Genomic DNA, 50,472 nt, shown 5'->3' with positions numbered 1-50,472 from the left:
ATGCCGATTTGGAAATCGGCGCTACCAAGCGGCCATTTTCAATTTCAACACAAGATCCCGTTGCTTGATCCGACATGAAATGGCCCGGAAATGCCAATCTTCGTGGAAATTCTCAGCCTTTTGTCTCAAGAACTCGCTACTCTCAAGAAATCAGGCTTCATAAAAAACAACAAGAAAGTCTTGGGCGATTTGTGCAACCAATTGAAGTTCCATGATTTAACGAGTGCGAAAATAGCGAGTTTTCAGTGCGAGCACGATGACGGGCACGAAGAGAAACTGGGTTGTGGGCAACGCCCACGTCAGTTCGGTACAGTCGGTTTTCCATGACGTCATGGCGCCCGCCGGCATTACGGCGCGGGGATCTTGAGCGTGAGGATATTGTCGGGGCCGTCCTTGTAACGATCCGACACGGGCGAGTAGTCCTTCACATGCACCGTTCGTCCATCGGGCAGGAATTCCATGAGGCGCAGGAAACCGCCGCCCAGTTTCGCTTTCATCTGGAAATTCACCAGCATCTGGTGGACCGTGTTGCCCGCTTTGCCGACGCTTTCCAGCCTGCCGAGTCCGTCGTTCAACACATGCCCGTTGATGACGAAAAGCATCTTTGGGTGGTTGGACACCAGTTTGGTCCACAATTCCTCGCCGTCGTTGCCTTGGCCGGGTTCCTTCGCGGCGCGATAGGCGTGTGGATTCCACATCTGTTTGGGCCCTTTGGCGGCCCAGTCGTAGCGGGTGTCGTCGGAGTAGAGGTAGGCATGCGTGATGAGTATCGCCCAACGGTCCGCATGCTCCTTCAACATGCGGTTGGCCCATTCCACCACGACGTCGCGCGGGGCGAATTCCAGCGCCAGGACAACGAAATCGCGTCCGCCGGCGCTGAACAGGTGGCAGCTGTTGTCCAGCCGGTCCGGTTCGCCGTCGAACACCCCGCCGAACGTGGGCAATCCCTTGTATTTTGCAAGGGGAAAATGGGCATTGAACAGCGTTTCCCGCGTGGCGGTCGAACCGTCCGGGCCGAGGTCGTGGTTGCCCAGGCACATCGCGTAGGGCACGACGCCGTCGAGCGTGCTCATCGCATTCTTTGCCACGGTCCATTGCGCCTCGTTGTTGTCGTCCGTGATGTCCCCCAGATGTAGGACGAACACAATGTTGCGCTTTTTGGCATTCTCCGCGATCCAGCGCGTCTGCGCCTCGAAAATCTCGGGGAAATACTCCGCATACCCCTGCGTGTCGGGCATGACGGCAATGGTGAAGGACCCCTCGACAAACGGCAGCGGTTCCGTTTCCGTGACGGGATCCTCCGGCCGTGCGGCCAACGCGGCGGCGCAACAGGCAATCAGAGAGGCCGAAACGAGCCATGCTTTTTTTCCTGGAATCATGTCGTTCTCCTTACTGGTCAAGACTTCGCCGAAATGTCATGTATTGAATGTTGACGGGCGATCTATTCCAGCCCGTAGCGCTTGATCTTGTATTGGAGCGTGGTGCGTTTGAGTCCGAGGTGATCGGCGGCCTTGGTTTTGTTCCAGTGGAACCGTTCGAGTGCGCCGCGGATGAGTTCGCATTCGAGTTCCTCGGTGCGTTCGATGATCGAGGCGCGTTCCGGCGCGGGAGGCGCGGGTATGGCGGGCGCTGAATCGGCCACGCCGAGGAGTTCCTGGGGAAGTTCATCGATCGTGATGATGGATTCCTCGGCAAGGACGGCCGCGCGTTCGAGGAGGTTTTCGAGTTCCCGGATGTTGCCGGGCCAGGGATACCGCAGGAAAAACGCCATCACGTCGTCGTCCACGCCCGTCAGATTTTTGCCGAGTTCCACGCTGAACTTGCGCAGGAAATGGTCCACGAGGGCGGGGATGTCGTCGCGCCGGTTGCGCAACGGTTCGATGTGCAGCGAAAACACGTTAAGCCGGTAATAGAAATCCTCGCGGAAACGGCCTTCTTGAATGGCCTGCGACAGGTCGCGGTTGGTCGCGGCGATGATGCGGACGTCCACGGAAATGGGCTGCATGCCGCCGACGCGCTCGAATTCGTTTTCTTGGAGCACGCGGAGCAGTTTCGTTTGGATTTGCGGGTCAATCTCCCCCACTTCGTCGAGGAACAACGTGCCGGTGTGCGCGCGCTCGAAGCGTCCGATGCGTCGTTCGTGCGCGCCGGTGAATGCGCCCTTTTCGTGTCCGAACAGTTCGCTTTCGAGGATGCCGGGGGCGAGCGCGGCGCAGTTCAGCGCAACGAAGGGCTTGTCGTGCCGGGGACTCGAATCGTGGATGGCGCGGGCGACCAGTTCCTTGCCGGTGCCGGTGGGTCCGACGATGAGCACGGCGCTTCGGCTCGGCCCGATGCGCTGGATCATCTTGAGCAACTGTTTCGTGTGCGCGCTCGTGCCCACCATGTGCTGGACGCTGGGGTGCATCCACGTCTTGGCGGACTGCGCGGGCTCCTCCCGGCGCGTCGCGAGGTACTGATCCACTTTTCGTTCGATTTCGGAGATCTTGAACGGCTTCGTGATGAAATCGGCGGCGCCGAGCCGCATCGCCTCCACGGCAATGTCAATCGTGCCGAATGCCGTGATCATGACGACAACGGTATCCGGCGAGGCTTCCCGCGCCGCGCGCAGCACGGCAATGCCGTTCTCGCCGGGCATGCTGAGATCGGTAATCACCACCTCGAATGGATTCTGCCGGATCGCCTCAATAGCATCGAGTCCGTTCGAGGCCTCCTCGACGATAAAACCGCGCGCCTGAAAAGCCGACGACAGCATGCTCCGCACGCTTTCCTTGTCGTCAACCACCAACATCCGCCGGGTCATAGGGGCCGATCCCCGGAAACACCGCCGCGAAGAGTCCGCGATGGGGGTTGTTTATATGGCGGAAGGGAAGACGATGGCCTTGGCGGCAGAGGGGCTTTCGGCTTTTCTTTGGGCAATGGGTTCATGTTGAATCCCCGAAGAGTTTGTCGAAGGCATCGCGGCCTTCGGCCTGTTTTGTTATGTCCCCCCCGAACAATTCATCCAACGCACTGCGCGCCTTGGCCAAATTTCCCGCGTCGCGCCCGGCTTCCACATCCGAATCCTTGAACTCAAACTCGTCGCAGAAATTGCAACCCGCGCGGTCGCCCACCCATTCAGTGTTCGGGATCCGGCATTCGTTGTGTTTGGCCGGGTCTCGATGGCGGCAGTTTTTGCAGCAATGCAGATAGGCGTTGCAGCGCGCGCAAACCTCTTTCACGCCCGGCTGCCGCTTGTCGCTCACCCATTCCGCGCCGCATTTGTGGCAACGTTTCATTCAAGTATTCCTGGACACCAACATCTACCGCGGATAGCCTAGCCCTTCCCCGGACCGATTCTCAAATGGAAGGCGGGCGCGGCGAAGGGACTTTCGCCCGTGGCCGATAATTTGCCGGAACCTTCGGGCGAGTGCTATGGTAGGATTGCTTTCCGGCGCAAGAAAGCATCCACGGAACCGGCGGTGAACCATGGACGATCAAGCCCCGAGTCTCGAAGAGCAGACAGCCCACCGGCTTCTGGCCCGCGGCGCGACGCTGGCCACGGCGGAATCGTGTTCGGGCGGCCTGATTGCGCATGTGTTGACCAATGTACCGGGGTCGTCGGCCTTTTTTTTGGGTGGCGTGGTCGCCTATGCAAATACGGCGAAGACCGCGCTTCTAGGCGTCGCGCGGGCCACGATCGAGGCACACGGCGCGGTGAGCGAGCCGGTGGCGCGGGAGATGGCGGAAGGCGCCCGGAATCGTTTCGGCGCGGACTACGCCGTGGCCTGCACGGGCATCGCCGGTCCATCGGGCGGAACGCCCGACAAACCGGTCGGCCTCGTCTATGTGGCGGTGGCAGGACCGGACGGCACGGAAATCCGGCGGCATGTGTTCACGGGGGCGCGCAAGGAAATCAAGCGCGCCACCGCGGAAACCGCCTTGCGGATGATACTGGAACGGGTACAATGATTTGTCGGTCAGCGGATTTGGGATTCTCTTGGACGGGAAACGAACCCCGGGGTTATTCCGGCATTTGGATCGGGCTTTCACCGGTGGTTCGGTTTCTCGCGGTGGGGTTTATTACCTTAAAATCCGGCTTCTATAAAAAACAACAAGAAAATCGTGGACCATTTGTGAAACCAATTGAAGGTCCATGATTTGGCGAGTACGGAAATCGCGGGGTTTTGAACGCGAAGACGGGCACGATGACGAGCACAATGACGAGCACGAAGAGAAATTGGGTTGTGGGCGATAACCACGTCAGACCTTTTGTCCGCGAGGCGCCGTGATGAGCGCGGGGTTTGTCCATCTTCACGTGCACACGGATTACAGCGTCCTTGACGGCGCGACCAAAATCGGCGAAATGCTTCAACGCTGCGCCGATTTCGGCATGCACGCATGCGCGATAACGGATCACGGATCGCTGTTCGGCGCGGTGGATTTTTACACGGCCGCCCAGAAGGCGGGCATCAAGCCGATTATCGGGTCCGAACTGTATCTGGCGCGGGGAAGCCGTTTCGACAAGCGCGCCCGATCCCAAAGCGAGTCCTATTTTCATCTTCTCCTGCTTTGCGAAAACGAGGAGGGATACCACAACCTCTGCCAGTTGAGCACGCTCGGATATCTCGAGGGCCATCATTACCGCCCGCGCGTGGATGAGGAACTGCTGACGCGGTACAACCGCGGCCTGATAGCGATGAGCGCGTGTCTCGGCGGCGAAATACCCCACTACATCCAACGCGATGAAATGGACAAGGCCAAAGCGGCCATCGAAAAATACATTCGTATCTACGGTCGCGAGAATTTCTACATCGAACTGATGGATCACGGCATGCCGGAAGAACGGCGCGTGAATCCGATCCTGGTCGAACTGGCGCGCAAGTATGGATTGCAAATCGTGGCGACAAACGACAGCCACTACCTCGACAAACAGGACGCCGAGGCCCACCAGGTTCTCCTGTGCATCCAAACCCAAACCGTGCTTTCGGATGAAAACCATTTCAAGTTTCCCACGAATGAGTTTCATTTCTGCAGTCCGGACGAGATGCGCGAAAAATTTGCGGAATGGCCGGAGGCGGTCGCCAACACCGAGGCGGTTGCGGCGCGCTGCAATCTCACAATCCCGCTTGGACAGCAACTGGTTCCGAAGTACCGGCCGCCGGAAGGCCTATCGAAGGAGGTCTATCTTCGCCAATTGGTCGCCCTTGGGCTTTCGGACCGTTACCATGGCAATCCGGGGCCCGAACATGTCGAGCGGGCCGAATACGAGTTGGGTGTCATCGAAAAGATGCAATTCGTTGACTACTTCCTCGTCGTCTGGGATTTGATAAATTTTGCGCGCGGCAAAGGCATTCCCGTCGGTCCGGGACGCGGCTCAGGCGCGGGCAGCCTGGTCGCCTATGCGCTGCGCATCACGAATCTCGATCCGATTCGATACAACCTGCTCTTCGAGCGCTTTTTGAATCCCGACCGTGTCTCGATGCCGGATTTCGATCTCGATTTTTGCTACCGCCGCCGTGAGGAAGTCATCGAATACGTCCACCAAAAATATGGGGCGGACAACGTCAGCCAGATCATTACCTTCGGCCGGATGCTCGCGCGGCAGGCCATCCGCAACGTGGGCCGCGTAATGGGCATGTCCTACACGGAAGTGGATTCCATCGCGAAACTGATTCCGGACGAACTCAACATCAAACTCAAGGACGCGATGCAAAAGGAGCCCGAACTCAAGCGGCGCGTCGCCGAGGAACCGCAAATCGCGCGCCTGTGGCATCTGGCGACGCGTCTCGAGGGCATCATCGGCAATTGCGGCACGCATGCCGCGGGCGTGGTCATTTGCGACGAGCCGCTCACCAATCACGTGGCCCTGTTCAAGGCCCCCACCGGGGATGTGGTCGCCACACAGGCCGAAATGAAATGCGTCGAAAAAATCGGCCTGCTCAAGATGGATTTGCTCGGCCTGCGCACGCTGACGGTCATCGCCGACGCCGTCAAGTTGATCCGTGAAAACCACGGCGTCAACCTGGACATGGACGACATTCCACTCGACGACGCAAAGACCTATGAGTTGCTCCGGAGCGGTCGCACGACGGGCGTGTTTCAACTCGAAAGTTCGGGCATGCGCGACTTGTCAAAACGCATCGGTCTCGAAAGCATCGAGGAAATCTGCGCGTTGGTCGCCCTATACCGCCCCGGTCCGATGCAGTTCATAGACCAGTACGTCGAGTCGAAACACAATGCATCCAAAATCGTCTACGACCATCCGATGTTGGAGCCGATTCTGAAAGAAACGTACGGGGTCATGCTGTACCAGGAACAGGTCATGCACATCGTTCGCGCCTTGGCCGGCTTCTCGCTGGGCCAAGCCGACATAATGCGGCGCGCAATGGGCAAGAAAGACGCGGAACTCATGGCCCGGCAGCGAAAGCAGTTTGTCGAGGGCGCCGTGGCCAACGGTGTTGACGAGAAACTTGCCGATGCCGTATTCACGAAGATCGAACTATTTGCCGGATATGCCTTCAACAAGTCGCACAGCATGGCGTATGCATTCGTGGCATACCAGACCGCGTACCTGAAAGCGAACTATCCGGTCGAATTCATGGCGGCGCTGCTGTCCAGCGAAGCCGGCGACATGGACAAGGTCGCCCTGTATGTGGAGGAATGCCGTCAGATGGGCTTCGACGTGCTGCCTCCGGACATCAACAACAGCGGTGGCGATTTCACCGTGGAAGGCAGCCGTATCCGGTTCGGTTTGGGCGCGATCAAGAATGTCGGTTCGGCGTTTGCCGAAACCGTGTTCAAGGAGCGCAACACCAAGGGTGTCTTTTCCGACATCTTCGATTTCTGCTGCCGGATGGGCACAAAAGGCGTCAACCGCCGTCTTATCGAAAGCATGAACAAGGCGGGGGCCTTCGTGAGCACGGGCTGGAATCGCCGACAGGTCGAAGCCGTAATAGACGCGGCGCTCGAAGAAGGACAAATCGCCCAGCGTGAACGCGACGCCGGCCAGACGTCTTTGTTCGACCTTATGGAAGAGGCCGGATCCGCCCCGGTGATTCATCACAAACCGGCGCTCGACGAATGGCCCGAGGCGGAAATTCTCGCGTTCGAAAAGGAAACGCTCGGCCTGTATGTGAGCAGTCACCCCCTGGCTCGACATAAGGACGTCCTGCGGCGCTTCACGACCGTGCATATCGCCGATCTGCCGCAACTCCGCGAGGGCCAGGAGGTTGTTGTGGGTGGAATCATTACCCTTGCCAAGCAACATATCACGTCACGCGGACAAAAAATGGCGTTCATTACCCTTGACACGCTCGAAGGACCGTGCGAGATTACCGTCTTTTCCGACACCTACGAACAATGCGCCGGACTGCTGGCGCCCGACATGGTCGTCATGATTCCGGCGCGCGTCAACTTTCGCAACAACACCGCCGGCCTGATTGCATCGGATGTGATTCGCATCGAGGATGCCGAGAAACGCCTTGCGCGCGTGGCGCACATCCGCCTGCGCACCGCAGGACTCGAAGAGTCGCTGATAGAACGCCTTGCGAAACTGCTGGGCGACATCCCCGGCCCCTGCGAGGTGCAACTGCATTGCATTAGGCCCGACCATAGCGAAGTCATCGTGGCGGCGAACGGGGTATGTCGCGTGGCCGCCACCCCGGCCCTGCGGAAAAAAGTCGAGGATCTGCTGGGCGAGAACACCCTCTGGTTCAGCGCATAGCGGAAACGCTGCACCGACCGGATCACGGCGGCTGCGTCGCGTTATTTCTCTTCCGGCGGGTTTCCGTTGGCGCCGGTAATCGAATTGACGGCGTCAATCGCCGCCTTTTTCATGCGTTTGAGCAGCCGCCGGGCCCAGATAAATTCCGTCGCGAGGATGGCCAGCCCCGCCGGGATGACAACCGTTCCCGGTCCGGGAACGACGAGCATGACGACGCCGACCACGATGACGCTGGCGCCCACGACGAGTATGATGAGTTTCCGGGCCCCGCGAAAAAAAGGGATGTTCACACCGCCTCCTTCCGGGGAATCATCGAGGCGCCGATGCCGATACCCACTATCGCGACGATAATGCCGAACGACACCGGCGTCGAGACGTGAAAGAAGGGTTCCGCGATCATTTTCGCGCCGACGAATCCCAGCAGCACAATCAGACACGGTTTCAGATATCGGAAACGATCCGTCATGCCCGCCAGCGCGAAGTAGAGCGCGCGCAAGCCCAGGATGGCGAACACATTCGACGTGAACACAAGGAACGGCTCCCGCGTAACCGCTATCACCGCCGGAATCGAATCTATGGCGAACATCACATCGGAACTTTCGATGACAAGCAGCACCAGGAAAAGCGGCGTCGCCGCGCCGCGGCCGTTCATGCGCGTGAAAAAGCGATTGCCGTGGAATTCCGACGTGACCGGATAGAACCGCCGCGCCATGCGAAGCAGGATGTTATTTTCGGGGTGCACTTCCCCCTCGGAGAACGACATTTTCACCGCGGTCAGCAGCAGCAATGCGCCGAATACATAAGAAACCCATTCAAAATGTTTGATCAGTGTCACGCCGGCCGCAATCATGGCGCCGCGCATAATCAACGCGCCCAGAATGCCCCATACCAGGACGCGGTGCTGGTAGTGTTTAGGCACGCGGAAAAAAGCAAAGACGATCGCGAACACGATCATGTTGTCTATGCTCAGCGAGTACTCGATGAGATACGCGGTAACGAATTGGATCGCGGCCTGGCGTCCCGTCATGTGTTCCGCGGTCCCCATGCCGAGCCATTTCGTCTCGTACATCCAGTAGACACCGATGGCGAACAGCAGCGACAACGACACCCATACACCGCACCACGCGAATGCCTCGCGGGTGCGCACGTCGCGATCCTTGCGGTTGAACACGCCGAGATCGATCGCCAGCGCGCTCAGAACAAACGCGATAAATCCCGCATAAAGCCAAAAAATCATGTAATCGCCTGCCTCAACATGTCGTCCCGATGGACCAAGCCGTTTTCCGTATATGTTCCGCCGCCTGGATGTATTCTTCGGCCGTCTGGAGGTGTTCGAGCATCAGGGGAATGTCCGCATCCCGTTTGTCCAGTTCCCGCAGAAAGACCGCGTAGTCAAGCCCGCCCAGTCCCGGCCGAACCTCGTCGAGATGTGTGGTCAACCGCGGCGCCAGCGCAATGTCCTTGGCATGGCAACTGCGGATATGCGGACCCAACTTGTCAAAACACTCGCGAATCAAGTCCGCATTCCCGAAATATCGTTGCGGGCTGCAAAGCAAATTCGCCGGGTCGAGATGGACCGCGAAACGCGGACGATCGATGGCCTTCAGCAACGCCACATACGACTCCGCCGAATCCGGATACATCCACGGCATCGTTTCGAGCGTGTAATATGTCCGGGAAGGGTTCACCGCGTCAATGATGGCCCGCGTTACCTCGACAATACGGTCGAAAGTCTCCCGCGTCAGGTTCCTCGGATCGGGTCCGTCCCATTGTGCACCGCACGATCCCGAAATGTTCACGCAACACCGCGCGCCGATGCGATCCGCCAGCGCCAATTGCGCCTGGCAATGCGCCAACGCTTCCCGGGCCGTTTTTTCGTCAGGGGACATCGGATTGCTCCACGCGCCCACCTCGGCAATAACAATGTCCGCCGCGTGAGCCGCGTCCGCAAATGCCCGTACCGCCGCATCGTCCGCCTTGTTGTCCACCGGACAATATGCGGCGCGGTATCCGCACGATTTCAATGCCGCAACCCACCGGCGCGGATCCGAACAATCGCCGAACACCGGCCCGCCAAGACGCATAACCATGCCTCCGTACTTTTGGGAAAAAAACGAAAAGAATGTCGCTTACAGTACAGAAGTCGGACAAAATCTTCAACCGGACTAACCGGAACGCATGCGATCCACGTCTCCAAAATCCGATAGCGACTTCCCGGGATGTTGGCGATCGTAATCATTTTCGTAATCGCTTTATTGATGGAGGCCTTGTGGCTACGCCGCTTTGATTTCTTTGTCCGCAACTTCTGTGTGTGTTGCACAGAAGTTGCGGACAAAGAAATCATGCCCTTGATTGATGCATTGCGGCTGATCCGCGTTAGGGAAAAAAGAGGTATGATTTTGTCAATGGGAAGGCAAAGGGTGTAAGTTGGATGCGCACGCAACCAAGGAGGAGCAAGCCATGGGCGCATATCGGGATGGGCCGCATTCACGGCGTTTTACGCCGGTTCGATTCTCCGGCAACAAGACATTTGGTGATTTGGCGCGGGGCGCGTGCAGCCCGGTCTTGAAAGAAAACATCGCCCACGTGCCGTCGGGCGATTGCGTCGGCTGGGGCGTGCCGTTTGCGATCGGCGACGTGCTGGCGGCGCGCGATTCGGCGGTGTCGGCGGAATGGCCCCGCGTCAAGACGCGCTGGCTGGTGTTCATGCACACGACGGATATCGAGCCGATCGAATGGAACCGGGACGGACTGCTGACGGCTTCGCGCGGATACGGGCGGCTGGCCGAACACGTCGCGGACTATGTGTTCCGGTACGCGGACGGTTCGGAGACCGTGTGCGCCATCCGGCGGCGGCATCACATCGGGATGCTCTCGCGGCCATGCTGGGGCGAGAACTGTTTCCAGTCGGTCGTGCATCACAAGGCGATGCCGGTGCGGCCGCCGCATGAGCAGCAACCGCCGATGCCGCCGTGGGTGGGCTGGGGACAGGCGCAGACGCGTGTCGCGGGATGTTACAACTTCCGGTGGATCAACTGGCTGTGGGCGTGGGAAAACCCGCATCCGGAAAAGGCGATCGCGGGACTTCGCATCGAGCCGCGCTCCGGACTGACGATTGTTTCGGCCATCAGCGCGGGGAATGTCGCGTCGAATCCGTTACGATGGGAGACGCGGCGCAAGGCCATCCTGGCGCTGCCCAAAGGAAAGGCCTTCGACCCTCGCTTGAATGAAGATGGGGTGCTGCCGCAGATACAACTGGACCTTGGCCAGGTCATTTCGGCGCAACCGCGGCGCATTTATCCGAACGACGCATGGGCGGACGGCCACAACAACCTGGTGCCGAAAATCTCGGATCGAGAGATTCTTGTGGAGTACACGGCGCATCCCGAAGCGGAATTCCATCTGCCGGGCGGCAAGCGGATTCCGGTGTCGCGGCTGGCGGGCGCGAAGGCCGCCGGGGCGTTGACGCCGGTCGTGTCCGCGACGCAGCGCGTGCAAATTCGCATCGTGGACGCATCGTCGAAGAAGCCCGTCGCCGGGTGGAAACCGATGGCATACCCTTGAGAAGCGCGATACCGATGACGAAGGTAAAATGGCCATGCGGGGCAGGTTTGAATTATCCTCACACGGTGCGTGTATGCTTCAGAGAATGACGGTAGGCCCTGTTCTTGCATCGAAGATTGGTTTTCAACAAAATGTTCATCTCCATTTCCCAGAAATATCCCCCTATCCCCTTTTTCACGCACCAAAGCGCGGATGAAACGCCAACAACGGAATCAACCCCAAAATAACGGAGCGAACGACATGGTTTCATTGCCGGAACTGAGACGAGGCGTTGTGGTCGTTTTTATCATGGGCTTGTTGTTGTGTCCGGCGTTCGCGCACGCCGGCATGATCTGGAAGATCGGCAAGGCGGACAATTCCTATGCCGAATTCGCGCTTGCGCCGGGCAATTATGCGAACTATTCGGCGGACCCGGTTTATGTGGCCGGGGAATCAACGCCGGAAGCGCATTGGCCGTACGTGCATCCGGGACCGGAGGACAGCTGGGCTGGAGGCCAGTCGCACACGTTCCGCGTCGTTTTCGGACTGCGGGACGCGCCCGCGGCGCCGGCTGTTCTGCATATTGACCTGGTGGACACGCACGGCGCCAATCCGCCGAAAATCCGCGTTTCCGTCAATGGTTCAGAGTCGGAATTCACGCTGTCGGCCGGTGGTTCGGCGGACACCATCGCGAATGCGCCGCATCTCGGCAAGGAATGCAAACTCGACATCCCCGTTCCGGCGGCCGTATTGAAAAAGGGAAACAATGAGGTGTGTATAACCACCGTGGCGGGCAGTTGGCTGCTCTATGACTGGCTAGGATTGAAAACAAGGGGATCCGTGAAGATGACGGCTATCGAGCAAACGATGTTTCTGGGCGAAGCGGAAGGAACGCCGCTGTGCGTCGAATCGAAGGGCAGACTGTTTCAAATCATCCGGCAAAACGTAAGCGTGTTCGGCGGCGAAGTGACGGTGCAACTGGCCGCCAAAGGCGGCGAACCTGTCGAACAGACCCTGGCGCCAGGCGCCCACAAGGTGGAACTGCTCGTGCCGCACGTGTCGGCCGCGGCCGATATCGAAATCGAGGCGCGGACCGCCGCGGGCGTCGTGGGCACGCGCCTCGCCCATGTGCAACCAGCCCGACTGTGGCAGGTCTACCTGCTGCCGCACTCGCACGTGGACATCGGCTACACGCATGTGCAATCGGAGGTCGAACAGAAACAGTGCGATTATTTCGATATGGCGATGGATCTCGCCGAAAAGACGGACCACCATCCGAAAGGCTCGCGGTTCCGGTGGAATTCGGAAGTCATGTGGGCGGTGGACAGTTACCTACGCAAGGCGCCGCCGGAAAAGCGCGCAGCTTTCGTGGAAGCCGTCAAGAAGGGCTGGATCGGCCTCGACGCGCTTTACGGCAATGAATTGACCGCGTTGTGCCGTCCGGAGGAACTCGTCGAATTGACGGGGTATGCGCGGCGAATGCGCGAGACCCACGGCGTGCCGATCGAAGCCGCGATGATCAGCGATGTGCCGGGTTACACGTGGGGTATCGTTCCCGTGCTCGCGCAGAGCGGGATCAAATACTTCTCGATCGGGCCGAACATGGGCCATCGCATTGGATTCACGCTGTCGGCATGGAGCGACCGGCCGTTCTACTGGGTGTCGCCGTCCGGACAGGAAAAGGTATTGTGCTGGGTGACGGGCATGGCGTATTCGGGATTCCACGGCGGCGGCCTCGGCGACGGATCGCGCGTATTGGCCCAACTCGCGCGCCTGGAAAACGCAGGCTACCCCTACGACATGGCATGGTTCCGGTACAACATCGGCGGCGACAACGGTCCGCCCGATCCGCGCGTGGCCGATATTGTCAACGACTGGAACAAACGGTATGCCTATCCAAAATTGATCCTCGCGACGACGCGCGAGTTTTTCGAGGCGTTCGAGCGCGCGTATGGCGACCGGCTGCCATCCGTTTCAGGCGATTTCACGCCGTACTGGGAAGACGGCGCGGCGTCGTCGGCGGTCGAGACGGTCTTGAACCGCGCGGCGGCCGATCGGATCGTACAGGCGTCGGCGCTGTTCGCGATGCGCGCGCCGCAGGAATATGTCCCGAAGGATTTTCAGGAGGCATGGCGCAATGTCATCCTGTACGACGAGCATACATGGGGCGCGCACAACTCGATCAGCGAACCGTTGTGCGATTTCGTAAAACAACAATGGGCGGTCAAACAGGCCTTTGCGCTCGATGCGGACAAGCAGTCGCGCGCATTGCTCGATGCCGCGATCAGGCCGCGGGGCGCGGGCGCGTGGCTCGTCTACAACACGTGTTCGTGGCCGCGCACCGGCTTGGTAACGCTGTCCGGCGAACAGTGCGCGGCGGGCGACCGGGTCATCGGTCCCGGCGACGCGCCCACGCCCTCGCAGCGGCTTTCGACCGGGGAACTTGCGTTTCTGGCAAAGGATGTGCCGCCGTTCGGCGCGAACAAATACCGGATTGTGGCGGGCGAGGCCTATCATGAACAGGCTGCGGAAGCCGTCGAAAACGGCCTGCGCACCGCCTCGTTCACGTTGACGGTTGACGACAAGACCGGCGCGCTTCGCAGTCTCGTCCACGCGGGCATTGAAGGCGATCTCGTGGACACCGAAAAAATGGCCGGCCTGAACGAGTACGTGTACGTCGCGGGCCGCGATCCGAATGCCGAAGGCGCGCGCCGGCGCGTCGAGGCCGCGACGGTCGCCGTGAAGGAAAAGGGACCGCTCGTCGCGTCGTTGCTGATCGAATCCGCCGCGCCGGGCTGCGACGCCCTTTCGCGCAAAGTGCGCGTTATCGCCGGACTCGATTGCGTCGAAATAGTGAACTCGCTCAAGAAGCAGGACGTCTACACGCAGGAGGCGGTCCATTTCGCGTTTCCGTTCCGCGTACCGAATCCGGTTGTCCGCATGGATACGCCGTGGGCGGTCGTGCGGCCCGAAGCCGATCAGACCGCGGGCGCATGCAAGAACTATTTCACCGTGCAGCGGTGGGTGGACGTGTCGAACCAACAATGCGGCGTCACGTGGACCATGCCCGATACACCGCTTATCGAAATCGGCGACATCACGTGCGATCCGACGCGGGTCGGCTGGATGGAGCACGTGGAACCGTCGGCCACGCTCTATGCGTACGTGATGAACAATTACTGGGAGACGAACTACAAGGCCAGCCAGGGCGGAACCGCCGCATTCCGCTATGCCCTGCGCCCGCACGCGTTCTTCGATGCCGCCCAGGCCGCGCGATGGGGCGTCGAAGATGCGCAACCCTTGCTAGCCGCGCCCGCGGATGCGTCCTCGCCGGACGTTATATCGAGTCTGCTTACCGTCGAACCTTCGGGTGTCCAGGCCAGTCTGCTGAAACCGGCGGACGACGGCAAGGATCTGATTGTGCGTCTCTACGGCGCATCGGGCCGGCCCGAAGAAGCCCGGCTGCTTTGGCATGGGACAAAAAAATCCAAGATGTGGTTGAGCAATCTTGATGAAAAGAAACTTGAACCCTTGGAGGGCGCCGTGTCCGTGCCGCCGTACGGCATGGTTACCGTGCGCATCAAAGCGGATTGAAGCGGATTCAGGGAGGAAACGGTCATGACCTCGCGCGAACGTGTCTTAACGTCATTGAACCATCGCGAACCGGATTGCGTGCCGATAGACTTCTCGGGTCATCGGTCGAGCGGGATCGCGGCCATCGCCTATGCGCGACTGCGCAAACACCTTGGGTTGCCCGTGAAGACGATTCGCGTGTACGACCCGATCCAGCAACTGGCCATCGTGGACGACGACGTGCTCGACCGGTTCGGCGCCGACACCATCGAATTGGGCCGCGGTTTTGCCTTGTCGGACGACGACTGGCGCGACTGGACGCTGCCCGACGGCACGCCGTGCCAGATGCCCGCGTGGGCGCTGCCGGAACGCGATGGGGACCGCTGGGTCATCCGCGCGGCAACGGGCCGTGAAATCGCGGCGATGCCGCCGGGCGCGCTGTACTTCGAGCAGACGTACTACCCCTATCTGGACCGTGCCAACCTCGACGACATTCCGGGCGCGATGGCCGAATCCATGTGGTGTGCGATCGCCTCGCCGCCGGGACCGCTCGTAGCCGGGCCGGACGGTGGCAAGAAACTCGCCGAAGGCGCGCGGCAGTTGCGCGCAAAGACAGACAAGGCCATCATCGGCCTGTTCGGCGGCAACCTGCTCGAAATGGGCCAGTTCCTCTGGCGCAACGACCGCTTCCTGATGTTGCTCGCGGAAGACCCCGAACAAGTGCATACCTTCCTCGACCGGATCGTCGAAATGCACCTCGCGAACCTTGAACGATTCCTTGGCGCGGTCGGCCCCTATATTGACGTAATCCTGTTTGGCGACGATCTCGGCATGCAGTCCGGCCCCCAGATTTCACCGGACATGTACCGTGAATACTTCAAGCCGCGCCACAAGCGCATGTGGGCGCGCGCAAAGGAACTCGCGAACGTCAAGGTCATGCTGCACTGTTGCGGCGGCGTGCGGGAACTCCTGCCCGATCTGATCGACGCCGGACTCGATGCGATAAATCCGGTGCAGATTTCGTGCGCGGGCATGAGCGCCGACGGACTCAAGCGCGATTTCGGCGGCCAAATGACCTTCTGGGGCGGGGGCTGCGACACGCAGCACATATTGCTCTACGGCACGCCGGACGATGTGCGCCGCCATACCGCGCAACAAGTCCGAACATTGAAACCGGGCGGCGGGTTCGTCTTCCAGCAAGTCCACAACATCTTGGCGGGCGTGCTGCCGGAGAACATCGTCGCCATGTTCGATGCTGTTCGAGGCTAATGCGAAAGGCGTAACGGCGTGACGCTGACTCCCCTCGATATCGTCATCCTCGCGGCCTACCTGGCGTTCGTGATCGGCGTCGGATTCGTCGTGAAACGCCGCGCGGCCAAAGGCATGGAATCGTATTTCCTCGGCGGGCGCACGATGCCGTGGTGGATGCTCGCCATGTCGGGATCGTCCTCGTATTTCGACGTGACGGGCACGATGTGGATCGTCTCGATCCTTGTCGTGTGCGGGTTTCGCGGCATGTGGGTGCAATGGCTGTGGGGGTTCGTGATCGCGGCGTTCTACATGGCCTACATGGGCAAATGGATTCGCCGCAGCGGCGTGTTGACCGGCGCCGAATGGATGGTTCTCCGCTTCGGCAACGGGCGCGGCGGCGAACTCTCGCGCCTGTCGTATACACTCTACGCGATCCTGACATTGTCTGCCTTTCTCGGTTACACGGCGGTCGGCATGGGCAAGTTCGGCTCGCAATTCCTGCCGTTTTCCGACCGAATGTGCGCGGTGCTGATTATCGGCATCACCGGACTGTACGTCGTCCTCGGCGGATTCCGCGGCCTGACCATCGTCGAGTTTTTTCAGACAATCATCCTCAGCGCGGGGGCGCTCCTCATCGCGTATCTCGGGTATCAGTCCTACGGACGCGGCCTTGCGATCCAGCCGCCAGCCGACTGGTATTCGCCGTGGCCGGTGTGGAAACTCGACCGGGCCGTCGCGCCGGATTCGCCGTTCCACATCGCGCCCGATTCGATGTACTACCTCTTCGGCGCGGTCATCCTGACGTACGTCGCGAAGGGCATGCTCCTGTGTTTCAGCGGGCCGGAACAGCTCTTCGATTTTCAGAAGTTTCTCGCGGTGCGCAATCCGCGCGAGGCATCGCTGATGGGCATGCTCTGGGGCGTGTTCCATACCGTCCGGTTTCCGATGGCGATGGGCGTGGCGATTCTCGGTCTCGCGGGAATCGCCGGCGACGCGGATCTCCTCGCGCTCGTCCAGAAAGATCCCGAAAAAGTTATGCCGGTCGTGATCGCGCACCGTTTGCCCGCTGGACTGGTGGGATTCGCACTCGCGGCGCTTGTATCCGCGTTCATGGGCGCTTTCAGCGCGATGGTCAACGGCGGCGCCTCGTACCTTGTGCGCGATGTGTACCAGAACTACCTGCGACCCAAGGCGTCGGACAAGGAACTGATTTACGCGAGCTACGCCGCATCGGTCGCACTGATTTTGACCGGCATCGTCATCTCGCAATTCGCGGACAGCATCAACGCGTTGTTCACGTGGATCATGGCGACGCTCGGCGCGGGCGTTCTCTTGCCTAACGTGTTGCGCTGGTACTGGTGGCGGCTGAACGGTTGGGGCTATTTCGCCGGAACCGCCGCGGGAATGGTCCTGTCGCTGGTCCAAGCCGTCCTCGAACACCAGAAGATTCTCGTGTTGCCCGTTTTTGTAACATTTCCCGCGCTGGCGCTGGCCGTGCTTGTCATCTGTGTGGCAGCCACGCTTCTGACGCCGCCAACGGAATCCGATGTGCTCTCGCGCTTCTACCGGCTCGTCCAGCCTGCCGGCGCGTGGAATCCGGTCGCCGCATACGTCAAGCGCGAAGATCCCTCGTTCCAGCGCGAAAGCGAATTCTCGCGCGATCTCGTATCGCTGGCGCTGGCTGTGCCATGGCTCGGCACGCTCTACGTCGCCCCGATGTACCTTATCACGCATCAATTCGGCGTCGCCGCCGCCGGTGGCGCAATCATCCTGCTGCTGACCGTCGCGCTGGCCTTCACTTGGCTCCGCTGGCTGCCAAGGGAAAATCCACCTTCAACCTGAAACAGACTGTCGAACGCAGTTCCTGCAATCAAACCATGGACGAGTTGGACATCGCAGACCCGGTGGACTTCATCCGGGCGCTGAAACGCCTTGCGGAGCCATACCGACCGCAAAGTCCACCGCGTCCACGAAATAAGCCGGAAGCCTTCGGATTCTACTACCAAATCCAGGATGAATCGTTTGGCGATCCCGCGATGATTTGCTATAGTCGGAACAAGCCAATGACTTGAGACGATGCAGAGGTGTGGATCGTGACGGATGTGGGTGGTTTCGAATTGGACGTGCGGCGCGGGATACGCGTCTTGCTCGCGCTGGGCATGGCGCTCGTCGTGTTGTTGTTGTTTCCGTTGGCGCGCGACCCGACAGAGGCAAAATATCTTATCGCGGCATGGACGGCCCTCCTCGCGGGCATCCTCTTCTGCATTGGCGCATGGAATGGCCAGACGCCGGTCCGGCGTCCATCGCTGCTGACGCTGGCCGTCTTGGCATTCTGGGGCTTCAATCTGTTCTGCGCGGTGATATCGGATCATCCGTGGAACAGTCTGAACGAAATGCGCTGGTGGACCCTCGCGATCATGTTGTATCTGCTGGCGGCACACGCCTTCCGGAAACCGGAGGAATTCTGGGCCTTTGCGGCGGCAGTCTGCGTGGCGGTGGCGTTGTCGAGCATCTACGGCTTCAGCCAGAAATACGGATACGATCCCTTTCCATGGGCGACGCAGAACGTGGAGGAATACAAGCGCCTGCCGGCCACGTTCGGAAATCCGAATTTCGCGGGACATATGCTGGCGCTGTGTATTCCGCTGGCGCTGGCGCTGGGATTGCAACGGAAGTATCGCTGGTGTTGGCTGCCGGCCGGCATCATGCTGGCGCACCTGTATTTCACGCACATGCGCGGCGGGGTTCTTGCCTTGGCGGGCGGCCTCGCGTTCGCCGGCCTTGCGTATGGCATGGCCCGCTTTCGGATGAAACCTGCGCGGGCCATCGTTGCGACGCTGGCGGCGGCGGTCGTCCTCGGAACCATCGGCGCGACCGGCCTGGCGTTCTACTCGAAGGCGCGCACGGGCCATTACATGCCGCTCGACGGATCGCTCCTGCTGCGTTACCAGGGTTACTACGGCTCGTGCAAAATGATCGCCGACCGCCCCCTGTTCGGATGGGGAACGGAAAACTACCGGCTTGAAAATCCCCGCTACTGGACGCCCTACGAACAGCATTGGTACGCCGTCCAGCATAAAATGAATTTTCACGTCCACAACGATTTTTTAGAGGCAGGCGTGGACGCGGGCATTCCCGGCGCGGCACTGTACATCCTGTTTCTGGCATGCGGGATTGTGTACGGTCTGGCCGTCTTTTTCCACGCAACGGAATCCGGCCGGCGGCGTCTTGGCCTGGTGCTGGCCGCCTGCTTCACGATTTTCGCGATAGACGGCCTTTTCGGCTTCAACGCGCGCGTGCCCGTGTCGCGCATGTTCATTTTCCTGCTGGCCGGCGCGCTGGAAGGCACATCGGCCCTCCGCCGAAACAAGCCTTTTCTCCCCCGCCCCTCGTTGTGGGCATTGGCTCTGCTGGCTGTCGCGTCCGTTTGCGCGGTCGTCGAAATGCGCTATTTCATCGGACAATACCTTTATCAGCAGGCCCAGGGCGCCAAGCGGTACAACCGCCCTGATATCGCCATGGACTGCCTGACGCGGGGGCGCCGGCTCATTCCCTGGAGTTCGCACTTTCCCCGTGAATTGGGACTCTTGGAAATGATGCGGGGCCAGCCGTTGCGCGCCATTCCGCTCTTCGAGGATGCGCTGGCCCGCAATCCCTGCGAAATTCAGAGCATGGTGTGGCTGGGCCGCGCCTATCTCAGCCGGGCATCGCTCATGCAGATGCGCACGAAGCCGGAAGCGCTCGACGCGGGGGAAATGACAAAGGCCATTGACCAAGCGCTGGACATCGGCCGCAAGGCCCTCGATCTCTGCATCGAAGCGTCGGAAACGCATGAACTGATGGCGCGCGCATACCGCGTGCGCGGCGACTGGCTCGTGCGCACCGCCCCCGAATCGCCCGACATTTCCGCCGCCTCGCGCAAAATCGTCGAACACGGACAACAGGCCCTCTTCTACGGGTACGCCCGGCCGGGGGAAGTGCACCGACTCATCGCGAGCGCGTACGAACAGCTCGGGGAACTCGACGAAGCCCAAAAATCGTACCGCCTTGCGGTCGAAGCCGCCATCGGCGACGAGCGGATATGGCAGTTGTTCTTCGATTTCGCGCAAAGCAACAAGCGGTATCCGGCCTTCCTTCGCGCGGCCGAATGGGCCATGGAGCGCCTGGGGACGGTCAACGATGCGCGGGCCAGCGTGTTGGCGTCGCTGGCCATCTGGTCGGCGCAGGCCTATGTCGCAACGGACACGGAACTCGACCGGGTCCAGCGGATGATTGAACGCGCGCTGAAATGGGCCCCCGGCCGCCTCGACGCGTGGAACGCCCTGGCCGCCACAACGACAACCGGCGATCGCACCGCGCGGATTCGGGCGCGGATCGAAAAGGCGCGGGACGATCTCAAGGCCGCGGGCAAAGCCGAACTGATTCCACCGCTCCAGGCCCTCCTGCAAATCTGGCAAACGAACGGCGCCGCGCTGCCCGAAGCAACCCGAACCATCGCACAGGCCTGCCAGGAACGCGGAAAAACCATACCGCCGCAAGGTCTAGGCATCGAATTCGGCTGGATGGCGGATCTGTGCGCGGAAGCGCTGGAAACCGCCGCGCTTCAACCGCCGCAGCGTTCTGAAACGCTGGTCAATCTGGGGAAAATCTTCATGTTGATCGGCGCGTGGGAACACGCCGACAATGCCTTTGCGCTGGCATTGCCCGGACTGCGGGACGAGCCGTATGCCGATTGCCTGCTCAAGCGGGCGGAAGCGCTGGGATTCCGGGACAAGTGGGCCGAGGCCCTTGCCCTGGCACGGCAGGCCCTTCAACTCTCTCCCGGCAGTTTTCGCATCCATCTCGACGCGGCCCGGTTTTTCGCGCGCGCCGGCAACAAGGATGAGGCGAGGAAGTGCTATGCCGCGCTGCTTCAATGGCCGAATCTCGACAACACCTCGCGCCAATCGCTGAAACAGGAGGCCGGCGCGCTTGAAACCGACGAAACGTTCGGGCAGGCGGGAAAGGAATCCGAACCATGAAAAGGAACCGGAAAAATCGCGGCGTCCCGGCGGCTCCCGAAGCGCCGCCTGTTCCCATGCCGGACGACGAACCCGCGCCGTGGGAATGGACGCGCGGCCTGACGGGGATTGTGGCCGGCCTAACGCTGGCCGCCCTGATTGCGTTCATGGCCGGCGTGGGCGCTTTTGCACGGCATGGCGACGCCCTTGTGCGCGACATGGATCGCGCCGTGGCCGGCGTCGCCCACGAACAGGCCATTCGTTTCGAGCGCGCCGGTGATTACGCCAAGGCCAAGGAAGCCTACCTGCTTGCCCTTGAGGGGCGTTTCGACGACCGCAATGCCCGCGCCGACGCCCTGATGCGCCTGGGCCGCATGTTGCGCTGGCACGAGAGCCCCGAAGCGGGGTTGCCCTATCTGCGCCAGGCGCTGGCGGATCCGGGACACGACATGGCCATCTACGACGTACTGTGCGAGGCCCTGATTGCCGCCAACGCGCACGAGGAATTGACGAGCACGGCCCGCCAATACTTCGAAGACGCCGGAAAGGCCAAGGACAACGAATTGCGCGCGCAGGCCAAGTATTTCGAGGGCCGCGGATTGCTCGCGCTGGGTGAAAAGGAAAAAGCGCTCGACGCTTTCATTGAATCCGAAACGATTCGAGGCGGCGGCCTCGGCGCCTGCGAAGCCGGCATCCTGCTCTACAACATGGGTCAGATCGAACGCGCCAAAGGCTACCTTGAGACATGCGCCTACGCCAGCGGCAGCAGCCAATCCGAATACGCCGCCCAACTGCTCAAGCGCATCGCGGAGGGTTCCTAAGGCGGATCAGCCGCATTGAATCAGTCCAGTTCCTCGATTGAAACCTCGCGGTTCTCCTTGAGCGAACGGTTGACGGCCGCGAGAATTTTGACCGGCTCCAGCAATTGTTCGGGCGTAAGCGGCCATTGGCCGGTCCGAAGAGTCCGCATGATGACCTGCATGCCATCGTAATAGCACGTGGCGCTGTCCACGGTGTGCGCTTTCCATCCGTCTTTTCCAAACGCCGCCAGATGAAACACATAGGCGGCGTTGCCCAGGAAGTTCAACACGACCATCGGACCGTCCTTGAACAGGCACGTGGCCACGACGTTGCCGCCGTGAAGCGTCGCCCGGACGCGTTCGCACCCATACCCCCACACGGCGTTCATCAACTCGACGGCATGAATACCGTAGAAAAAAATCCCGCCGTATTCGCTGTCGAGTTGGGCCGGCCCCGTGGACATGCCCGCCGTGAGCACGCCCGCCGTCTTCTTCAATTCGGCAATATATTCGACGACGTTCGCCGCGTAACGGAGCGTCGAAAAGGACGTAAACCCGACGTTGGCCTTTTGCGCGGCGTCAATCAGGATTCGGGCGTCGCCGACGCTGCACGCCAACGGCTTGTCCACAAAAGCAGGGATGCCGGCTTCCAGAAAAGGCCGCACGTCCGGCATATGCCTTGCCCCGTGCCGCCAGACACAGAGAATGCCGTCCACATGGCCGATCATCGCCTCCTTGTCGCCCACGACATGCGGGATTTTGCCGGCCGCGGCAACCTCCTCGGTGCGTTTGGGATCGGTCCCGTAAATATGCGTCACGCGCACATCGTCAATACGAAGGCCATTGATTCCCTCGTCCAGATTGGCCAGCTTCGAAAACGCCTCCGCGTGGCTGTTGTCCGAACCAACGATGCCCAGGCGAAACATGGCGCCATTCCTCCCTCTGTGTCGTAAGGTCCGCATGCGCCCCGCCGGGCAGGGATTACGCCCTTGCCCGGCTTTTCATGAAAGAGGCCGCCCCTTATTTTGCGGCCGTCTTGGAACGGGCCGACGCGCGTTTTTTGGCCGGCGCCGCGCAGGCGCATTCGCCTTCGCAGAAAAAGGTTTTCGACGCCTCAAGCAGATTGCCAAGGTTCCGCTTGTTTTCATCCGTCAACTCGACGCCGAGCGCCGCGGCCTTCCCCAAAAATCCTTCCCATTCCTCGTGGCACCACTGGCCCTTGTGTTCAATGACAAATGCCGCCACCAACTCAAGCACTTTTTGCAGCGTGGTCTTTTTAGCCATGATCCAAATCTCCTTCGTTGTCCCGGCACAAGGCCGGGATTCGCCCTGGTTGCCATCCGCGACGGTTTCGCAAATCAAACCGGTCAAACAAAAAACCGTTGCACAAAGATAAACGCCGAACCGCCGGATATCGTAAAACAGACGCCACGGGCTCCCGCAATTCAATAAACCGTTTTATCAAGCCAATTATACCCTATCCCCGACAAAATACAACCCATAAACCGCGGGTTATGCTAAAAAAAGTTCTACAAAAAGAGGGTATGATGTACTCCGTAATTTGAGACTAAACAAACTGTGAAGGAGAAGACACCATGCCCAGAAAACAGGATAGCACGAAGAGGTTGGAATGGAAAGAGTTGCTTGCGACGAATGGGGATTTCTTGCGTCCGTTAGTGCAGGCAGTGCTGCAAGAAGTTCTTGAGGCGTAGATGACGGAAACGTTACAGGCCGGCAAGTGAAGTTGCCCCCATTTGTTGGGCAGTGGCTAAGTAAAGACTCGGCGGCTTGAGCCGTCGGATCGCCACGCGGACACTGTCCAAAAAATGGGGGCAACTTCATTCCAATCCGTGGCCATACAAAGAACGACCCCAAGTAAATTGAACTTCCACGGATCCTCGCTTCTGAATAATCGGCATGGCGCCGAGTGGTCTAAGGCATCTTCGAAGGCTGGCTAAGCGTTCTAAGTACGATCCCCAGCCTCGAGATCTGTTTATTCTACTCGCGGCAAAACTATTGGCGAAATCCGCGACGCTGGCGGAACCCGCGCATCCGGGGCCCGTCTTTAAAAGGAACATTCGAGAAGAACGCCGCGTGAACACACGTGTCTTCGCAGACTAATGCTGAACCACAGACTTCGCGACCCTCGTAACGAAGATCAGATCCAAGCCCCACAGAAGGAAAGCTTGCCTCCGAACAGCCGAGAACTTGCCCAATGAACTGATGAACAACATCTGGGCTTGGAAGACGAGGGTCCTCGTCATTTCGAGGCATGGAATCAATTACGTAACTCCTCAGTAATTTGCTGTGAAGTTCGGAATACGCCTCTGGACGCGACACAAGGTCCAGTCCGACAACTGCCCTGTCAATCAAGAATACGAGACCACGTTGATTCTCGACTTTGGGAAACGCCTCCAGGCAGTCATTCAATTCGTTCTTCTTGTCTTCGAATACATCGCGCATCGCATCGGTCTCTGAGCAAACGCCAGCCGATGCGCAGAGAGCATCTATTTCATCCCATATTTCGACTTGATCGGAAAAAAACTCGTGGGACTGATTCAAAGACGCGGATACGGACCGGTTTTTCATTGCGCGAATGTTCCGCGCCATCATAACGTCAGAATCCATAAACTCCCTCGTGGCGTACGACCAGCGGCCACGTTCCGTGCAACTGACGTTGATGACCGTCTTGCTCATTGCCTTCAGAAGAACGGTCGTGTTTAGTACTCGATTCTGCTTGGCCCCCGCCAATTCCTCCCCATCAAGAAGGAGAACCGCCACCTCACCGGAGTTGATCACCCTTACATCAGGTACCGAGCCGCTTTCTGACACTTCCTCGATTTTCAAGATGCCTTTCTGTAGTGCGGAACCCATCGTGATATAGTCGGGCCCTGCGGTTCCGTTCCCCAGAATTGGAAAGGCAGCCAAGTTATGGAATGTCTGAATTTCTCCGAGACGTATACCTTTCAAAGTGGTTTCCACTGTTACGTTCATGATTGACTTCCTCCATGGCTCTATAGCCTGTAGTTCCGGCTGCGAGAACTCACCGGGGCAAATGCCTACGAATGGTCCCATATTCATGATTCCATTCTAGCGTTGTTTACCACGAAGGGCACGAAGAACACGAAGAGTACAATCATGTCTATTCTCCGCGTGCCTCTGCGTTCTCCACGTTAGGATAATACACCCTCAAAACAACTCATCCTCTTCTTGTAGCTTCTTCTCCTTCTTCGTGGCCTTCGTGCGCTTCGTGGTGGATGACTTCTTTTCCACCGCCATCCGCGTTGGCAAAACCACAAACCCATCGCAGATATTCATCACGCCAGGACTCTTTCCATTCGACGCGCTGATTTTCACTCATGCCGGTGCTCCTGGCGCAAAGGTACTTCTTCTTTTACCACGCCTAGTCGATGCGAACTTTCTTAATCTCATAAACAAACTCTGGCCTGTTGGCGTATTCCAATGCCTCGTCCCATAGTGGGTTTGTGCGGTCGTTAAGGTTATTTGCAAGGGCTTTTATTTCCGGTGGTGCATCCTCCCGGAAAAAGTCTTTGATGCTTCGCTCTTTATTGTAGGCTATACCTGTTATCTTGAATTTCCGTGGAGCCACGTTCTTTGACTTCTGCTGTTGAATGTCCTGATGCGCGGTTTCCCATGTTATGGCACGTACCATCAAGACGTAACTGCGCTTGTCAAATTTGCCATCAATGATGTAGGCGGATTCTGAGGGATACTCCGGTTGTATTATTCGTTTGTACAGGCCGCCAACCACGAATCGAAAATGTAAAGGATCCGAGGATATCTCATATCGTCGGCAGTCGAAAACATCTATCCAATGTCCTCTTGCTTGAGTAAGATGCTTTTTCACAAAGAGAACGGCACGGGCCTCATCTGTTTTGGCGTAATCGAGATATTTACTGAGTAGATTTTCGTCCATAGTTCAAGATGTCCTGGAATCCGCGCATAATGGCTGACCACGAAGAGCACGAAGAACACGAAGAGTACAATTGTACCGGTTCAGCGGAAATTGGACAATCGCCGGTTTTTCTAAGCGACTACAGTCGGTCGTAGCCGCCGGTTCAATGGTGCGTTTTTTGAGGCCTAGGCGGTCTATCAATCCGATGAGTTGTAGGGGGACGTGAGAGGGTTGCTCCCGCGCCCTTCCTGTCGTACGACAGGACTCATCGTCTCGATGAGTCGCACCGGGGTATCCCTTGGCCGGCTCCTCGCCAGGATTGCCGGCCTCCGTTTCGCCCGGCAGGGTTAGTTTGCCACAACGCACGGCCATGAGCAAGCGTTTTCTGCGAACACCTCCTTCTATGAGAGCCTCTATATACGTAGAGGCTGTTATGCACTCTGGACGGTACCGAAAGTGTGAAGACTCATCCAAGATGACGCCCTTTTTCCTTCTTGGTTGCTTTCCGATACCGTTCACGCGTCGCCTTTGTTACCGTTCTGCGTTCTGCCATCTTGAACCGCATGGGAACTACCTCCCTTACCGGAAGAATAATCCCATTCGGTCAAATCTCTCAACCCATTTCGAGTAGATTTCTTCCGTGAGGCAACGAATCCCGTTCGAGTAGATTTATTATGAGGCAACTCGTGGATTTGCATCCGCGATGGAAGAGGGCTATACTTCAACGCGAAAGTGAGCGAAACCCAATGGAGGCTCAGGTATTAGTTCTGAATCGGTCGTGGGTGGCGGTGCAAATCGCTTCGGCACGTCGCGCGCTTTCTCTGCTCTACCAGGGGATTGCCCGAGCGGTTCACCCGACGGACTATTCGCTATACGATTTCGACAATTGGTGTGATTTGTCGCGCGCGGCGGAGACGGGCCATTTCATCCATACCGTCAATTTCCGCATCCGTGTGCCGGAAGTCGTTCTTCTGCGGGTATATAACGGTTTCGTGCAGCACGACGTGCGCTTTTCGCGCCGCAACATTTTCGAGCGCGACAAAAACACGTGCCAGTATTGCGGACGGCGCGTCGCCAAGGCCGAACTGACCATTGACCACGTTGTGCCGCGTTCGCGGGGGGGGTACGATTGCTGGGAGAACCTTGTGCTGGCGTGCATGGCGTGCAACGTGCGCAAGGCCAACCGCACGCCCGAAGAAGCCCACATGCCGCTTATCCGGAAGCCCGCCAAGCCGACATGGCTGCCGCAGTTGGGCGCCCGCGTGCCGACGAGCCAGTTGATGAGTTGGCAACGATTCGTGGACACGGCGTATTGGGACGTCGAACTGCGGGAATAGCGCATGGCCGCGCATCCTTTCGCGGAAGTCGCCCTGCCGCTTCCGGTCGATCGCCTTTTCACCTATGCCATTCCCGACGCGCTTGCGGATCGCGCCGTCCCAGGGATGCGCGTTATCGTGCCGTTGCGCAACAAGATTGAGACGGGCTACATCGTATCCTTGTCCGATTCATCGCCGGTCGAGTCGCCGCGCCGCATCATCGATCTGCCGGATCGAAAGCCGATCTTCGCATCGGACATGATCCGTCTCTGCCGCTGGATCGCCGACTACTATTGCTGCTCGTTCGGCGAGGCCCTTCAAACCGCCGTGCCGGCGGGACTCAAAATGCGCACGACGATGCGCTACACGCTTCAAACCGAATTGTTGACGGGGGGCCGCTACTCCGATCGCCAGCGTAGGGTCATCGCGGAACTGTTCAACCGCGGACCGCTGACGGACGCGCAACTCGCCGCCGCCGTCGGGCGCGCATCCCTGAGCAACACGCTCCAGTCGCTCGTCGCGCGCGGCGTGCTGTTCGCCGAGCCGGTTGTCACGGGGCCGGGGGTTTCGATTGCCGCGGAGACGTATGCCCGGCTGATCGAGGAAAACGTACCCGGCGCCGAGGAACTCGAACGTCTTCAGCGTACCGCGCCAAAACAGGCCGCAGTCTATCTCGATCTCCTGCACAACGATCCGGATCAACCCGCCGCGCTGCTTCATCAAAAGCACGACGTGACGTCCGCCGTGTTGGCGGCGCTCGAAAAGCGCGGGTTTATCGAACGGTACAATCGTGAATACTGGCGTGAGCCGGAATTTCACGCCGATCCGCGCGCCCGGGAAAAATTGCGCCTGAACGCAGAGCAGCAAGCCGCGTTCGACGCCATTTCAGGCGCGATGGCGCGCGGGGAATTCAAAACCTTTCTGCTGCACGGCGTGACGGGTTCCGGCAAAACGGAGGTCTATCTTCAAGCCATCGAATACGCGTTGTCGCTCGATCGCGGCGCCATCCTGCTCGTGCCCGAAATTTCACTGACGCCGCAGACCGTCGGTCGTTTCGTCGCGCGGTTCCAGGAACGGATTGCCGTGCTCCACAGCGCGCTAGGCAAAGGCGAGCGGTACGACGAATGGCGCCGCGCGCAATCCGGCGAAGTCCGCATCGTCGTCGGCGCCCGCTCGGCCATCTTCGCGCCGCTGCACCGCCTCGGCATCGTCATCGTGGACGAAGAGCACGACACGTCGTACAAGCAGGGCGATACGCCGCGCTACCACGCGCGCGACGTGGCCGTCATGCGCGCGAAAATGGCCGGCGCCGTCTGCGTACTCGGCTCCGCGACGCCCTCCATCGAGTCCTACTATAATACCGAAATCGAAAAATTCACCCGCTTGAATCTTCCGAATCGCGCGACGCGCGGTCACCTGCCCCAGGTCCGGCTCGTGGACATGCGCGTCGAAACCAAGGAACTCGGCGGACAGGTCATTCTGTCGCGGATTCTCGAGGAGGAAATCAACCGCCGCGTGGACGCCCGCGAACAGGTCATCCTGCTGCTGAACCGGCGCGGCCATTCCCCCTTCGTGCTGTGTCCGAAATGCGGATGGGTGGCAGAATGCACCGAATGCAGCGTTAGTCTCACGTACCATGCCCGAGGCGCGTTCTTGGGTTGCCACTATTGCAACGCGCGCCGAGAGATTCCGCCCGTATGCGGCGATTGCGGTTTCAATCCGTTGCTGTTCCTCGGCACGGGCACGCAAAAGGTCGAGGAGTATCTCATGCGCGCGTTTCGCGAAGCGCGTGTCGAGCGGATGGACGCCGACACGACGGCGGGTAAGGGCGGCCATGCGAAAATCCTCGGCCGTTTTGCGGCGGGCGACATAGATATCCTTATCGGCACACAGATGATCGCCAAAGGACACGATTATCCCGGCGTAACGCTCGTCGGCGTGCTCAATGCCGACACAAGCCTGGCGCTGCCCGATTTCCGCGCCGCCGAGCAAACTTTTCAACTCATCACCCAAGTCGCCGGGCGCGCCGGACGTGGCGACCGGCCCGGCGAGGTTGTCGTGCAGACCTACCGCCCGAACCATTACGCCATCCAGGCCGCCATGCGCCACGATTACGCGGCCTTCTACGCCCGGGAAATTGCCGAACGCAGAGCCGCCGCCTATCCGCCCATCCGGCGCATGGCCAACTTCGCCGTCGAATGCGAAAAGCCCGACCTCGCCGGTCAAGCCGCCGGATTGATCAAGCGCATTGTCCGCGAACAGATCGAAACCCTCGGATTCAAGGGTGTCGAGACCATCGGGCCGGCCCCCGCCATTGTCGCGCGCGTCATGAACAAATACCGATGGAACCTCGGCGTGCTGTCGCGCAGCGCGAAACGCCTCAACGCCCTTGCCCGCGCCGCTCGCGAGGAATTTCACGCCCGGCCCGACATGGGCGCCGTACAACTCAAAGTGGATCTCGATCCCCACGGCATCTTTTGAATCCGGGCCGCCGGTTTATGACTGCCGGTCGAAGTAGCACAGGACGCGCTGTTTGAGGGTGTTGGCGTTTATGCGCAGGGGGTCGCGGCGGATGTCGGCGGGATTCACGATCTTCACGATTTCCGTGTAGGCGGCGGCCTGCGGCAGGTATTCGACAAGTTTGTTGGGCGCCGCCTTGATGAGTTCGAGATTGAACACGTTGCCTTCATGATTTGGAAACAGGGCCAAGTACAACATGTCCATTTCCACGAGTTCGCTGAAAAAATGCGTGCCCAGCGACACATCGGGCACAAGGTCCTCGCGCATCGCCACAATCTCACACAAAAACGATATCGTGTTGATTTCCGCGAACGAGACCGGCACACCGAGGGACGGGGTCGTCGTTCCCCAGCGCCCCGGCCCCAACAGCAAAATATTGTTTGCCTTGTCCGGTCCTCCGATGTGGGTCAGTTGCCCGATAAGCCGCGCGATGCGATAACGTTCGCTGATGGGCAGCCGACCGTACATTTCGGGAACCACGCAAATAATTCGGTCAATGCTGTCAATGCGGCTTTGGCCGATGACCGGCCCCGACGTGGCAAGCAACAAGTCTTCCCCGGCAATTGTCGCGGGTGGTTCCACGATGGGCAGCGAACTCTTGACCTGCAAGGGCCGGCACTGAACAAGATTGATGCGGTAATCGCCGCCGGACGGGAAATTTGCGGTGAACTCTGTGTCCACGGGGTAATGGTACGCATCGCTCAGCGTGGCCAGCATGCACCGCATGTCGTCCACGAATGAGGTGTTCGCAAGCAATTCATCAAAGGTCAGGAACCACGAGAAGACGTTTTTCTGTCCCCGTTCTCGGGCTTGACGTTCGACCTGTTCGTCTCGGGAGGCGAAGAGCCGCAGGGGAATCGCGGGATCCTGCTGGACAACGGTTGGAAAATCGGTGCTGATCAACAAATTGGCTTCCAGATCAAGCACGTCTACCCGGCGCTGGGCATACTGGCGAATCTTGTCGAAACTGGATTCAGGGCGACGGTCCGGCGCATTCAGGGCGACCACGCGCGTGTAGTCGTCATCGGCCCGGTCCACAGCCCGCGTGCCCAGTCCGAATACCAGCCGCAAAAGGCCCGCTTCGGGTTCGATGTATTCGTTCCACACATAGGGGTTGAATGAGAATCCGACACCCGCCACATGGGGGAAGTAAAATGATCCATGGGAGGAACCGGAAACCCGCTGCACAAGTAGGGCCATCTGCTCGTCGCGATCAAGCATGCCGCGCCGGGCGCGGTATGACAGCGCCTTTTCACTCATCGTGCTGGCGTAGATGGTCCGCACGGCGCTGATGAAATCCGCCAGGCGCTTGTGGCGCGACCCCTGGTTTGCACAGAACACACTGTCGTATTTGCCCGCGAACGCATTGCCGAAATTGTCTTCGAGCAGGCTGCTCGACCGGACGATGATCGGCGATTGGCCGAAATAATCGAGCATTTCCTCGAACTGCCGTTCGATGTAATCGGGAAAAGTGCCCGTGAGGATCCGCTGTCGTCCCATCTCCGCGCCATCGAGGAACGAGGCCGGATTTCGCTGTTTTTGCCGTACCCACCAGCAGCCGTTGCGCACCAGAAACGTGTAGAAGACATCCGATCCGATGTAAAAGGAATCGTGTTCCTCAAGCCGTTCGAGCCAGCGCGGATCCGAACGCTTGAGGATAGCGCGCGCGATGAGCATACCGGCCGCCTTGCCGCCGATAAGGCCGGTGCCAATCATCCGATTGCCAATCTCGACCACGTCGTGAAGGGTCAAGTAGCGTTCCGCCAAATCGAGCACGCGCCTGTCACGCGAAACGGCCATCCGCAGCAGACGCTTGAACAGCGCTTCCGTTTCTTCGGCGGGAAGTCCGCCTTTCAGCGCATCCGCGGCCAGGGCGAAGGTCTTCTGCCATACGCCGATCAACGACCGCGTCCAGTCCGTGGGCAGCGTCGAAGCCGCGTGCAGCACTTCCGATATGATGTAACTCTCGCTGACGGGCTTGAACGTATCCCCCTCCCAGGCATGAAGCATGTGCATGGTGCCCGAATACCGGTGAAGCACCTTGAGCGGATACAGGTAATAGACGCCTTTGTGCCGGTAAACATCCAGAAGCAGTTGCGTGGTTTCAGCGATGGGATCCGTGGCATGGACGGAATGATAGTCACGTAGAATCGCGAAATAGGTGATGGTTTCGAGATCGTAGAGGTAGGGACAGGTCAGCATGAAGAAATTGCCGACCATCCGGTCGCTGTACCAGTCCACGGCAAGATCCGAAAGACAATCGAAAACGTAGTAGGCGCCGCGGCCCGCCTCCTCGATTGAACGATGGATCTCGTCCAGAAACGTCTCGAAACCCGCCTCGGGATCCAACACACGGATTTCAATGCCCTCCGCCGGTTCCAGGAGCGGATCATGTCGGGCAAAACGGAAATAGACGAGTTTCCGGCCCTGAGCGACGGCTGTCGCACAGTACGGTTTCACAAATGCGGCATAATCCCGAACGTCCCCCACCTGGAACACGATATTGTCACCGGGCATCAGCCCGCGCAGCACGCGATCAAGGCCCGGAAGCCCCGTGCTCAATGTCGTATCGAAAACCGGCATAGACTATCCGCATCTCCTGTCGCCGCACAACGCACACGGCCTCCCGCTTGGCGCGGGAGGCCATCTTTTGCAACCATAACCGTTTGCGAAACGCAACTCAAACGCGATCCGGGAGGGCGTGCGTCCTCGCGCGCCTGGCGCCTAATCGCGATAAGGCATCAGTCAGCGCGGACACCGACCCTCCCATTCACTCACACAAGACCCTGATCGAGCATTGCATCCGCAACTTTCGTAAAACCGGCAATATTCGCGCCCACGACGTAGTTGCCCGGGAAACCGTAATCCTCGGCCGTCTCGTACGCCTGCCGATGGATGGACTCCATAATCTGGTGTAGCCGCCGGTCCACTTCCTCGCGCGGCCAGCATACATGCTGCGAATTTTGCGCCATTTCAAGGCCCGACACGGCCACGCCGCCCGCGTTGGCCGCCTTGCCCGGACCGTACAAAATCTTGTTGTCGAGAAACACCTTCACGCCGTCGGGATCGGTCGGCATGTTGGCGCCTTCGCTGACCAGAATGCAGCCGTTCTTGACCAGCGTTGCCGCATCGGCGCCGTTGATTTCGTTCTGCGTGGCGGACGGGAATGCACAATCGCATTTGATGCCCCACGGACGCTCGCCTGCCAGAAATTTCACGCCCGGATACTTGTTCGCGTATTCGCTGATGCGTCCGCGGCGAACATTCTTGAGATCCATGACGAACGCCAATTTTTCATCATCCACGCCGGCCGGATCGAAAATCGTTCCGTTCGAGTCCGAAAGTGTCACCACCTTCGCGCCCAACTGGTTCAGTTTCTCGACGGTGTACTGCGCCACGTTGCCGGACCCCGACACCGTGCAGATTTTGCCGCGGATATCCATGTCGCGGGCGCCAAGCATGTTCTGAGCAAAATACACGGCGCCGTAACCGGTCGCCTCCGGACGAATCAACGAACCGCCCCAGTTCAAACCCTTCCCCGTCAGCACGCCCGTGAATTCGTTCCGGATGCGCTTGTACTGGCCAAAGAGATAGCCGATCTCGCGTCCGCCCACGCCGATATCGCCCGCAGGCACGTCCGTGTCCGGACCGATATACTTGCACAGTTCCGTCATAAACGACTGGCAAAACCGCATCACTTCCATGTCCGATTTGCCCTTCGGATCGAAATCGGATCCGCCCTTGCCGCCGCCCATCGGAAGCGTCGTCAGCGAATTCTTGAAAATCTGCTCGAAGGCAAGGAATTTCAGAATGCCGAGATACACGGTCGGGTGAAAACGAAGCCCGCCCTTGTACGGCCCGATTGCGCTGTTGAATTCGATGCGAAAACCGCGGTTCACCTGGATTTGGTTCTTGTCGTCCGTCCACGGCACGCGGAACATAATCACACGCTCCGGTTCCGTCAACCGCTCCAGAATGCGATTTTTCTCGTACTCCGGATGCCGGGCGATGGCCGGCGCAATCGAATCGAGCACTTCCTTGACCGCCTGGTGAAATTCCGGTTCGGCCGGGTTGCGTCTTACAACGAGATCCATGATGCTTTCCACATACGACATGTGTCATTTCTCCTTGACTCTTTTGACCCTTGTTTCTCTCGGCTCGCGGGTGGATGAAACCACGGTAACGGTATATACCAGCCGGTTTGATAAAATTCTAATGGTTATCCAAAACGATTGTCAAGAAAAAAATAACTGCAGAAAATACTGTAAAACTCAGTACGATCAAAGCCAGGCCGCCCGGGCCGGCTCGTGGGGCGGCTCTGAATGCCTGATTGACTTATACGGCATTTTTGCCGTATAATCGTTTCAATCAAACTCCAACCGGAAAAAAGCGGCGAAGCAATCCCTCTTTTCACGCCGGTTTTCGCGGTTGACAACAAACGGGAGTAAAAACGCATGGGCGGAAAACGGGAACGGACGATGGTGGCCATACTGCGGATTTTATACAATGCGCCGGGACCCTTGGGGTCGGAACGCATTGCGCAGAATCTGCGCAATGCCGGCATGGATATCAGCGAGCGAGCGGTCCGGACCTATCTTGCCGAGGCGGATGAACGCGACTGGACGCGGAACCTTGGCCGCCGCGGGCGCCTGTTGACGGAAGCCGGCCGGTACGAGGTGGATCATGCCCTCGTGATTGACAAGGTAGGCTTCATCGCGGCAAAAGTAGATCAACTCGCCTATCAGATGACGCTCGATCCGGCCACGCGCAAGGGAAATGTCGTGCTGAACACCGCCACGATCCATCCGAAGGATCTGCGGGCGGCAATCAACGCCATGCGTAAAGTTTATGACGCGAATCTCGGCATGGGGCGGCTGTTGACCGTGGCCCCCGCCGGTGAAACCATCGGGCCTTTCCGTGTGCCGAGCGGCCGGTGCGGCATCGGCACCATTTGCAGCGTCAATATCAACGGCCTCCTGTTGCGGGCGGGCATTGCGACGACATCCCGGTTCGGCGGCCTGCTCGAATTGCGCGACGGCCGCCCGCAACGGTTCACGGAAATCATTAACTACGATGGTTCTTCCCTGGATCCGATCGAAGTGTTCATTCGCGGTTTCATGACCAGCGTGGGCAAGGCCGCGAAGACCGGATCGGGCATCATCGGCGCCAGTTTCCGCGAGGTGCCCGTGGCCGCCTTGCCCGAAGTGCGCCGCGTGGCGGTGCTGTCCGAAAAACTCGGCCTCGGCGGCATTCTGGCCCTCGGCGGTCCGAACCAGCCCCTGCTCGACGTGCCCGTCCCGCAGGGCCGCGCCGGCCTGATCGTCTGCGCCGGATTGAATGTCATGGCGGCGGTCGTCGAAGAGGGCATCGCCACCACCAGCGCCGCCATGAGTTCGATGTGCGAATACAGCGCCCTGACGGACTATCGGGAGATTCACAGCGTCGTGGCCGCCATCAAATAGGCGCATCCGGAGCAAAACGGGAATTTGTCTGAAAGTCCGCTCCGGCGTAAGATTCACGCATGCGCGCGTCGTCTTTTCACATAACCGCGGCGATTTTCTTTTGTGCCGGCACGGCGCAAGGCGAAATCCCCGCAGACCTGCGGGACTTCCTGAATACCGCCGCGATATCGAAAATCGAGGCGGGCAAAGTCGTGCAGGAGCGGACCGGATTCAAGGACGCGGAAGGACGCACCTGCGCCCAGGGACGGGCGGCCGTCCTCATCGCGAAACCGCCGGAGGCCATCTGGCCGCATATCATCTCAAACGACCGCTATTGCGAGTTCATCCCCCATGCGGTCTCCGCCGTGAAATATATGGAAAGCGAAAACCGGGTCGGATGGAAAGAAACCGTCAAGGTCGCGTTCGGAAAAATTTCCTATCACATCATCCAGACCCGCGACGAACAAGCCCATGTGGCAAGTTGGCGGCTCGACAAGTCCAAGGAAAACGGAATCCACGATACCCACGGCAGCTGGACGCTCATCCCGCATGGCGAAAACAAAACGATTCTCGTTTATGCCTCGCGCATTGACAGCGGAATGGCCGTGCCCCGCTTCATTGAAAATTTCTTCCTCAACCGGGGGCTGCCCGAAATCGTCAATGCCGTCAAAAAACGGGCTGAGTCCAACGGCGCCTACAAGCGGTAGGCGTTGGGCTTCTCGAATACCCTGAAAAGCCGAATCCGGCACGGTTTGACGTAGGAGGCGATCTTGTGGTTTTCTTGTATCGCTTCGCTTATGATTTCGTACACGGCCGCCGGCGGAAGATCGGCGGATAAACCGTCTTGGGAGGGAGCGGCGAAATGGATGCACGGACGCGGCGGGTTATCAATGCGGTGGCGCCGATTCGGATTTGCGACTTGGGCGGCTGGACGGATACGTGGTTTGCCGAAACGGGCGCGGTGCTCAACATTGGCGTGTATCCGTACGCCGAGGTGCAAATCTATGTGAGCGAAAAACCGGGCTGGAACGTAAACGAGGGTCGGGTGGCAATTCACGTGGAAAACTTCGGCGACCGATATTGGATCGAGCCGGGCACCGTGTACGACCGGCACCCGTTGCTTGAAGCGTCCATTGACATCATGGATCTGCCCGCGAATCTGGCGTTCGAGGTCAATCTCTTTTCATCGGCGCCGGCCGGCTGTTCCACCGGCACGTCGGCGGCGGTGACGGTGGCCTTGCTCGGCGCATTGGATCTCCTGACGCCGGGACGAAAGACGCCACATGAAATCGCCGCGCTGGCGCATCGCGTCGAAACGGAGAAACTGGGCCTGCAATGCGGGATTCAGGATCAGTTGTGTTCGGCCTACGGCGGCATCTGTTTCATTGAAATGTTTCAGTATCCGTATGCGAGCGTGTCGCAATTGGCGATTCCGAACGACGTGTGGTGGGAACTCGAACGCAGACTGTTGCTCGTTTACCTCGGCAAGACCCACTCGTCCAGCGATGTTCATCGCCAAGTCATAGACCGCCTCGATTGCAAGGACGCCGACAAATCGGCCCTCGAACCCTTGCGCCGGGCCGCGCGAAAAGGCAAGGAAGCCCTCTACGAAAACGATTTGCGCGCCTTTGGACGCTGCATGATTGACAACACGGAAGCACAGGCGGCCTTGCATCCCGCGCTGGTTTCCAGCGCGGCGCAGGCGGTCATCGCGCTGGCGCGCGAGCATGGCGCCATGGGTTGGAAGGTCAACGGCGCGGGCGGCGAAGGTGGTTCGCTTTCCATCCTGTGTCCTCCGGAAGGCGAACGTAAACGCGCATTCATGAACGCGCTGCCGTCGCTCGATCCGGCGTTTCAGGTCATCCCGACCTATTTGTCGCGCATGGGATTGCGCCGCTGGGAATCCGGAATGTGAATTGCAACAGAAAGAGGAACTGATCGTTTCGCGCGGGGTTCAACGCATCTATGGGGATATTCGCCATGAAGAAGATGAACCGAAGGGGATTTCTTTCGACGAGTTTGGCCGCCGCAGGTGCATTGCCCGGTTGCAAGACGGCTCGCGCGGGCCGCGCGGACAGAACGCGGCCCAACATCGTGCTCATCATCACAGACGATCAAGGGTATGGCGATCTTTCCTGTCATGGAAACCCCATCTTGAAAACACCAAACCTGGATCGCCTGCACGGCGAAAGCGTGCGCTTTACCCAATTTCACGTCTGCCCGGTATGTTCGCCGACCCGATCCAGCCTGATGACGGGCCGGTACAATTATCGGACAGGCGTCGTAGACACCTACCAAGGCCGTTCAATGATGGATCCCCGCGAAACGACGCTGCCGCAGGTTCTCGCGTCGCATGGATACCGCACCGGCATTTTTGGGAAGTGGCATCTCGGCGACAATTATCCCATGCGCGCCATGGATCGGGGATTTCAGGAAGCGCTGGTGCATGGCGGGGGCGGCTTGTCGCAGCCGTCGGATCCGCCGCCGGGCAACCGTTACTTCGATCCCGTGCTGAATCACAACGGCACATGGGAAAAACACCAGGGATACTGCACGGATATCTTTACCGATGCCGCGATCCAGTTTATCGAAAAACACCGCGATACGCCTTTTTTCGCGTATCTTGCGTTGAACGCGCCGCACGTTCCACTCGACGTCGCGGATTGCTACGCCAAGCCCTATCTGGAGCAGGGCATGGATGAAAAGACCGCCCGGCTGTACGGAATGATTGCCAACATTGATGAAAACATCGGCCGGCTTGACGCACGCTTGGAACGTCTCGGTCTCGCGGAAAATACATGGCTGATTTTCATGACCGACAACGGATCGCAGGTTGTCGGCGATACGCCGCGCTACAACGCGGGTATGAGGGGATGGAAAGGCGCCGTCTACGAAGGCGGCATCCGTGTGCCCTGTTTCATGCGCTGGCCGCGGACATGGCGGGGCGGACAGGATCGCGAAACGCTTGCCGCGCATATTGATGTGATGCCGACCCTCCTGGACGGCTGCGGCTTCGAGGCGCCAAGAGGCGCACGCATGGACGGCATGAGCCTGATGCCCGTGCTTCGCGACCCGGAGTCGGCATGGCCCGATCGTACCCTGTTTACCCAATGGCACCGGGGCAACCGCCCGGAACCGTACCGTAACTGTGCCGTGTTCAATCGGCGATATAAATTGGTTGACGGCAAGGAACTGTATGACCGCGTGGCCGATCCCGGCGAATCCGCCGATATCGCCGGGGACCATCCAGACATCGTCGCGAACATGCGAAAAGAGTATGAGGCTTGGTTTACGGATGTATGTGGACAGCGCGACTTTTCGATTCCGCCCCGGATTCACCTTGGCACGCACCACGAAAATCCAACGCTCCTGACGCGGCAGGACTGGCGATGCGAAACCAACTGGACCGATCCCCGTAGCGTCGGCTATTGGGAAGTCAAGGTGGTCCGTTCCGGATTGTACGACATCGGTTTCGAGTTCGAATTGCGCACGGCCGTCGAAACTGCGCGGTTTCGCCTTGGCGGCGCAATGCGGGAAGTCAACGTCCCTGCCGACGCGGGGGCGTGTGCCTTCAAGGGCGTCCGCCTGGAGCGTGGAGAGGGAAGGCTTGAGGCGACGGTAACGCTGAACGGCCTGCCTGCGGGCGTGCGATATGTTACAATAAGACGGACGGGAGGCCAACGCGATTGAAACTCAACCGCTATACGTGGGTTTCGGCCACGCTCATCGGGTTCGTGGTCCTTATCCTTGCGTGCGTGGCGGTTTCGCTGATGGGCGTGCGCAGGGAACCGCGCGACGCGCCCGTGCAGGCATCCCAGCGCCCGTTCGGCCTGCCGCTCTATTCGCCGGTCAAGGCCGCGGGCTCGGACTTGCGCGCGTGGATGTTTCGCTGGTTCGATCTGCCGGTCCTGATCCGGATGGCCGATTCCGAATTCTCGCATGCCTCTTATCTCAGTCATTTCGAAAAGATGAAAATCAACCCCGCACGCCTGCAACTCACGAACGAAAGCGAGGTCCGCGTTTATTTCATCGGAGAGGGCAGCGGCATCGAAACGGCCCTTGGCATCAACCTCGAAGGGATGGGCGCCGACGAGGGCAATCCGCGCATCCTGTTCCCCAACGTCAGCACGCGCCGTCAACTGGACGTTGCCGCGCGCCTCGCCAAGGTTCTTCGTCTCTTTACATGGATGGCGCTGGGCGGGCGTTCGCCGGAAAAGCCCCTGATCCCCGGCGATTTTGTGGATCTCGGCATTCTGCCGAAGGGAAGCACGCTGAATTTCTTTTTGAATTCGCCCGGACAGGGCTTGTTCAACCCCATTCCGGAGCGGAATCCCGACGGCGCCGCCCACATGGTGGCCTCGGCGGTCGAGGGTACCCCGTTCTTGTTGATCAGTTTCGAGGATCTGCTGGGCGGCGGTGATCAGGATTACGAAGATGCCGTGTTCGCCGTCGAAATCTCCGACGAAAATGTCCAGGCGCTGCTGGGGCGCCATGATCCGTGGCGGTATGCGAAACGGATGTTCGGACGCATCGCCATGGCCGCCCTCGTCATTCTTGGTCCCTTGCTTTTCGTGTTGCTTCGCCAGTATTGGCGAAGCCGGAAGGTCCGCCAAGCTCTCGCGGATGCCGAGCGGCTGGTCCAGAGCCGCAAGGCGCACGAGGCCTTGGTCACCCTGCGCAAGACGCGCGAACTCGTGCCGCGAAGCCAGATGCGCAAATGGCAGGAAATGACCTTCTCCGCGGCCACGCAAAGCGCGGATATCGCGCATCTCGTGGCGCTCGAAAACGAGTCGCCCGAACTTTTCGCGGAACGCGAACCGGAATCGCTGGCCGTCGGCCACGCCCAAATCGAAACGGACCAGTTGACCGCGTATGCCGGTTTGCGCAAAGTCTGGCAGGATCGAGAGAAAACACCGTCGGCGTGGGCCCTGCTCGACGCCGGCGCCATGGCCAAGGAAGGACGCGAAAAAGACGCGGCGAAACTGCTTGAAAACCTCAAATGCGATCCGGCACGGGAAGCCGTCCGGCTGGCCCGGCTCGCCGCCATGACCGTCCGCGACGATCCCGGAAAGGCTTCGTCGCTCATTGCGAAGGCGCTGGAAGCCGGGCCGCGCGTCGCCGAAGCCCACATCCTGGCCGGCATGGTGTTTGAAGAACTCGGCAAGGTCCAAGAGGCGTTTGCCGAACACGGTATCGCCATGCGCCTTGCCCCGCGCGATCCGTTCGCGCGCGATCGCATGGCCGATTTCTGCTGCCGGCATGGCCAGTATGCCCAAGGCGTCAAATTGTGGTACGAGGGACTCCGCCCGCCGTCCATGGATTTCGCGTGGACGAAATATCTTTTCTGGACCCGGGTAGCCGTTCGCATGGGCGAAGTCCCGCAGGGTCTCGAACCGCCGCCGGGGCCGCTCGAACCGCTGGCGGCCTTCATGCTGACATTACCCCCCGAACGTTTCTGGGACGCATCGGGATTTCATCGTGTCGCGGACAGACATCCCCATCTCGTCGCCCGTCAGGAAGTCCACTGGCTGCGCCTTCTCGAAGTGCTGCGAACCGGCCGCGATATCGAAGCCCGTTGGCTGCTCAGTTTCGAGCGCGAAGGCCGCGATTCATGGAATCCCCATCTCGAAACAGCCCTGCTCCGCATCGTTCTCTACCGTCTGACCGGCTCGCTGGGTCCCTTTGAGGTCGAAGCGGCGGAAAGTTCCTTCCGCGTCCAGCCTCACCCGTTTTTGGCCGAACTGGAACGGCAGGCCCGCAGCAGCGATCCCGATCTGCCCGCTCCCCTGCTCGCGCTGGTCAAGTCGGATTTCATTTACGCGGCCGCCTGCCTCGCTGCGGGATGGCCGGAAGCCGCCGTGCGGCTTTATCCCACCGAAGAACCGCCCGCCGAAGCCCCTGAATGGGCCAAGCCCCTCTTCCGACAGGCATGGACGCAAGCGGGAAAAAACACGCCGGCCTAGCAATTTTCCATTCCCCTCGCCGACTTCCTTTACTTTTCATGCCCTCGTGAAAAGTTGTCATACAAAACCATGGTTTTTTCAGCAAAACAATCAAAGACATCCGCATGGGAAGACCCATACTCGATTCCCGCCAAATCGGAATGCAATTCCGCAATACGCCGCCATCCATCCGCCTCTTGTGCGTCCCGTTCATCAAGTTTCACCGTCACCTGACCGGTCAACGTCTCGAAATCATGGAAAGAATCCCCTTGCGGTGTTACAAAGACCAGATCCATGAACGAATCGCAAGGCGCCCATGCGGAAATGTTGATTCGATGTCCCTTTCGATTAACAGCTTCGATTTCCCACACGCCGAATGAAATCTCAACCCGTTCGCGGTCCCCGTCATTCGGACGAAACGAATAGTCACGGCCCTCGTGCCGCAGACCCACACTCATCCCCTCGATGCTGTCAATCCGGCCGAAGAGGATCGGGTGTCCGCCGCCCGATGCCAGCGCCGTGTCCGGGTAGTGGTCGAAGTGGTTCGCGCAAATCCACGCCCACCAAGACGGAAACGTCCGGCCCCAATTGCGGTCCTGATAACCCGGAGCGTTCTCAAGGATATAGGAGCGCCCCTTGTATTCGATGGTTCCGGAGAACCGCGCGTCCGCCTGGGCCGGATACCACCCGATATTGGTGATTTCCGGCACAAACATCGCCCACCCCATCGCATTGTAGGACCACCGGTGATCAATGGTGATATTCCATTCGATGCGTTGCCCGTCGTCGTCCTGCAATGAACCTGCAATGGCCGAATCCGTGGCATGCTGCCCGGCAATCCAGATGTCCGTTTTCTCATAGGACGCCTGGAAATCGGAAACGGAAAACACAGCGGTTGCGCTTTCTTTCAGGCCAAAATTCCCCACGCCCACATACGACCGGCTTGCGGGATCGTTTTGCGCCTCGTCCCACGGGTTGACCACGCCGTAGACGAAATAGAAGGCGTCCCCCGTATCCGGCAGAACCACCTTGTAATACCACCATTCAAACCAAGGCCCCTTGTCCTTCAATCCGATCCGATGACCCGGCTGGTTTCGGTTCCAGATCAGGGCATTGTAAGGGGCCACCGAACATCCCATCGCCAGAACGACAAACACGACGAGGATGAACTGAACGGTAAACCGCGCATTCATGGCGAAAACCTCCCCGACTGCCGCCAGTATACCACATCCCACGGCATCCCGATGGCGCGCATGTCCGCCCATCGTTGCGCGCGAATATCCCGATTGGCTAGACTCTCCCCGGCCTGAAGGAGAAAAGCATGTCGTATTCGACCCCCTATCGCCCGGAGCATACGGCCATGGCGCGGGATCTCGTCCGTCAGACGCAAAGGAGCGACGGTCTCGCCCCCGTGGACCTCGACCGTTTCTGGACCGATCAGGCCGAGGCCCTGCGCGATCCGTTCGGCAAGGACATCCCGCAGGTTCCCTTCGGCGCCATCCTGACCGGCGAATGCGTGTACGACGAACTCGGCATTCCCGTGGACATGTGGCGCTATGAACACGATCATGCTTGGCGACTGTCCGTCAACAAGGCCTACAATGACAAGGCCGAACACATCGTTGGTCGCCGAATCTTGTCCGAGGACCTATTCGATCCGGACCGGCAATATCCCAAGACCAAGGGACTCCATGATGTTTTCGAAGCGGAAAACGTCTGGCGCGATCAATCATGGTGGCTCCAACAGTCCGTGCATACGCCGGATGAACTGGAATCGCTCTTGGATCGGGTGGAACGCCGCGACATTCGCGGATTCATCCTGCCTGCCGGGTGGGATCGCGAGAAAAAACGCCTTCGGGCGATGGGGGTCGAACCGCCGCTCTATCGCGGCCAGCGAGGCCCCGTCACCTTCGCAACATCAATCTACGGGCCGGAAAACCTGATATTCCTCATCATCGAACGCCCGGATCTGGCCCGCCGGTTCAGCAAGGCCATCCGCGACACCATGCTCGAAATCGCCCGCGTACTGGACGAGGAAGCCGGTTATACCCCTGAATCCGCGCCACGCGGTTTCAGTTTCTGCGACGACAATTGCTGCCTTTTGACACCCGACATGTACGAACTCTTCGGCTATCCTGTCCTGGAGGCCCTCTTTGCGCGGTACAGTCCCGATCCGCGCGACCTGCGCTACCAGCATTCCGATTCCGCCATGGGGCACCTCCTGCCCCTGCTGGGGCGATTGCGGCTCAATGCGGTGAATTTCGGTCCCACCGTCATGCCCGCCGAAATCCGACAGCACCTCCCCCAAGCCGTCATCTATGGCCAACTCGCACCCTTCACCTACAGCCGGAACGAGGAGGAAAACATCGTCCTCGAATTCCTCCGCGACTTCGATATGATCCGCGAAACGCGCGGCCTCGTGTTCGCCACCGCCGGATCCATCAACAACGGCACCCGCCTTGCCTCCATGCGGCTCGCCATGGCCGCCATACAGCGTTTCGGACGCTACTGACGCGGCACGGGCGCGAGGACACACGTCCACCCAAATATCCAGCGGAGAGACTGGCTGAAGAACCTGTCCCACGCTTTTTGGGGCGGCTGAAAACCGATGATCCAAACCTCAACGCAGGATCCCGATCGATTGGGAAAAATCCTGCAAATTGTGGGTTGTTTTTCGATTACCACAATATCTGGTGGCCGCCGAAAATAATGCTTGCGTTTTTCCGGCATCTGTGGTATCCTGAATATGTCAAAAGTCCTTGCTGATGGCGATGCGTCTTGATGGTAAGTCCGCGGGATACATCGGGCGAGGCGGAAAGGAGGTGGTCCGTCAATGGAATGTCCGGGTAAACCGGGCGCCGACAGTCGCAAGGCTGTCTGTTTGAGCGTGTCTCAATCTCCTACGATGGATCGCGAACCAACAATGGAATCTGCGAGTCAAGGGAGGGGCCGCGCCTAGCGCATAGCCCGCGATTGAAGGTAAACTATCTCACGAACGCCCGGCGGCAACGTCGGGCGTTTGTGCTTTGTGTGGAGGGGATTGATGTGCCCTGGCCACCACGGTTGAAGGGTTGTGATCAGGGTTCATACAGGATCAACCCGTCGCGGACCGTGTAGACGCGGTCGCCGTATTTGATGGTTCTCAGATCGAAATAGGGCTCGTCGGGGGGAAGTTCGGGGCGCAGTTTTTTAAGCCTTTCCGTGACCGGTTGTACCTGAAATTCGAGTTCCAGCGTCGTTTGACGGCTTTCGATGCGAAGGACCAGGGGCCATTCCTGCCGTTTTTCGACGATGTCTTTTTCCTTGAACACACGGGCGAACGTGACATGAACGACACCCCCTTTCTTGTCTGTGGAAATGCCCGCCGGTTTGAACACGCGGCCCTTGAACACCAGCCGTAGTTTGGGGCGCCCCTTGTCGAACCACGCGGAAGGCAGATGCGCGATGCAATAGTCGTTGTAGCCGTCCTGCCGGTTGATCTGGCGCCCGATGGCATAGAGGTTGTAGACCGGCACGAAATACGACATCCCCTGTGCGGCATGGGATCGCGGCGCGGTCGTCAGGGTAATGTCGGTAATCCGGCTTCCGAGGGCGCGCAATGCGTCCAGTTGCTTTTCCGGGCCAACCCGTTCCAGCGCATCGAGCGCCTCGATGTCCTCTTTTTCGATCAGGCCGTCGGCCATCTGTTGCAGGCTCGTGCGGGCCGCCCGGCTTTCCATCTCGACGAGCACGCTCTCGTGCAGTTCGACGCAGTATCCCTCGTTGATGCTTTGCCGAATCAACCGCCGGGCGTTGTCGAGGTCGCCGATCCGGTAGTACATGATGGCGGCAAACAGGATGCTTTCCCATTTGTAGTAATATTTCGTGTTCGATTCGATCGTGCGCAGGTCTTGACGGATGAACTCCTCTTCGGAATCGGGATCGAAAAGCATGAGGCGGTGCATGCACAACTGCACATAATCCTGATCCTCGCGGAAGACCTGGGGTTGAATGCGCTCGAAATGGCTGTAATACGACTTGGCCAGATCCGGCTGGTTCGTTTCCTGGGCGGCCTTGCCTATCTCGTACCAAAAGGGCGGAAACGCGTCGAAATCGTCCTTGAGCCGTTCGAGCCGTTCGAGGCGGCGCTGGCTGTCCTCGTCCGCCAGCACCTTGATGTACTGCGCGAGTTGAACCTCCTTGACGTTCAGGCGATCGGGCAAATCGTAGCGCTTGTACAGTTTGTATTCCGTGTCGAAAAACTGGGTGCGCAGCACGGTCAGCCGTTTCAATTCTTCCGCCTGCAACTGGAGCGACCGCTCGGCAATCTCCTGGCCGAGCCGCGCCTTGCTCTCACGGTACCCGGCGATGCCCGAAGCGAGATAGAGCAGGGCTTGGCAGGCCAGTGTCGCGGGCTCGTCCGCATTGATGCTGGGCGGGTTTTTGCCGCCCTTGAAAATCTCGAGCACCTTGTTCTGAATGCGTTTGTTGTACGCGTCCAGAAGATAGCGTTTTTCGAGTTCTGACAGCTTCAGCGTGTTGAGTTCGACGAGCAGGCTTTCGATCAACAGGGCCGCCTCGTCGTCCTGAATCCGCGTGATGTCTATGTTGTTGACGAGTTTGCCGTATTCCTCGTCGAGCACGGCCCGGTCGTTGTATTCGACGATTTTATACAGCGATTCCCGGCAATAATTGAGCAGCATGGCCGTCGTTTCGGGGCTGTATTTCGAGGAACTTCGTTCCGAGGCGGGATGCGGCGGCGGCACGGGAGTCACCTCGACGCGTTGCGGCGGATACGTGATGGGCTGCGAAGGCACCAGCATGGGGGCGAGGCGGTCGCGGTGGCCGTCCCCGGCGCCGAACGCGGCAATACTGGCCAAGCACACGAAAAAAAACAGCCGGCAGGACCAGGCATTGACGGGTAAAAAGAAAAAAGAAAATCGGTTACGCACGGTTTTTTTCGACTGAACCTCATTTTCATGGCCATCTGGGCCCAAACATAAGATGCTATCTGAATGATTCATTGCGCACGATTCCGTCCGGAAATGATACCGCCGCCACGAATAAAATCCGATCATGCCCCCAAAAGTTTCCACATGCTTCCTGTGCGTTCACTTCCATTCGGGGCTGTCCCAAAGGTGCCGTCGCGTTTCGGCCACGATTACGCCGCTGAGCGCGATGAGGGAAATGAGGTTTGGTATCGCCATGAGGCCGTTGGCGATGTCGGCGAAACTCCACACGGCCTTCAGCGTGGTGACGGATCCGATCATGACGAAGGCCACCCAGAGGAACCGGTACGGCGTGATCGCGCGCGGACCGAAGAGGTATTCGGCGGCCCGCTCGCCATAGTAGGACCAGCCGAGAATCGTCGAGAAAACGAATGTAAGCAGGCCGATCGTCAGGATGATCGGACCGAGCACGTGCAGTTCCTCGAAAGCGGCTTTTGTCAATGCGGCGCCGTCTTTCAGACCGTGGGTCCAGTCGCCGGAATTGACGAGGACCAGACCGGTCATCGCACAGACGACGACGGTGTCCCAGAACGTGCCGGTCGAGGAAACCAGCGCCTGGCGGACGGGATTTTTCGTTTGCGCGGCGGCGGCGACGATGGGCGCGCTGCCGAGTCCGGATTCGTTCGAAAAGAGTCCGCGCGCGATGCCGAACCGCATGGCCTGCATGATGGTCGCGCCCACGAAACCGCCCACGGCGGCCTGTCCGGTAAAGGCCGACTTCACGATGAGGGCGATGCTGGCCGGTATGGCTGAAATGTTCATCAGAAGCAGCACGGCGCAACCCAAGACGTAGGTAATCGCCATGAAGGGCACGAGTTTTTCGCACACGCGCGCGATGGATTGGATGCCGCCCAGAATGACGAGGGCGGTCAGCGCCGTCATCGCCGCGCCGGTAACCCATGGCGACACATGGAACGTTTCTTTCACCAGTCCGGCGAGCGAGTTGGCCTGGACCATGTTGCCGATTCCGAACGCGGCGACGGCGGTCAGCGCGGCGAACACGACGCCGAGCCATTTCCGGTTCATACCGCGTTCAAGGACGTACATCGGGCCGCCCGCCATGCGACCGTCCGCTGTGGTAATGCGGTATTTGACAGACAGGAGCGCCTCGGCGTATTTCGTCGAAATCCCGAACACGCCCGTCAGCCACATCCAAAGCACCGCGCCCGGCCCGCCCGCGGCGATGGCTGTCGCGACGCCCACGATGTTGCCCGTGCCGATGGTCGCGGCCAGCGCGGTCGCCAGCGCGCCGAAATGGCTGATGTCGCCCTCCCCCTCGCGCGAACGTTCCAGCGACAACCGGATCGCCTTGCCGATATAACGCTGGATGAACCGCAGGCGGAACGTGAGAAAAATGTGCGTGCCGAACAGCAAAATCAGCAGCGGAGGTCCCCAAACGATGCTGCCGACACGATCGAGCGCCTGTTCAATATATTCCATGGCTGGATTGTCTCCCTGGCCGAATTTCAACACCGCTTCTTGCGCGGCTTCACATGAGAAATCGGGCCATATTACCCCACGTTCCGATTCATCATAAAATAGTTCTGCACCTTATTTGGGCCTTGCCGCTTGTCCGCCTCATGGCGCGTCGTATGCCCGTTGGCCGTTTCGGATGGCCTCGCGGTTGCGCGCTTCGGCATCCTTCCGCGCGGCGTAGCGCTCCTCGCGTTTTTGATCGATGGCGCAGGCCTGAAATCCTTCCATGTCGGCGCGCGGCCGTTCGGACAGCATCTTCCCGCCCGCTTGGATGATGGCAAGGGCCTCCTTGTAGGAGCCGCCTTCTTTGGGTCCCGCCTTTTTAAGGCACGGGCTGAGTTCCGGCCTTTCAAAACAAACTTGCGGCCCGGGCGCTTGATCGAATTGCATTATCGGCGCGAACGGCATGCCGGTAAGGGCGACAAGGCGTTTCAATTGCGCGTCGTCGAGGGGACAGCGGCCTGCCCAATGGCCGGGATACGCGCTCGCGTATTCGGGATAATACGGGGCGTTGAGATCTATCCAGGTGACGATGCGGTCGAAACTTTCGGCATCCAGCGCTACACCGTGGTGCCCGGTCCGAAGGATGGCGACAAGTCGGCTGGCATGCGATCCCCATGTAAGGGCCTGTTGCGTCTGCGCGGGGCCCGCGCCTATCGCCGCGATGTGCTTCTTGCGCCAGAGTTCGTTGTACGACGCGTTGAATACGAGATCGCGGTCGCCGGCGAGGACAAGTTTCTTGCCGGCTTCCTTGCCGAAATCGTGGCATCGTACGCAATGCCGGTCCAAGACCGGCTGCACGTCGCGCATGTAACTGAAGGTACGGGGCGGCCCATGCCATCCCGTCAATGGACTGGGCGGACGTTTCAAGGCCAGCGGCCTGTATCCGGCGGGAAGCGACGGGGCGCCGAGCCTGTTGTCGTGGCAACCGGCACAGGCCTGCCGTTCGCCGGGTTGGACAATCGTGCCGCTGCGCATGGATTGGACCATCATCCCGTCCGCATCGAGCAGTTGAAAATACACCCACGTTTCCGCGGGAACCGTAAAATGCACGGAACCGTCCTGCTCGACCGGAACCACGCCGAGAATGCGCTTGTTGTTGAAATCATGCCAGTTCATGGCGGGGGCTTCCTGGCCCTGTCCCCCCCATGCCGGTTCCGTCCAATGTCGCTTTTCAGGGGATTCGACCACCCGGAGAAATTTTATGCTGCCGCGAACGACGCCTTTCATATGCGTGCCTTGATACACATCCGCGACATAGAACGTTCCATGGACATTATCGTAATCGCGGCGGGTGGCGATAACCGGCGGGCGTTCCCGCGGGGCCAAGGGCATTGGATCATAGCAGCCGGGATCTTCGACATGAAGCAACGTTTCCGTGCCATCCAAATCCACAAGGTGGATACCCATGACTTCGCCGTTTCCAACCGTTCGCGAACAGAGAAAGCGCTGGTCGTCGAGCGGATACGGATCTTCGTATTTGGGCGTCACATGTTTGAACGTGTCGAAATTGAACCGGTTCCAGTCGCCGTCTCCGACAAGGTTGATCGCGTCCGGCGGCCATGTCCGCACGACCGGCGCGCGCAGGTCCATGCCCAGCCGCCGATCCACGATCGCCAGCGCGCCCCAGGGGCGATCGTGGCACGAACCGAACACGCAGATGAATTGCTGGCTGCCGGGAATGGGACGCGCATCGAACACCGCGCCGGGCGAGGCCGTGTTGTTTCCCCAGTAAAGGGCATGATCGGTGCCGTCGGGCCGGACCGTCCACAATCCCTGGGCATCGCCGAAATTCCGGTCAATGTATTCCCAGCGATAATAGAGGATGCGTCCGTCGGGCAACAGCGCGCCGTGGCCCTCGAACAGCGTGCTCTTGCCGATTTGATGAATGTTGGCCCCGTCCGATTCCATGCGAAACAGGTTGGCCATGATATGCCGGTTGCACATGCAATACTTCGGCTCGCGCGTGGACGAAAAGGCGATTGCGCCGTCCGGCAGATACAACGGATCAATGTCCGTCACGCCCCGGGCAAAGGTCAACTGGCGCAAGCCGGCGCCGTCCGCCCCGATTTCATAAATATGGAAATCATCGTCGGCCTCGCGGCGCATGGAAAAAAGGATGGTGCGTCCGTCGAAGGAAACATCCGGGTCGCGTATGATGCCGTCCGGACAATCCAGCAGCGTCCGCGCGGCGCCGGTCGGGACGTCCAGAACCTTCAAGGCCGATCCGCCCCGAAAACTCGCCTGATTGATTTCGCCCTTCTGAAACATCGTTTCGGTATTGTGATGATCCTCGCGATACTGCGGGCGCACAACGAACAGGATGGGATCCGCGACGGATGCCGGAAACGGGGTCTGCGCCGCCGCCATGACGGCGTATAGCATGATTGCCGCCGTTGTCGGCAACGCAAGTCCCCCCCATGTGTTTCTATGGGCCGCTTCCATTTTCACGCCGGATTCGTTCTCCGCAAACGCCAAGATCCTCAAGAGCAAATGATTTCAAACAGCGCGTATTCCACGCCGATTCGCGCATGGAGTGTACACTACCCGGTCCCGCGTTTCATCCACCGAAAGAAGCGTCATCCATAATTGTCTTCAATGATCGCCCATCATCTCCGTCCAAATTGCGGCTTGCTGAAAGCCATTTTGTGCAAATAGACAATGGTTTTTGGGGGATGGCGTTTTTGGGACACCTTCTCTTCGCGATGAAGAAGAGACTTTCCCGATCAAATTTATTTTGGACCGTTCTGACATGAGGATTCGGGTTTGGAATCGCCTGGCCCGAACATCCATGCCCTGTTTTTCATCTGCGTGTATCTGCGTCATCTGTGGATCGTGTGGTTTTCCGCAGAGGACGCAGGTACACGCCGATGTCGTAAAGAGGAACGGGATAACGAGGTAAAACGTGAGTCCTTGCGGTGGCGTTCTTTATATCCTTGGCGCGTGAATCGAGTAGGGGGGGGGGTTGCCCCTCTCCCCCTCTCACACCACCGGGCATACC

The 50,472-nt window shown here is 59.4% G+C and carries 33 protein-coding genes; 16 read left to right on the top strand and 17 right to left on the bottom strand.

Features of this window, described 5'->3' with window-relative positions:
- Positions 1 to 347: 347 nt before the first annotated feature.
- The 3 genes from P5540_15635 to P5540_15625 form a co-directional block, all read right to left on the bottom strand.
- A complete protein-coding gene (locus P5540_15635; GenBank protein HRT66249.1) occupies positions 348 to 1,379 on the bottom strand; it encodes a metallophosphoesterase in 1,032 nt (343 codons plus the stop codon).
- A gap of 62 nt (positions 1,380 to 1,441) precedes the next feature.
- On the bottom strand, positions 1,442 to 2,803 hold the full coding sequence (locus P5540_15630) for a sigma-54 dependent transcriptional regulator (GenBank protein HRT66248.1): 1,362 nt from the start codon (positions 2,801 to 2,803) through the stop codon (positions 1,442 to 1,444).
- Positions 2,804 to 2,924: 121 nt separating this feature from the next.
- On the bottom strand, positions 2,925 to 3,278 hold the full coding sequence (locus P5540_15625; GenBank protein ID HRT66247.1) for a hypothetical protein: 354 nt from the start codon (positions 3,276 to 3,278) through the stop codon (positions 2,925 to 2,927).
- A gap of 190 nt (positions 3,279 to 3,468) precedes the next feature.
- Here P5540_15625 and P5540_15620 point away from each other — a divergent pair, with 190 nt between their 5' ends.
- Together P5540_15620 and dnaE are read left to right on the top strand one after the other, a co-directional pair.
- The gene (locus tag P5540_15620) at positions 3,469 to 3,951 is read left to right on the top strand and encodes a CinA family protein (protein HRT66246.1); all 483 of its coding nucleotides are present in this window, start codon (positions 3,469 to 3,471) and stop codon (positions 3,949 to 3,951) included.
- Between the two features lie 319 nt (positions 3,952 to 4,270).
- The gene (dnaE, locus tag P5540_15615; GenBank protein ID HRT66245.1) at positions 4,271 to 7,705 is read left to right on the top strand and encodes a DNA polymerase III subunit alpha; all 3,435 of its coding nucleotides are present in this window, start codon (positions 4,271 to 4,273) and stop codon (positions 7,703 to 7,705) included.
- A gap of 41 nt (positions 7,706 to 7,746) precedes the next feature.
- On the opposite strand, the gene P5540_15610 is transcribed toward dnaE, so the two are convergent.
- Genes P5540_15610 through P5540_15600 form a run of 3 tightly spaced genes read right to left on the bottom strand, consistent with a single transcriptional unit; the run spans position 7,747 to position 9,789 of the window.
- Positions 7,747 to 7,995 (bottom strand): PGPGW domain-containing protein, encoded by a 249-nt coding sequence (locus P5540_15610; protein ID HRT66244.1) that lies wholly within the window; start codon positions 7,993 to 7,995, stop codon positions 7,747 to 7,749.
- The gene (locus P5540_15605) at positions 7,992 to 8,942 is read right to left on the bottom strand and encodes a TerC family protein (GenBank protein HRT66243.1); all 951 of its coding nucleotides are present in this window, start codon (positions 8,940 to 8,942) and stop codon (positions 7,992 to 7,994) included. The genes P5540_15610 and P5540_15605 overlap by 4 nt, the downstream gene beginning before the upstream one ends.
- Before the next feature lie 13 nt (positions 8,943 to 8,955).
- On the bottom strand, positions 8,956 to 9,789 hold the full coding sequence (locus P5540_15600) for a TIM barrel protein (protein HRT66242.1): 834 nt from the start codon (positions 9,787 to 9,789) through the stop codon (positions 8,956 to 8,958).
- A gap of 376 nt (positions 9,790 to 10,165) precedes the next feature.
- Between P5540_15600 and P5540_15595 the strand changes: the two genes are divergently transcribed.
- From P5540_15595 to P5540_15570, 6 genes are all read left to right on the top strand, one after another.
- The gene (locus tag P5540_15595) at positions 10,166 to 11,269 is read left to right on the top strand and encodes a hypothetical protein (protein HRT66241.1); all 1,104 of its coding nucleotides are present in this window, start codon (positions 10,166 to 10,168) and stop codon (positions 11,267 to 11,269) included.
- Positions 11,270 to 11,509: 240 nt separating this feature from the next.
- Entirely contained in the window at positions 11,510 to 14,842 is a 3,333-nt protein-coding gene (locus P5540_15590) for a polysaccharide lyase family protein (GenBank protein ID HRT66240.1), read from the top strand.
- A 24-nt stretch (positions 14,843 to 14,866) separates the two neighbouring features.
- Entirely contained in the window at positions 14,867 to 16,090 is a 1,224-nt protein-coding gene (locus P5540_15585) for a uroporphyrinogen decarboxylase family protein (GenBank protein HRT66239.1), read from the top strand.
- Between the two features lie 18 nt (positions 16,091 to 16,108).
- Entirely contained in the window at positions 16,109 to 17,914 is a 1,806-nt protein-coding gene (locus P5540_15580) for a hypothetical protein (protein ID HRT66238.1), read from the top strand.
- Positions 17,915 to 18,165: 251 nt separating this feature from the next.
- Positions 18,166 to 21,093 (top strand): O-antigen ligase family protein, encoded by a 2,928-nt coding sequence (locus P5540_15575; protein ID HRT66237.1) that lies wholly within the window; start codon positions 18,166 to 18,168, stop codon positions 21,091 to 21,093.
- Positions 21,090 to 21,893 (top strand): hypothetical protein, encoded by an 804-nt coding sequence (locus P5540_15570; GenBank protein ID HRT66236.1) that lies wholly within the window; start codon positions 21,090 to 21,092, stop codon positions 21,891 to 21,893. Before P5540_15575 ends, P5540_15570 begins: the two co-directional genes overlap by 4 nt.
- A gap of 20 nt (positions 21,894 to 21,913) precedes the next feature.
- Here the strand turns inward: P5540_15570 and P5540_15565 are convergent, their stop codons facing one another.
- From P5540_15565 to P5540_15545, 5 genes are all read right to left on the bottom strand, one after another.
- A complete protein-coding gene (locus P5540_15565) occupies positions 21,914 to 22,798 on the bottom strand; it encodes a Gfo/Idh/MocA family oxidoreductase (GenBank protein HRT66235.1) in 885 nt (294 codons plus the stop codon).
- 94 nt (positions 22,799 to 22,892) lie between these two features.
- The gene (locus tag P5540_15560) at positions 22,893 to 23,156 is read right to left on the bottom strand and encodes a hypothetical protein (protein ID HRT66234.1); all 264 of its coding nucleotides are present in this window, start codon (positions 23,154 to 23,156) and stop codon (positions 22,893 to 22,895) included.
- A 729-nt stretch (positions 23,157 to 23,885) separates the two neighbouring features.
- Entirely contained in the window at positions 23,886 to 24,866 is a 981-nt protein-coding gene (locus P5540_15555; protein ID HRT66233.1) for a hypothetical protein, read from the bottom strand.
- Positions 24,867 to 25,071: 205 nt separating this feature from the next.
- Positions 25,072 to 25,233, bottom strand: a complete 162-nt coding sequence (locus P5540_15550) for a hypothetical protein (protein ID HRT66232.1) — start codon at positions 25,231 to 25,233, stop codon at positions 25,072 to 25,074.
- A gap of 42 nt (positions 25,234 to 25,275) precedes the next feature.
- On the bottom strand, positions 25,276 to 25,809 hold the full coding sequence (locus tag P5540_15545) for a hypothetical protein (GenBank protein HRT66231.1): 534 nt from the start codon (positions 25,807 to 25,809) through the stop codon (positions 25,276 to 25,278).
- A 725-nt stretch (positions 25,810 to 26,534) separates the two neighbouring features.
- Here P5540_15545 and P5540_15540 point away from each other — a divergent pair.
- Positions 26,535 to 27,125: an HNH endonuclease gene (locus tag P5540_15540; protein ID HRT66230.1), complete on the top strand. Its 591-nt coding sequence runs from the start codon at positions 26,535 to 26,537 to the stop codon at positions 27,123 to 27,125.
- Between the two features lie 3 nt (positions 27,126 to 27,128).
- Positions 27,129 to 29,585 carry a primosomal protein N' gene (gene priA, locus P5540_15535; GenBank protein HRT66229.1) on the top strand — a complete coding sequence of 819 codons (2,457 nt, stop codon included), beginning with the start codon at positions 27,129 to 27,131 and terminating at the stop codon, positions 29,583 to 29,585.
- Between the two features lie 15 nt (positions 29,586 to 29,600).
- On the opposite strand, the gene P5540_15530 is transcribed toward priA, so the two are convergent.
- Together P5540_15530 and gdhA are read right to left on the bottom strand one after the other, a co-directional pair.
- Positions 29,601 to 32,207, bottom strand: a complete 2,607-nt coding sequence (locus P5540_15530) for a PEP/pyruvate-binding domain-containing protein (protein HRT66228.1) — start codon at positions 32,205 to 32,207, stop codon at positions 29,601 to 29,603.
- 191 nt (positions 32,208 to 32,398) lie between these two features.
- On the bottom strand, positions 32,399 to 33,739 hold the full coding sequence (gdhA, locus tag P5540_15525) for an NADP-specific glutamate dehydrogenase (protein ID HRT66227.1): 1,341 nt from the start codon (positions 33,737 to 33,739) through the stop codon (positions 32,399 to 32,401).
- Positions 33,740 to 34,078: 339 nt separating this feature from the next.
- Between gdhA and P5540_15520 the strand changes: the two genes are divergently transcribed.
- The 5 genes from P5540_15520 (at position 34,079) to P5540_15500 (ending at position 41,028) form a co-directional block, all read left to right on the top strand.
- Positions 34,079 to 35,086 (top strand): NrpR regulatory domain-containing protein, encoded by a 1,008-nt coding sequence (locus P5540_15520; protein HRT66226.1) that lies wholly within the window; start codon positions 34,079 to 34,081, stop codon positions 35,084 to 35,086.
- A 59-nt stretch (positions 35,087 to 35,145) separates the two neighbouring features.
- Positions 35,146 to 35,772, top strand: a complete 627-nt coding sequence (locus tag P5540_15515) for an SRPBCC family protein (protein ID HRT66225.1) — start codon at positions 35,146 to 35,148, stop codon at positions 35,770 to 35,772.
- Positions 35,773 to 35,927: 155 nt separating this feature from the next.
- Positions 35,928 to 36,980 (top strand): GHMP kinase, encoded by a 1,053-nt coding sequence (locus tag P5540_15510; protein HRT66224.1) that lies wholly within the window; start codon positions 35,928 to 35,930, stop codon positions 36,978 to 36,980.
- 74 nt (positions 36,981 to 37,054) lie between these two features.
- Positions 37,055 to 38,755 carry an arylsulfatase gene (locus P5540_15505; GenBank protein ID HRT66223.1) on the top strand — a complete coding sequence of 567 codons (1,701 nt, stop codon included), beginning with the start codon at positions 37,055 to 37,057 and terminating at the stop codon, positions 38,753 to 38,755.
- Positions 38,752 to 41,028 carry a DUF4114 domain-containing protein gene (locus P5540_15500; protein HRT66222.1) on the top strand — a complete coding sequence of 759 codons (2,277 nt, stop codon included), beginning with the start codon at positions 38,752 to 38,754 and terminating at the stop codon, positions 41,026 to 41,028. Before P5540_15505 ends, P5540_15500 begins: the two co-directional genes overlap by 4 nt.
- A 29-nt stretch (positions 41,029 to 41,057) precedes the next feature.
- Here P5540_15500 and P5540_15495 read toward each other — a convergent pair whose 3' ends face one another.
- Positions 41,058 to 42,200, bottom strand: a complete 1,143-nt coding sequence (locus P5540_15495) for a tocopherol cyclase family protein (protein ID HRT66221.1) — start codon at positions 42,198 to 42,200, stop codon at positions 41,058 to 41,060.
- Positions 42,201 to 42,328: 128 nt separating this feature from the next.
- Here P5540_15495 and P5540_15490 point away from each other — a divergent pair, with 128 nt between their 5' ends.
- Complete coding sequence (locus tag P5540_15490) at positions 42,329 to 43,519, top strand: uroporphyrinogen decarboxylase family protein (protein ID HRT66220.1); 1,191 nt, start codon at positions 42,329 to 42,331, stop codon at positions 43,517 to 43,519.
- A gap of 565 nt (positions 43,520 to 44,084) precedes the next feature.
- On the opposite strand, the gene P5540_15485 is transcribed toward P5540_15490, so the two are convergent.
- From P5540_15485 to P5540_15475, 3 genes are all read right to left on the bottom strand, one after another.
- On the bottom strand, positions 44,085 to 45,938 hold the full coding sequence (locus P5540_15485; GenBank protein ID HRT66219.1) for a hypothetical protein: 1,854 nt from the start codon (positions 45,936 to 45,938) through the stop codon (positions 44,085 to 44,087).
- A gap of 159 nt (positions 45,939 to 46,097) precedes the next feature.
- Positions 46,098 to 47,435 (bottom strand): sodium:alanine symporter family protein, encoded by a 1,338-nt coding sequence (locus P5540_15480; GenBank protein HRT66218.1) that lies wholly within the window; start codon positions 47,433 to 47,435, stop codon positions 46,098 to 46,100.
- 138 nt (positions 47,436 to 47,573) lie between these two features.
- Entirely contained in the window at positions 47,574 to 49,916 is a 2,343-nt protein-coding gene (locus P5540_15475; GenBank protein HRT66217.1) for a hypothetical protein, read from the bottom strand.
- Positions 49,917 to 50,472 lie beyond the last annotated feature (556 nt).

Source organism: Candidatus Hydrogenedentota bacterium, assembly GCA_035450225.1.
GTDB lineage: Bacteria > Hydrogenedentota > Hydrogenedentia > Hydrogenedentales > SLHB01 > DSVR01.
The sequence above is the reverse complement of the archived record's forward strand: the minus strand, read 5'-3'. Positions and strand labels throughout refer to the sequence as shown.

What these genes read in the sequence shown, in the direction of transcription:
- P5540_15635 (HRT66249.1), bottom strand. Translation starts at nt 1,379, where the DNA reads ATGATTCCAGGAAAAAAAGCATGGCTCGTTTCGGCCTCTCTGATTGCC.
- P5540_15630 (HRT66248.1), bottom strand. Translation starts at nt 2,803, where the DNA reads ATGACCCGGCGGATGTTGGTGGTTGACGACAAGGAAAGCGTGCGGAGC.
- P5540_15625 (HRT66247.1), bottom strand. Translation starts at nt 3,278, where the DNA reads ATGAAACGTTGCCACAAATGCGGCGCGGAATGGGTGAGCGACAAGCGG.
- P5540_15620 (HRT66246.1), top strand. Translation starts at nt 3,469, where the DNA reads ATGGACGATCAAGCCCCGAGTCTCGAAGAGCAGACAGCCCACCGGCTT.
- dnaE (HRT66245.1), top strand. Translation starts at nt 4,271, where the DNA reads ATGAGCGCGGGGTTTGTCCATCTTCACGTGCACACGGATTACAGCGTC.
- P5540_15605 (HRT66243.1), bottom strand. Translation starts at nt 8,942, where the DNA reads ATGATTTTTTGGCTTTATGCGGGATTTATCGCGTTTGTTCTGAGCGCG.
- P5540_15600 (HRT66242.1), bottom strand. Translation starts at nt 9,789, where the DNA reads ATGCGTCTTGGCGGGCCGGTGTTCGGCGATTGTTCGGATCCGCGCCGG.
- P5540_15595 (HRT66241.1), top strand. Translation starts at nt 10,166, where the DNA reads ATGGGCGCATATCGGGATGGGCCGCATTCACGGCGTTTTACGCCGGTT.
- P5540_15590 (HRT66240.1), top strand. Translation starts at nt 11,510, where the DNA reads ATGGTTTCATTGCCGGAACTGAGACGAGGCGTTGTGGTCGTTTTTATC.
- P5540_15585 (HRT66239.1), top strand. Translation starts at nt 14,867, where the DNA reads ATGACCTCGCGCGAACGTGTCTTAACGTCATTGAACCATCGCGAACCG.
- P5540_15570 (HRT66236.1), top strand. Translation starts at nt 21,090, where the DNA reads ATGAAAAGGAACCGGAAAAATCGCGGCGTCCCGGCGGCTCCCGAAGCG.
- P5540_15565 (HRT66235.1), bottom strand. Translation starts at nt 22,798, where the DNA reads ATGTTTCGCCTGGGCATCGTTGGTTCGGACAACAGCCACGCGGAGGCG.
- P5540_15560 (HRT66234.1), bottom strand. Translation starts at nt 23,156, where the DNA reads ATGGCTAAAAAGACCACGCTGCAAAAAGTGCTTGAGTTGGTGGCGGCA.
- P5540_15555 (HRT66233.1), bottom strand. Translation starts at nt 24,866, where the DNA reads ATGAACGTAACAGTGGAAACCACTTTGAAAGGTATACGTCTCGGAGAA.
- P5540_15550 (HRT66232.1), bottom strand. Translation starts at nt 25,233, where the DNA reads ATGAGTGAAAATCAGCGCGTCGAATGGAAAGAGTCCTGGCGTGATGAA.
- P5540_15545 (HRT66231.1), bottom strand. Translation starts at nt 25,809, where the DNA reads ATGGACGAAAATCTACTCAGTAAATATCTCGATTACGCCAAAACAGAT.
- P5540_15540 (HRT66230.1), top strand. Translation starts at nt 26,535, where the DNA reads ATGGAGGCTCAGGTATTAGTTCTGAATCGGTCGTGGGTGGCGGTGCAA.
- priA (HRT66229.1), top strand. Translation starts at nt 27,129, where the DNA reads ATGGCCGCGCATCCTTTCGCGGAAGTCGCCCTGCCGCTTCCGGTCGAT.
- P5540_15530 (HRT66228.1), bottom strand. Translation starts at nt 32,207, where the DNA reads ATGCCGGTTTTCGATACGACATTGAGCACGGGGCTTCCGGGCCTTGAT.
- gdhA (HRT66227.1), bottom strand. Translation starts at nt 33,739, where the DNA reads ATGTCGTATGTGGAAAGCATCATGGATCTCGTTGTAAGACGCAACCCG.
- P5540_15520 (HRT66226.1), top strand. Translation starts at nt 34,079, where the DNA reads ATGGGCGGAAAACGGGAACGGACGATGGTGGCCATACTGCGGATTTTA.
- P5540_15515 (HRT66225.1), top strand. Translation starts at nt 35,146, where the DNA reads ATGCGCGCGTCGTCTTTTCACATAACCGCGGCGATTTTCTTTTGTGCC.
- P5540_15510 (HRT66224.1), top strand. Translation starts at nt 35,928, where the DNA reads ATGGATGCACGGACGCGGCGGGTTATCAATGCGGTGGCGCCGATTCGG.
- P5540_15505 (HRT66223.1), top strand. Translation starts at nt 37,055, where the DNA reads ATGAACCGAAGGGGATTTCTTTCGACGAGTTTGGCCGCCGCAGGTGCA.
- P5540_15495 (HRT66221.1), bottom strand. Translation starts at nt 42,200, where the DNA reads ATGAATGCGCGGTTTACCGTTCAGTTCATCCTCGTCGTGTTTGTCGTT.
- P5540_15490 (HRT66220.1), top strand. Translation starts at nt 42,329, where the DNA reads ATGTCGTATTCGACCCCCTATCGCCCGGAGCATACGGCCATGGCGCGG.
- P5540_15480 (HRT66218.1), bottom strand. Translation starts at nt 47,435, where the DNA reads ATGGAATATATTGAACAGGCGCTCGATCGTGTCGGCAGCATCGTTTGG.
- P5540_15475 (HRT66217.1), bottom strand. Translation starts at nt 49,916, where the DNA reads ATGGAAGCGGCCCATAGAAACACATGGGGGGGACTTGCGTTGCCGACA.